Annotated in this window: 47 protein-coding genes and 2 riboswitches (1 of these 49 cut by a window edge); of the genes, 6 read left to right on the forward strand and 41 right to left on the reverse strand. The window is 41.5% G+C overall.

The window, feature by feature from the left end; genetic code table 11:
- From lpdA to F0342_RS20685, 5 genes are all read right to left on the reverse strand, one after another.
- Positions 1 to 102: the start of a dihydrolipoyl dehydrogenase gene (gene lpdA / locus F0342_RS20665; protein WP_149157727.1), read on the reverse strand. The gene continues 1,323 nt to the left of window position 1, outside the view; 102 of the gene's 1,425 nt are visible here — the first part of the coding sequence; the start codon lies at positions 100 to 102; its stop codon lies beyond the left edge, outside the window.
- A gap of 19 nt (positions 103 to 121) precedes the next feature.
- Entirely contained in the window at positions 122 to 1,243 is a 1,122-nt protein-coding gene (gene buk / locus F0342_RS20670) for a butyrate kinase (RefSeq protein WP_188048643.1), read from the reverse strand.
- A 135-nt stretch (positions 1,244 to 1,378) separates the two neighbouring features.
- Positions 1,379 to 2,476, reverse strand: a complete 1,098-nt coding sequence (gene bcd, locus F0342_RS20675; protein WP_148969571.1) for a branched-chain amino acid dehydrogenase — start codon at positions 2,474 to 2,476, stop codon at positions 1,379 to 1,381.
- Positions 2,477 to 2,517: 41 nt separating this feature from the next.
- The gene (gene yqiS / locus F0342_RS20680; RefSeq protein WP_149157729.1) at positions 2,518 to 3,426 is read right to left on the reverse strand and encodes a phosphate butyryltransferase; all 909 of its coding nucleotides are present in this window, start codon (positions 3,424 to 3,426) and stop codon (positions 2,518 to 2,520) included.
- A 136-nt stretch (positions 3,427 to 3,562) separates the two neighbouring features.
- Entirely contained in the window at positions 3,563 to 5,632 is a 2,070-nt protein-coding gene (locus tag F0342_RS20685) for a sigma-54 interaction domain-containing protein (protein WP_149157730.1), read from the reverse strand.
- Between the two features lie 133 nt (positions 5,633 to 5,765).
- Between F0342_RS20685 and F0342_RS20690 the strand changes: the two genes are divergently transcribed.
- Entirely contained in the window at positions 5,766 to 6,005 is a 240-nt protein-coding gene (locus F0342_RS20690) for a DUF2627 domain-containing protein (RefSeq protein ID WP_149157731.1), read from the forward strand.
- 14 nt (positions 6,006 to 6,019) lie between these two features.
- On the opposite strand, the gene F0342_RS20695 is transcribed toward F0342_RS20690, so the two are convergent.
- The 29 genes from F0342_RS20695 to F0342_RS20835 form a co-directional block, all read right to left on the reverse strand.
- Entirely contained in the window at positions 6,020 to 6,754 is a 735-nt protein-coding gene (locus F0342_RS20695) for a glycerophosphodiester phosphodiesterase (protein WP_149157732.1), read from the reverse strand.
- Between the two features lie 181 nt (positions 6,755 to 6,935).
- Positions 6,936 to 7,121 carry a hypothetical protein gene (locus F0342_RS20700; RefSeq protein ID WP_149157765.1) on the reverse strand — a complete coding sequence of 62 codons (186 nt, stop codon included), beginning with the start codon at positions 7,119 to 7,121 and terminating at the stop codon, positions 6,936 to 6,938.
- A gap of 230 nt (positions 7,122 to 7,351) precedes the next feature.
- Entirely contained in the window at positions 7,352 to 8,131 is a 780-nt protein-coding gene (gene spo0A / locus F0342_RS20705; RefSeq protein ID WP_044340055.1) for a sporulation transcription factor Spo0A, read from the reverse strand.
- Between the two features lie 369 nt (positions 8,132 to 8,500).
- Positions 8,501 to 9,790 carry a SpoIVB peptidase gene (gene spoIVB / locus F0342_RS20710; RefSeq protein WP_149157733.1) on the reverse strand — a complete coding sequence of 430 codons (1,290 nt, stop codon included), beginning with the start codon at positions 9,788 to 9,790 and terminating at the stop codon, positions 8,501 to 8,503.
- Positions 9,791 to 9,916: 126 nt separating this feature from the next.
- Entirely contained in the window at positions 9,917 to 11,626 is a 1,710-nt protein-coding gene (recN, locus tag F0342_RS20715) for a DNA repair protein RecN (protein ID WP_149157734.1), read from the reverse strand.
- A 122-nt stretch (positions 11,627 to 11,748) separates the two neighbouring features.
- Positions 11,749 to 12,198 carry a transcriptional regulator AhrC/ArgR gene (gene ahrC / locus F0342_RS20720; RefSeq protein WP_044340153.1) on the reverse strand — a complete coding sequence of 150 codons (450 nt, stop codon included), beginning with the start codon at positions 12,196 to 12,198 and terminating at the stop codon, positions 11,749 to 11,751.
- A gap of 602 nt (positions 12,199 to 12,800) precedes the next feature.
- Entirely contained in the window at positions 12,801 to 13,634 is an 834-nt protein-coding gene (locus F0342_RS20725) for a TlyA family RNA methyltransferase (RefSeq protein WP_149157735.1), read from the reverse strand.
- Between the two features lie 2 nt (positions 13,635 to 13,636).
- A complete protein-coding gene (dxs, locus tag F0342_RS20730) occupies positions 13,637 to 15,529 on the reverse strand; it encodes a 1-deoxy-D-xylulose-5-phosphate synthase (RefSeq protein WP_149157736.1) in 1,893 nt (630 codons plus the stop codon).
- A gap of 21 nt (positions 15,530 to 15,550) precedes the next feature.
- Positions 15,551 to 16,174 carry a CNNM metal transporter family protein gene (locus F0342_RS20735; protein WP_148969579.1) on the reverse strand — a complete coding sequence of 208 codons (624 nt, stop codon included), beginning with the start codon at positions 16,172 to 16,174 and terminating at the stop codon, positions 15,551 to 15,553.
- A 703-nt stretch (positions 16,175 to 16,877) separates the two neighbouring features.
- Positions 16,878 to 17,750, reverse strand: coding sequence for a polyprenyl synthetase family protein (locus F0342_RS20740; protein ID WP_395940711.1), 873 nt, complete (start codon positions 17,748 to 17,750; stop codon positions 16,878 to 16,880).
- Positions 17,751 to 17,771: 21 nt separating this feature from the next.
- Positions 17,772 to 18,005 carry an exodeoxyribonuclease VII small subunit gene (gene xseB / locus F0342_RS20745; RefSeq protein WP_148969580.1) on the reverse strand — a complete coding sequence of 78 codons (234 nt, stop codon included), beginning with the start codon at positions 18,003 to 18,005 and terminating at the stop codon, positions 17,772 to 17,774.
- On the reverse strand, positions 17,992 to 19,359 hold the full coding sequence (gene xseA / locus F0342_RS20750) for an exodeoxyribonuclease VII large subunit (protein WP_149157737.1): 1,368 nt from the start codon (positions 19,357 to 19,359) through the stop codon (positions 17,992 to 17,994). Before xseA ends, xseB begins: the two co-directional genes overlap by 14 nt.
- A gap of 118 nt (positions 19,360 to 19,477) precedes the next feature.
- Positions 19,478 to 20,344, reverse strand: coding sequence for a bifunctional methylenetetrahydrofolate dehydrogenase/methenyltetrahydrofolate cyclohydrolase FolD (gene folD, locus F0342_RS20755; RefSeq protein WP_149157738.1), 867 nt, complete (start codon positions 20,342 to 20,344; stop codon positions 19,478 to 19,480).
- A gap of 21 nt (positions 20,345 to 20,365) precedes the next feature.
- A complete protein-coding gene (gene nusB / locus F0342_RS20760; RefSeq protein ID WP_149157739.1) occupies positions 20,366 to 20,752 on the reverse strand; it encodes a transcription antitermination factor NusB in 387 nt (128 codons plus the stop codon).
- A 576-nt stretch (positions 20,753 to 21,328) separates the two neighbouring features.
- Positions 21,329 to 21,739 (reverse strand): Asp23/Gls24 family envelope stress response protein, encoded by a 411-nt coding sequence (locus F0342_RS20765; RefSeq protein ID WP_149157740.1) that lies wholly within the window; start codon positions 21,737 to 21,739, stop codon positions 21,329 to 21,331.
- 23 nt (positions 21,740 to 21,762) lie between these two features.
- Positions 21,763 to 23,115 (reverse strand): acetyl-CoA carboxylase biotin carboxylase subunit, encoded by a 1,353-nt coding sequence (accC, locus tag F0342_RS20770; protein WP_149157741.1) that lies wholly within the window; start codon positions 23,113 to 23,115, stop codon positions 21,763 to 21,765.
- A gap of 15 nt (positions 23,116 to 23,130) precedes the next feature.
- Positions 23,131 to 23,643: an acetyl-CoA carboxylase biotin carboxyl carrier protein gene (accB, locus tag F0342_RS20775; protein ID WP_149157742.1), complete on the reverse strand. Its 513-nt coding sequence runs from the start codon at positions 23,641 to 23,643 to the stop codon at positions 23,131 to 23,133.
- A gap of 274 nt (positions 23,644 to 23,917) precedes the next feature.
- On the reverse strand, positions 23,918 to 24,466 hold the full coding sequence (locus F0342_RS20780; protein ID WP_149157743.1) for a SpoIIIAH-like family protein: 549 nt from the start codon (positions 24,464 to 24,466) through the stop codon (positions 23,918 to 23,920).
- Positions 24,467 to 24,480: 14 nt separating this feature from the next.
- On the reverse strand, positions 24,481 to 25,134 hold the full coding sequence (spoIIIAG, locus tag F0342_RS20785; RefSeq protein ID WP_149157744.1) for a stage III sporulation protein AG: 654 nt from the start codon (positions 25,132 to 25,134) through the stop codon (positions 24,481 to 24,483).
- Complete coding sequence (gene spoIIIAF, locus F0342_RS20790; RefSeq protein WP_149157745.1) at positions 25,124 to 25,747, reverse strand: stage III sporulation protein AF; 624 nt, start codon at positions 25,745 to 25,747, stop codon at positions 25,124 to 25,126. Before spoIIIAF ends, spoIIIAG begins: the two co-directional genes overlap by 11 nt.
- Positions 25,748 to 25,765: 18 nt before the next feature.
- Positions 25,766 to 26,962 carry a stage III sporulation protein AE gene (gene spoIIIAE / locus F0342_RS20795; protein ID WP_395940708.1) on the reverse strand — a complete coding sequence of 399 codons (1,197 nt, stop codon included), beginning with the start codon at positions 26,960 to 26,962 and terminating at the stop codon, positions 25,766 to 25,768.
- A gap of 28 nt (positions 26,963 to 26,990) precedes the next feature.
- Positions 26,991 to 27,383 carry a stage III sporulation protein AD gene (gene spoIIIAD, locus F0342_RS20800; protein ID WP_172655798.1) on the reverse strand — a complete coding sequence of 131 codons (393 nt, stop codon included), beginning with the start codon at positions 27,381 to 27,383 and terminating at the stop codon, positions 26,991 to 26,993.
- Between the two features lie 14 nt (positions 27,384 to 27,397).
- Entirely contained in the window at positions 27,398 to 27,604 is a 207-nt protein-coding gene (spoIIIAC, locus tag F0342_RS20805) for a stage III sporulation protein AC (protein ID WP_034758004.1), read from the reverse strand.
- Between the two features lie 79 nt (positions 27,605 to 27,683).
- Positions 27,684 to 28,199 carry a stage III sporulation protein SpoIIIAB gene (gene spoIIIAB, locus F0342_RS20810; protein WP_149157746.1) on the reverse strand — a complete coding sequence of 172 codons (516 nt, stop codon included), beginning with the start codon at positions 28,197 to 28,199 and terminating at the stop codon, positions 27,684 to 27,686.
- Entirely contained in the window at positions 28,200 to 29,123 is a 924-nt protein-coding gene (spoIIIAA, locus tag F0342_RS20815; protein WP_149157747.1) for a stage III sporulation protein AA, read from the reverse strand. It lies immediately after the preceding gene.
- Positions 29,124 to 29,402: 279 nt separating this feature from the next.
- On the reverse strand, positions 29,403 to 29,960 hold the full coding sequence (gene efp, locus F0342_RS20820) for an elongation factor P (protein ID WP_034757996.1): 558 nt from the start codon (positions 29,958 to 29,960) through the stop codon (positions 29,403 to 29,405).
- Between the two features lie 40 nt (positions 29,961 to 30,000).
- Entirely contained in the window at positions 30,001 to 31,065 is a 1,065-nt protein-coding gene (locus F0342_RS20825; RefSeq protein WP_149157748.1) for a M24 family metallopeptidase, read from the reverse strand.
- Complete coding sequence (gene aroQ / locus F0342_RS20830; protein WP_149157749.1) at positions 31,055 to 31,513, reverse strand: type II 3-dehydroquinate dehydratase; 459 nt, start codon at positions 31,511 to 31,513, stop codon at positions 31,055 to 31,057. The genes F0342_RS20825 and aroQ overlap by 11 nt, the downstream gene beginning before the upstream one ends.
- Before the next feature lie 94 nt (positions 31,514 to 31,607).
- A complete protein-coding gene (locus F0342_RS20835; RefSeq protein WP_149157750.1) occupies positions 31,608 to 32,177 on the reverse strand; it encodes a YqhR family membrane protein in 570 nt (189 codons plus the stop codon).
- A gap of 282 nt (positions 32,178 to 32,459) precedes the next feature.
- Here F0342_RS20835 and F0342_RS20840 point away from each other — a divergent pair, with 282 nt between their 5' ends.
- The gene (locus F0342_RS20840) at positions 32,460 to 32,822 is read left to right on the forward strand and encodes an SA1362 family protein (RefSeq protein WP_262481840.1); all 363 of its coding nucleotides are present in this window, start codon (positions 32,460 to 32,462) and stop codon (positions 32,820 to 32,822) included.
- A 16-nt stretch (positions 32,823 to 32,838) separates the two neighbouring features.
- On the opposite strand, the gene F0342_RS20845 is transcribed toward F0342_RS20840, so the two are convergent.
- From F0342_RS20845 to F0342_RS20855, 3 genes are all read right to left on the reverse strand, one after another.
- Positions 32,839 to 33,720: a patatin-like phospholipase family protein gene (locus F0342_RS20845; RefSeq protein ID WP_149157752.1), complete on the reverse strand. Its 882-nt coding sequence runs from the start codon at positions 33,718 to 33,720 to the stop codon at positions 32,839 to 32,841.
- A 104-nt stretch (positions 33,721 to 33,824) separates the two neighbouring features.
- A complete protein-coding gene (locus F0342_RS20850) occupies positions 33,825 to 36,395 on the reverse strand; it encodes a vitamin B12-dependent ribonucleotide reductase (RefSeq protein ID WP_149157753.1) in 2,571 nt (856 codons plus the stop codon).
- Between the two features lie 352 nt (positions 36,396 to 36,747).
- Positions 36,748 to 37,584 carry a lipoate--protein ligase family protein gene (locus F0342_RS20855; RefSeq protein ID WP_149157754.1) on the reverse strand — a complete coding sequence of 279 codons (837 nt, stop codon included), beginning with the start codon at positions 37,582 to 37,584 and terminating at the stop codon, positions 36,748 to 36,750.
- A gap of 211 nt (positions 37,585 to 37,795) precedes the next feature.
- On the opposite strand from F0342_RS20855, the gene F0342_RS20860 reads away from it, so the two are divergent.
- Positions 37,796 to 38,179 carry a rhodanese-like domain-containing protein gene (locus tag F0342_RS20860; RefSeq protein WP_044340028.1) on the forward strand — a complete coding sequence of 128 codons (384 nt, stop codon included), beginning with the start codon at positions 37,796 to 37,798 and terminating at the stop codon, positions 38,177 to 38,179.
- A gap of 150 nt (positions 38,180 to 38,329) precedes the next feature.
- Here the strand turns inward: F0342_RS20860 and F0342_RS25565 are convergent, their stop codons facing one another.
- The 4 genes from F0342_RS25565 to gcvT all read right to left on the reverse strand — a co-directional run bounded on the left by F0342_RS25565 (position 38,330) and on the right by gcvT (position 42,482).
- Positions 38,330 to 38,458, reverse strand: a complete 129-nt coding sequence (locus F0342_RS25565) for a hypothetical protein (RefSeq protein WP_262481841.1) — start codon at positions 38,456 to 38,458, stop codon at positions 38,330 to 38,332.
- 98 nt (positions 38,459 to 38,556) lie between these two features.
- Positions 38,557 to 40,020 carry an aminomethyl-transferring glycine dehydrogenase subunit GcvPB gene (gene gcvPB / locus F0342_RS20865; RefSeq protein WP_149157755.1) on the reverse strand — a complete coding sequence of 488 codons (1,464 nt, stop codon included), beginning with the start codon at positions 40,018 to 40,020 and terminating at the stop codon, positions 38,557 to 38,559.
- Positions 40,013 to 41,359 carry an aminomethyl-transferring glycine dehydrogenase subunit GcvPA gene (gcvPA, locus tag F0342_RS20870; protein WP_149157756.1) on the reverse strand — a complete coding sequence of 449 codons (1,347 nt, stop codon included), beginning with the start codon at positions 41,357 to 41,359 and terminating at the stop codon, positions 40,013 to 40,015. Before gcvPA ends, gcvPB begins: the two co-directional genes overlap by 8 nt.
- 16 nt (positions 41,360 to 41,375) lie before the next feature.
- On the reverse strand, positions 41,376 to 42,482 hold the full coding sequence (gene gcvT / locus F0342_RS20875; protein ID WP_149157757.1) for a glycine cleavage system aminomethyltransferase GcvT: 1,107 nt from the start codon (positions 42,480 to 42,482) through the stop codon (positions 41,376 to 41,378).
- A gap of 97 nt (positions 42,483 to 42,579) precedes the next feature.
- A riboswitch (glycine riboswitch) is annotated at positions 42,580 to 42,658 on the reverse strand.
- Between the two features lie 3 nt (positions 42,659 to 42,661).
- Positions 42,662 to 42,753: riboswitch (glycine riboswitch) on the reverse strand.
- Positions 42,754 to 42,927: 174 nt separating this feature from the next.
- Here gcvT and F0342_RS20880 point away from each other — a divergent pair.
- The 3 genes from F0342_RS20880 to F0342_RS20890 all read left to right on the forward strand — a co-directional run.
- Entirely contained in the window at positions 42,928 to 44,628 is a 1,701-nt protein-coding gene (locus F0342_RS20880; protein WP_149157758.1) for a DEAD/DEAH box helicase, read from the forward strand.
- The gene (locus F0342_RS20885) at positions 44,597 to 45,388 is read left to right on the forward strand and encodes a YqhG family protein (RefSeq protein WP_149157759.1); all 792 of its coding nucleotides are present in this window, start codon (positions 44,597 to 44,599) and stop codon (positions 45,386 to 45,388) included. The genes F0342_RS20880 and F0342_RS20885 overlap by 32 nt, the downstream gene beginning before the upstream one ends.
- A 164-nt stretch (positions 45,389 to 45,552) precedes the next feature.
- Positions 45,553 to 45,735, forward strand: a 183-nt coding sequence (locus tag F0342_RS20890; protein ID WP_483861465.1) for a transposase, incomplete at its 3' end; no start/stop codon positions are given.

Genomic DNA, 45,735 nt, shown 5'->3' on the forward strand with positions numbered 1-45,735 from the left:
TTCAACGATTGCTGTTTTTAATCCAAGTTGAGAAGCACGAATGGCGGCTACATAGCCACCTGTGCCTCCCCCTAGAATGACTAAATCATATTCTTCTGCCAATCTTGAGTCCTCCTTGCTCTTATACTCTTGCTTCTTCTTTTACATTTCCAGGGTACACCTTATAGTCTTCTTCACTTCGTAAGACCCTTAATGCCCCTTCCGCAAGAGCTTGCAGTTCATTTTCTCCTGGTTGAATCACGACATCTGCTATCCAATTGATTCGATTGCTTATCGCTTTTACAAACTCTTTACCGTAAGCAAGACCACCAGTTAACACAATGGCGTCTACTTTACCATAAAGGACGGCACTTGCAGATCCGATCTCTTTCGCAATTTGATACGCCATCGCATCGTACACGGCTTTGGCATTTTCATCGCCATTTTCGATCATCTTCTCTACTTTTACCGCATCGTTTGTTCCAAGATAACCGACTAAGCCACCTTGACCAACGAGTTTCTTCATGATTTCATCACGGTAATAATCACCTGAGAAGCATAGGTCAACTAAATCACCCGCTGGTACAGTACCTGCTCTTTCAGGACTGAATGGGCCATCGCCATGCAAACCATTATTTACATCCACCACTTTCCCATTGCGGTGGGCACCTACGGTAATACCACCACCCATATGAGTGATGATCAGGTTTAGGTCCTCATATTTCTTTCCGAGTTCCTTTGCGACTCTTCTTGCTACCGCTTTCTGATTTAAAGCATGGAAAATACTCTTTCTTTCAATGAGTGAAAATCCTGAAACCCGGGCAAGCGATTGTAGCTCGTCCACTACAACAGGGTCGACAATATAAGATGGAATGTTTAATCCGGAGGCAATTTCAAACGCTAAAATCCCACCAAGGTTTGAAGCATGCTGACCTGAGAAACCTTCTTTAAGGTCCTTCAGCATATCATCATTCACTAAGTAAGTACCGCCTTCAATAGGTCTAAGAAGGCCCCCACGGCCACAAACAGCACTTAGTTTTGAAATGTTGATCCCTTCTTCATCTAACGTTTGAAGAATGGTATCCTTTCTGAATTCATACTGATCGATAATAGTTGGAAATTCATTAATCTTTTCTGTATCATGACGAATCGTCTTTTCAAAGATAGATCGATCATCATCGAAAACACCAATTTTGGTTGATGTCGATCCAGGGTTAATGACTAATATTCGATGTTTGTTTTCTTGCACTGTTGTTACCTCCATTTGGGCAGCTATATTGTATTGTTTGCACGTAGAATTTTCCCCCTATGATAGATAACCCCTTAATCTGTTTGATGTTCGTATTAACAGGGAAGAAACGCTCTACTCTTGTTAGAAGTAAAGCGTTTTTTCTTCTAATTATCCACGTCTGCTTAAAATATGTTGACCGTTTTGTAAGAACTGGCTTCTTGAACGGCGCATTTTCTCGATTCTTTCTTCCGCCATACGATCAGCAGCTACGTAAGTTGGAACATTATCACGTTTAGCGATTTCTATAACACGCTCAACGTTATTGTATACTTGCTCGACTTTTTTCATCGCTCTTTCACTATTGTAACCGTATAATTCATCCGCTACGTTGATGACTCCACCTGCATTGATGACATAGTCAGGTGCATAAACGATACCCATTTCATGAATCGCGTCACCATGACGAGTTTCTTTTAATTGGTTATTCGCAGCCCCTGCAATGACTTTTGCTTTTAGCTGAGGAATGGTTTCGTCGTTGATGATCGCTCCTAGAGCACATGGTGCAAAGATGTCACAGTCAACTCCATAAATTTCGTTGATATCAACAGCTTTTGCTCCGAATTCATCTACAGCACGTTGAACAGCTTCTTTATTGATATCTGTAACGATCAGATTCGCTCCTTCTTCGTGAAGGTGGCGGCACATATTGTACGCAACATTACCAATTCCTTGAACGGCGATTGTTTTCCCTTCCAGTGAATCTGTTCCAAAGGCTTCTTTCGCTGCAGCTTTTATTCCACGGTATACTCCATAAGCCGTAACAGGAGATGGGTTACCAGAAGAACCGAATGCTGGAGAAATACCTGTGACATAATCTGTTTCTTCATGAATCAAGTCCATATCAGCAACTGTAGTACCAACATCTTCTGCAGTAATATAACGACCGTTTAATCCTTGGATGTAGCGACCAAACGCACGGAACATTTCTTCATTCTTATCTTTGCGAGGGTCACCGATGATAACCGTTTTCCCCCCACCTAGGTTAAGTCCGGCAGCTGCATTCTTGTACGTCATACCCTTTGCAAGACGCAGAGCATCTTCAATCGCTGCTTCTTCAGATTCGTATGTCCACATACGAGTTCCTCCAAGTGCAGGTCCAAGAGTCGTATCATGAATCGCGATAATCGCTTTCAACCCTGATGCTTCATCTTGACAGAATACCAATTGCTCATAATCATATTGTTCCATATAGCTGAAAATTTTCATTTTTATTTCCCCCTAAAGTTTAATTATGTTTGATGTATTTATTAATTATTTGAAGCAGAGCATATTGCCAGTGCCAATGAAAATAATTTACTTTCTGCACTGTCTGCTCTGGATGTTAATACGATTGGTGCTTTTGCTCCCGCAATCACAGCCCCAACTTTCGCTTTCGCAAAATAGATCAAGGACTTGTAAAGAGCATTACCCGTTTCGATATTCGGAACGAGCAGGATATCTGCTTGTCCTGCGACTTCACTTTCAATCCCTTTATGTTCAGCAGCATGATGAGAAACTGCATTATCAAGGGCTAATGGTCCATCGACGGCACAATTACGAATCTGACCTCTTTGATTCATCATCGTAAGAGAAGCGGCATCCACTGTTGCCTGCATGGCCGGATTCACTACTTCAACCGCGGCTATAGGGGCAACTTTCGGATGGTTAACACCGATTGATTGGGCAATCTCAACGGCATTTTCAATAATTTGCGCTTTTTGCTGCAAATCAGGTGCAATGTTCATAGCTGCATCCGTAATAAATGTCAACCTATCAAACCCAGCCACCTCAAAAGCTGCAACATGTGATAATACATTTCCTGTACGAAGTCCCCACTCTTTATTTAGCACTGCCTTTAAAATGACAGCAGTAGGAACATTCCCTTTCATTAAAGCACTTGCTTCATTTTCCTTTACAGCCTTCACAGCAAGTTCCGCTGCTTTCTGTGGAGAAAAAGCATGCTTGATTTTAATGTTGCCGTGTGATCGAAGCTGTGGCGCAACCTCTTCTAAAAGAGAGAGAATTTCTTCTTTATCACCAAACAATAAAAATTTGGCCATATTTTTTTCAACTGCCATTGCGATAGCCCCAAGGACTTCTTTATCTTCTGCAGCTGCAACCGCTACAGTGGAATTTTCTATCTGGGTTGCTTTTTCCACCAAAGATTGTAGATTCATGTATGTCGTTTCAACCCCTTTTTTCTGTTATTATGTTCCCATTAAACTATATGCAAGAACCGTGCCAACTTTTAAAGTGTTGAAAACGCTTCATTTCCATATATTAAACCATGAAATTTCTTTCATACCACGCAAATTATTTCATGCTAGTTATTTCAATGTTATATTTTTCAATTTTGTAATACAAATTTCGCACTGAAACACTCAATTCTTTGGCTGCTGCCGTTTTGTTACCATTATTCTGCTCTAAAACCTTCTGGATTATATTTTTTTCATATTGTTCTACTTGAGAGGCCAAATCTTTGATTGTTCCTGAGGCATCAGCAGCAACCTCTTTGACATGGCTCTTAGATGTATTCTCCAGTTGAGGTAAATGCTTGCTATCTATCTTTACTTCGTTGTAGTTCATAAAGATAATTGCTCTTCCCAATACATTCTCGAGCTCTCTAACATTCCCCGGCCAATGGTAATTCATTAACTTGTGCATCGCTTCCTCTGTAACACCTTCAACATTTCTACCGTAGTCCTGGTTGATCTTGGTAATCAAGGTTTCAGAAATGAGCGGAATATCTGATTTACGATGTCGCAGAGGAGGTATTTGAATGGGCATTCGGTTGAGCCGGTAGTAAAGATCTTCTCTGAAAGAACCGTCGGCAATTCCTTTTTCCAAATTCACATTCGTTGCCGCTATGACCCGGACATTAATCTGGATTGATTTTGTTCCCCCAACCCGAACAATTTCGTTCTCCTGCAGGACCCTCAGTAATTTGGCTTGAGTGTTGGCGCTCAACTCTCCAATTTCATCCAGGAATATACTGCCATTATTGGCTTCTTCAAATAATCCTCGTTTTCCTCCTCGCTTTGCTCCAGAAAATGCACCTTCTTCATATCCGAATAATTCACTTTCCAATAGATTCTCCGATAATGCAGCACAATTGACCCGCAGGAATTTGTTGAACTTTCGATCACTCGCATTATGTATCGCGTGTGCAAACAATTCTTTTCCTGTACCGGATTCACCTCGTAGAAGAACAGTCGCAGGCGTTTTCGCCCCTAATTTAGCTTGTTCAACGGCAATCATCATTTCCTCTGAGTCCCCTATGATGTCTTCAAACATATACTTCGCTTCAAGGGTCCGAATGATTCTTCTCGCACGATCTAACTCCTGGGTGAGTGACTGAATCTCAGACATATCATGGATGACACCGACACTCCCCTTGAGCTTATTATTCACTATGATAGGAGCTACGTTAACGATCACTTCTTTACGTTTCGGACCAACCCGCATTCTTGTTCCCCTGATGGCTCTTCTTGTTTGCAGGACTTTCAAGTGAATACTCTCTCCTTCGGAAATATCTGCAGTTGCCGGTTTTCCGATTACTTCTTCTTGGGTGAGTCCTGTGATTCGTGTGTAGGCTGGGTTTATTAATATCCCTTTCCCCTCTTCGTCTACTACAGAAATTGCATCATCGCTGGAATGAATGATAGCCTCAAGCATGGTCTGGATCTCTTTGAGATTCGTTATTTCCTCTGCAAGATTCACGACCTCTGTGATGTCTTTAAACACAGAAAAAGCCCCGATGATCTCATCATTGTCGGTAATCATTGGAATACGATTGGAAATGATCTTCAGTCCATTGTCTAATACCACTTCTTGATTAATTTCAGTACGCCGTGTTTCCATCGTTGTCGTTAATTTACTCTCAGGAATTACATCAGAAATATGCATCCCGATAACGTCTTCCTCATTCTTTCCAATCATTCGCTCAGCACTTTTATTATAGAGCATCACATTTCCATGTTCATCGATCCCTACCATACCATCATCAGTCGAATTAAAAATAAGATCTCTTTTAAACGACTCACTTGTTAATTGATAGATGAGATCTTCCTTTTCTTCCAGTAGCTTTGAAATAAGAAAGGCAACACTGCCTGGAATAATGACTGTACTCTTCCCCCGTTTATCCCTTATATCTTCAAACACTTTTTGTTCACCGGTCACTTCAATGACGATATCAACAGAATCATTCAGGAATTGTCGCCAATCAGTACCAACTGGTATCCCAAGCTCTTTAGCCAACAAAATACCTGAAGCGTTTTCATTTAGGTCTACAACTGCAATCACTTTCATGACGGAAGCTTCGTGGAGGATTTTTAAAATCGCTGTTCCACCTTTACCCCCACCGACAATTAGAACCTCTTGCAACATTTTTCACCCCGACTATCAATACCTGCAATTTTTTTCACAAACATAATGTTACACTACTTTTCTAAACTTGACAATTTTCTAGTTGGAGTTAGAATTTTAGTATGGAAACGAAAAAGGAGTTATGCACCTCATGGTCCGACTAATAGCCCTTATTATAATGTTGATTCCTGGCGCACTTGCAGCACTGGGGATTAAATTGATGAGAGATATGTTATTTGGTATTCTGCAGTCACCCATTCCTTATTTATGGCTGCAATTCGTTATCGGGTTGGCATTCTTTATCTGTGGTCTCGGTTTTATTGCGGGATTTGTTCTGCACCGTGATCGAAAGCGGAATAAAGTACAGTCCCGATTCACGAAAAAAAGCTAGCGTAATTTTCTACGCTAGCTTTTTTTATGATTTCTTAACTTCAATGCCCGATCAGGAAAGTCCGTCACAATCGCTGAACAGTCAATTCTCAGAAGTCTCTCCATCTGATCTATCTTATTTACCGTATAGGGTCTGACAGCTATCCCGTTTTTCATGGCTTCCACAATGATCTCATCTGGGGCAGCCTTTAAATTGGGATGTATCGCTTTCGCCCTGATGGACCTAGCATAAATCCAGGGCATATATAGACCCGATGAGTACAACGGAGCAATCTCAACTGCAGGCTCCAATCGGTAGCAGGCCACGATCGAATAATGATTAAATGAAGAAATGATGATTCGATCCTCAAACCCAAACTCCCTTATCAACCCAATCACTTTTTCTTCAAGGCCCTGATAGTCCATAATGCTGTTTTTCAATTCTATATTACAAAGCATATCATTGCCCTTTAACCACTGAAATACTTCTCTCAATGAAGGCACACGATTTTTTTTAAACAGCTTACTTTTAAATTTAAAATTCGCCTGCAGCTTTTGTATTTCCTTAAACATATAGTCTTTGACAAACCCTTTTCCATTGGTTGTGCGATCAACCGTTTCATCATGAATCACGACGATTTCTCCATCTTTTGTTAGCTGAACATCTAATTCAATACCGTCCGCCCCTACTCTTTCTGCTTCATAAAATGCGTCCATCGTATTTTCCGGGTGAGTCCCGGCTGAGCCACGGTGAGCAAAGATTAGCGTCATGAGTGCACTCCTTTTCTTAAGTTAATCTAATCCTGTATGTACATTTTTTAGCGGTCCTTATGAATGATTATCTCTACTCATATTATATACTTATTTTAAACCTGCTCAAAGGATGAAACCTTTTAAAAAAAATCCTGAGAAGCTCAGGATTTTTTTATTTCAATGGTAAGGCTGACAACTATTAAAACCAGCAGCATCTTCTTCTGCGGCGACGGTCTTCAATACCTCTTACATCGTCTCTATCACAACGGCGTACAGCTCTACAGAAATCTTCTCCTCTAATAAAGGCTCTTACAGGGACTCTAAAGTCGTCTCTGTCTCTGTCAAATGCACCAAATACATCATCTCTATCACGGAAGCATCCCATTCTCTCACCTCCCTTTAGTTGTTTTTGCATTACATTATATCTTATGTATGACTGGACAAGCCGTTAGGGCGCATCCCTACTTTTGAAAAAAGAGGCGATTGTTACTGAGAAAAAGGAAAAATTTCCGGTTGATGATCTTTAAACCAAAAAACCCCACGAATCCACCTGGGCTCATAGGGTTTTAAATCGTACTATTCAATTATGAAATGATTGTACTAGTCCTTACCCTTTCATGAAGCCATATGCTCCAAACGAAGCTTGTCAGCCACCATGGCAATGAATTCTGAGTTAGTTGGCTTCGCCTTGGACATACTCACTGTGTATCCGAATAAAGAAGAAATGGAATCGATATTCCCTCTGCTCCATGCCACTTCAATTGCGTGACGAATGGCCCGTTCTACTCGTGATGCTGTAGTGTTGTATTTTTTTGCAATATCAGGGTAAAGTACCTTTGTAATTGAACCAAGTAATTCGATATCGTTATAAACCATAGAAATCGCTTCTCTTAAATATAAGTAACCTTTAATATGTGCCGGAACGCCAATTTCGTGGATGATGCTTGTAATACTTGCATCTAAATTTCTTGGTTTCTGCTCTGTATGCATTCTGGACGAGGAAGGTTTTTTGATGATTGGGTTTGATTTACCGCTTACTTGCCTAATGTGACTCACTAGATTTTCCATATCAAATGGCTTTAGGATAAAGTAAGAAGCTCCAAGGTCGACGGCTTTCTTCGTAACATCTTCTTGACCGAAAGCTGTCAGCATAATGACATTAGGAATGCTCTTCTTTTCACGAAGTCGTTCGAGCACAGCGAGCCCGTCCAAATGAGGCATAATAATATCCAATACCAGGACATCAGGATCCACTTCTTCTAACAAATCTAAACAATCTTGGCCATTATGAGCAATTCCTACCACTTCCATATCATTTTGTGAAGCAATATAGTCCTCCAATAATGACGTAAGTTCACGATTATCATCCACAACACATACTTTAATCGATTTCACTACAGGTTTCCTCCTCAATCCTAATTAATTCATCTCTGTAATTTTATTCTAAATTACTTTTTCGACAATGCAACCTAAATTCCTTTTATTTTTGAAAAAAACTTGAAAAATATTATATTTTCTTTGATTTCCTAAAGATTTCTTTATATTTCGACCCCATTCGATATTCACTCATCGGTTTGTCGAATAATCTTTATATTAACAAGTTTAACGTGCTCTTGGCAAACCTTCCTTATTTTCTAATGTCCTTCTTCTTGTATCATATCTTACAAATGCTTGTAATGGTTAATTTCACAAAACCCATTCATAGGATAAAAAAGAACCCTTATAAGCACCCACGATCGGGACTTTAGTAAGGGTTTTCCACTTTTAGCTTGCTCGGTCATGATTTTTCTTGTAAATATCGATTCCCGCTTCACTCAACATCCATTCAATATGAACGCCATAGCCACTTGTAGGATCATTTACAAACACATGTGTGACAGCTCCAATGACTTTGCCGTTTTGAATAATGGGACTTCCACTCATACCTTGGACGATTCCACCGGTTTTATCCAATAGCTTGGGATCTGTTACTTTCAAAACCATTCCTTTTGTTGCAGGATATTTCTGTGGAATGGTGCTGACAATTTCAATATCGTACATTTCTACATCTTTTCCATCCACCACAGTCAATATCTGGGCTGGTCCTTCTTTCACTTGGTGGGAAAGAGCGATAGGCATTGGTTTATCCATTAGATCGTTATCTATGGATTGATTTAATTCACCAAAAATCCCGAATGGACTGTTCCTGGTAATGTTTCCAATTACATTGCGATCAGAAGAAAAACGGGCTAATTTCTCACCTGGTTTTCCGTCCGCCCCTTTTTGAATGGACGTTACTTCTGAATGAACAATTTCACCGTTTTCAACGACAATCGGTTTTTTTGTATCCATATCAGAAATGACATGGCCAAGCGCGCCATACTTCTTGGACTTCGGATCAAAGAACGTCATTGTGCCGATTCCAGCTGCAGAATCACGAATATACAACCCTAATTTATAGTTATTTTCCCCTTTTTCTTTTAACGGGAGCAATTGAGTTTTAACGGTCTTCTGTTCACGCTTGATCACAACGTCTAAAGATCGGGATTCTTCTCCTGCCTTTTGAACAAAAGGTGCAACATCCGCAAGTTCTTCAATTTTGGTTCCGTTTATTTCTGTAATCATATCCCCTACCTGAATTCCGGCTTTTTCGCCGGGAGACATCTTACCTGCATCTGTTTCAACCAGATGATGACCTACGACTAACACCCCGACAGTATTTAATTTCACCCCGATGGATTGACCACCCGGGATCACCTTGAAATCTTTCAGTACTTCTACATTGACTTTTTTTATGGGTAATCCAGCTAACTCAAATACCACTTCATCCTTGCCTACAGAACTTCCTTGGATTGAGAGCTGACCTTCCTCTTCTTTCAATTGAACATGTTGATTATCAGACGAACCCATCGTCGTAATAGATGCAGCCTTAGGGAGAGCAACTTGATCCCCTTCCATTACCCTTACAGAGTTCGGAGTATTGATAAACTGTTGAACAGGTTTGTAGAAACCAATAAGACAAAGCGAAACAAGGAGAATTCCACCTATACATTTTCTTAACCAATCTAAACTCAATTTATTCACTCTCCTCGCTTCTAATCCACACACACTAACTATTGGCTACAGTTTTAATTTTGCCTTTAAAAGCCACATTTATAACTGGTAATCATGAAAAAAAAGCTACCCGAATTGGATAGCTTTTCATGTTTCTTTAATGGAACCTGCTAACTGCAACAATTCCTTTGCATGTTCCAATGTTAAATCTGTAATTTCAACTCCTGAAATCATTCTGGAGATTTCTTTGATCTTTTCCTTCTCTTGAAGACGTTTAACCATTGTGCTCGTTCTGCCACCAGAAAGTTTTTTCGAAATAAACAAGTGACAATCCGCCATCGCAGCTACTTGTGGTAAGTGAGATATACACATCACCTGGGAATGAATGGCGACCTGATAAATTTTTTCAGCGATGGCTTGTGCCACTCTACCACTCACTCCCGTATCCACCTCATCAAAAATGATGGAGGTAATTCCCTGGTGCTTGGAAAAGATCGTCTTCATGGCTAACATAATGCGGGAGAGTTCTCCACCTGAAGCCACTTTGGACATCGGCTTTAAAGGCTCCCCTGGATTGGTGGATATGTAAAACTCCACTGTATCCCAACCATCCTTTTTAAAATGATGGAAGGAAAACGATTCATTTTCCCCACTTTTTACAAAACGAACTTCAAACTTCGTTTTATCCATGTAAAGTTGCTTTAACTGCTCATGAATACTTGCGGTTAATTTTTTCGCCCACTGCTTTCTCGTTTGCGACAGATTTCTCGCCTCTAATGATAAGTCTTTCTCAAGTGATTGTAATTTACTTTGTAAATGTTCTACATGGGAATCTTTGTTCATGATGGTTTCAATTTCTTCTTCAATCTTTGAACTATAAGCGAGAATTTCTTCTACAGAGGATCCATACTTTCTCTTTAAACCGTTAATCTCGTTCAGTCTCGTCTCGATAAGATCCAAACGATTCGGTTCAAATTCCAGTTGATCTAACTCCCCTCTTACTTGTTGAGCAGCATCTTCAAGCATATAAAAAGCATTCGAAACAGATTCCAGGGTCTTATCATATTGAGAATCCACCTCTGCAGCTGTCTCAAGATGACTCATGGCAAGGCCTGTCCAGTCCAGCCCTCTTCTCTCACCTTGAATGCTGTCATAAGAAGTCTGCAGCGCTTCAAAAAGCTTTTCAAAGTTCATAAGCTTCCGCTTCTCTTCCATAAGCTCATCATCTTCGTTTAATTGCAGATCCGCATCATGAATTTCTTTCAGCTGAAACTGAATAAGATCTAATCGATGCGCCATCTCCTGCTCGTTCTCATTAAGCCTGTTTAGTTGCTTATAAATGGAAAGGTACTCTTTGTATACTTCTCCGTAACTCGAGAGACCTGAAGTAATCTCTTTTCCGCCGAATTGATCCAATAAGGAAAGATGCAGGCTTTCATTCATCAGCTCTTGATGCTCATGCTGTCCATGAATATCAATAAGTGAAGCCCCGATTTCCCTCATGATCGCAATCGTCACGAGCTTACCATTGATCCTGCAAACACTTTTCCCTGTACTCGAGATATCCCTTCGAAGGATGATCATGCCTTCTTCGATCTCTATCCCAAAACTCGCAGCTTTTTCCATGCAAGGATGCGTTTCATTATCAAGAATAAATAACCCTTCAATTTCAGCCTTTTTCTCCCCATGCCGAACGTATTCCGAGGATCCTCTTCCACCAACCAATAAGTGAATGGCATCAATGATAATCGACTTCCCAGCTCCAGTCTCCCCTGATAGAACGGTCAGACCTTCTTCAAAAGAAAGAGAGAGGGATTCAATTATGGCGAAATTTTTGATTGATAGTTCTTGTAGCAAAACATTCACCTCAAATAAAAAGGAACTTTTCCCTCAAACAATTTAAAAGAAAAGCTTCCTATTGGATTTTGTATGAAGGGCTGCTAATACCCAGCCCATTAAATTTGAATTGATCCTACAATTTATAGCATATCTAAAAAACGTTCTGATACAATCTTTGTCTCTTCTTCAGTGCGGCAGATGATCAAACATGTGTCATCTCCACAAATGGTTCCCAGAATCTCTTCCCAGTCCAAGTTATCAATTAAAGCACCGATAGCATTAGCATTACCAGGTAGAGTCTTCATGACCAGCATATGCCCGGCCTGGTCCACCTTGACAAACGCATCCGTCAGGGTACGCTTAAGTTTTTGCAGAGGATTAAAGCGCTGATCAGCAGGCAGACTATATTTGTATCTGCCATCCATCAACGGCACTTTAACTAAATGCAATTCTTTAATATCCCTCGACACGGTAGCCTGGGTCACATTAAAGCCGGCATTCTTAAGACTTTCCACGAGCTCATCCTGTGTTTCCACATCTCTATTCGTAATGATTTCTCTGATTTTTATATGTCTTTGCCCTTTGTTCATCATAGAACATACACCTCTTACATTTGATTAAAACCTGTATAAATATACCTCTACGCTTATGTTAGCCTATTTTGTATGGAAGTACAATAAAAAAGAAAAGCGGAGGCGGCTTGGGGTAGGTCCGACAAGCATAAGGCGAATCCTCACAAAAGGCGTTCTTTGCCTTTTTTGTGGATTTGACTTATGACCTCGAGGACATAGCCGCTGGAGCTGGACAAAAAGAAAAGCGAAGGCGGCTTGGGTAGGTCCGACAAGCATAAGGCGAATCCTCACAAAAGGCGTTCTTTGCCTTTTTTGTGGATTTGACTTATGACCTCGAGGACCTAGCCGCCGGAGCTGGACAATAAGAAAAGCGGAGGCGGCTTGGGTAGGTCCGACAAGCATATGGAAACCCTTAGAAGCTTCGAATAGTGAAGTTCAGAATTTATTATCGACTTTAAGTGATATATTATCGACTTTTTGATTTTATTATCGACTTTGCATGATATTTTATCGACTTTGCCCACTATATTATCGACTTTCCTTCTAGCCCATTGTCAACATTCATTTAAAGCCCTTCCCATATGAAAAAAGCCACCCTTCAAAAAAGAGCAGCCCATCCCTTATTGCGAATTCGCTTTTAACTGATTATGTGCTTCCTCTATAACTTCATCCGGCGTATTGCTTAAGAAAGACTCCCCTCTACCTGCATCCCCGGACCATTTCAGATGGATCAGGAATTCGATATTTCCATCTCCTCCTGTAATAGGGGAATAGGACAAACCGGCGATATCATAGCCTTCTTTAGTAGCCAGCGTCATAATCTTCTCGATCACCATTTTGTGCACGGACGGATCCCTTACAATTCCTTTTTTCCCAACTTGATTCTTACCTGCTTCGAACTGTGGCTTAATTAAAGCGATACAGTCCCCACCCGGCACCAATAGGGTTTTAAGGACAGGTAAAATGAGTGAAAGGGAAATAAAGGACACATCAATGGATGCGAAACTCGGCATTTCACCTTGTAAATCGGCCGGCGTTACGTAGCGGAAGTTGGTTCTTTCCATCACGACGACCCTCTCATCCTGTCTAAGCTTCCAGGCAAGCTGATTATACCCTACATCAAGTGCATAGGACATCTTTGCACCGTTTTGCAGAGCACAATCGGTAAATCCTCCAGTAGACGCTCCGATATCAATCATCACTTTATCGTTGACGTCTACATCAAAGACTTGTAAAGCTTTTTCCAGCTTTAAGCCTCCCCGGCTGACATATGGGATCACTTTTCCTTTCATCGTCAGTGGGATGTCTTCACTCACTTTTTCCCCAGGCTTATCCAATCTCACTTCATTTGAGTAAACAAGTCCTGCCATGACAGCTCGTTTTGCTTTTTCTCTTGTATCGATTAATCCTCGTTCTACCAGGAGTACATCTACGCGTTGTTTTTTTACTTTCATCATTAAGCCCTTTTTTGTTTTTTTGGTGTTATGGTTAAAATACGGTCTACGACATTTTCTTTAGTCATGCCGATTTCGTTCAGCAATTCCTTCACGCTTCCATGCTCGATGAAGTAATCGGGAATTCCTATGCGGTCAATCACAGCGTTATGGTACCCCTGTTCTTGTGCGAACTCAAGAACACCGCTTCCGAATCCTCCCTGGAGAACCGCCTCTTCTATCGTTAAAATAGGCATTTCTTCTCCAAGGATACTCTTTAAAATCGCTTCGTCCATTGGTTTAATGAATCTCGCATTCACGACCCTAACGGAAAGCCCTTGTTTCTCAAGCTCCTCCGCCGCTTCCATCGCCATTGGGATCGTGGTACCAAACGTCAGGATAGCAGCATCTTTACCCTGCTTTAACACATCCCATTTTCCGATTGGAATGTTTTTCAGCTCTGAATCCATTGGCACTCCATATCCGTTTCCACGAGGATAACGTAACGCAATTGGACCATCATTATGCTGTAGAGCCGTATTGACAAGGTGTTGACCTTCATTTTCGTCCTTCGGCATCATGATCACCATATTCGGTAAATGCCTTAAAAAGGCAATATCGAATACACCTTGATGCGTTTCACCATCGGCACCGACTAATCCGGCACGGTCAATCCCGATGAAGACATTTAAGTTTTGTCGGCAAATATCGTGAACCACTTGATCGTACGCTCTTTGCAGGAATGTCGAATAAATGGCCAGGAATGGCTTCATATTCTGGGTGGCAAGACCCGCTGCAACAGTAGTGGCATGCTGCTCGGCAATCCCTACATCAAACATTCGATCGGGGAATTCTTCAGCGAATCCAAGCAGGTTGGACCCTACCGGCATGGCTGGAGTGATCGCGACAATTCGTTCATCCTCACGGGCAATCCTTCTGACTGTCTCACTTACAAGCCCACTCCAGGATGGTGGTGCATTTATAGGTTTAATTAGGTCTCCTGTGTCAATCTTGTATGGGCCTGTACCATGCCATGTGCCCTGCTTGTCTGATTCCGCAGGATGAAACCCTTTTCCTTTTTTCGTTATGACGTGTAAGAGGACAGGACCTTTTGTTTTCTTCGCATACTGGATGTTTTCAGATAAATCATTATAATCGTGGCCATCGATTGGCCCAAGATAAGTAAATCCTAATTCTTCAAAGAACATACCTGAAACGAATAGGTACTTTAAACTGTCTTTTACCCGCTCAGCCGTACTTGCTAATTTTCCGCCGACAGCAGGGATTCGTTTAAGAATGTATTCCATTTCATCCTTCACCCAGTTGTACTTCCCAGCAGTGCGCAACCGGCCAAGAACACTGTGAAGGGCTCCAACATTTGGGGCAATGGACATTTCATTATCATTTAAAACGACGATCATATCTTTCTTTTCATGACCGATGTGGTTAAGTGCCTCGAGTGCCATACCGCCCGTTAAAGCACCATCTCCGATCACAGGGATGATGTATGAATCTTCTTTTTTGACATCCCTTGCGATTGCCATACCCATGGCTGCGGATAGTGAAGTAGAGCTATGTCCCGTTTCCCATACATCATGCTCGCTTTCATTACGTTTAGGGAAACCACATAACCCTTTGTATTGTCGCAACGTATCAAACTGACAAGCACGGCCAGTCAAGATCTTATGTACATACGACTGATGACCAACATCCCAAAGGATTTTATCTTTTGGACTTGAGAAATGCTTATGAAGGGCAACTGTTAATTCGACCACCCCTAAGTTAGGACCAATATGACCGCCAGTCTTAGATAAATTCTTTATTAAGAAATGGCGAATCTCTTGACTGAGCTCTTCTAATTGTTCATTCGACATATTTTTAAGAAACGAAGGCTCCTTTATTGATAATAAATCCATGGGGTCCACTCACTTTCATCACTAAATATTTTGTTTCGCACGCTTGTAACGTTTTTTCTTGTTTTTATCTTTTTTATCTTTAATCACTACGATGTGAAATCGATCTTCAAAAAATTGTAGAACTTTACCAACTCTAAATATTATATCCTTAGAATAGGTGATAGCAAACGTTTTTCCAAGCGCTTTGCCTCCGACGGTCAAGGAAGCTATGATACTTGTCAGTGTTACGCTTACAATATATTCCCTCAAAGAGCCGCCTTCAAGCTGAAAAGATACGGCTAATTGTATAATGACAATAGCTGACGCAGTACCACTTATAATCCCTGAAATATCGCCGATTACGTCGTTACAGAAGCTTGCGAACCTGTCTGCATTCCGGACGATTTTGATTGAATAACGTGCACCATATACTTTTTTGGCCGCCATAGCATGAAAAGGGGTTTCATCAGCGGCTGTTGCAGCAATCCCCAGCATATCGAAGAAGATCCCGATAAAGACAATGATTAACACCACAACCAGTCCTGTATACCAGGCGACTCCATTTAATACCATATTGGATGTAACTGAAAAAATAGCCGCTAACACAAATGTGATAACGGCAATGCTGACACTCCACTTTATTGAGTTTTTCATTGTTTCATTCATTATCGTTTAAACACACCGTTTCTATTGTGTAAATATTATCAATGCTATGTAATTGGATGGTCATATAAAGAGTAAAAATTGCAGCTTAGGTCCAGTAGGTTTTCCCAATCAGATACCGGATGTTGCCATACCGGCGGTTTCCCTTTAAACCCGACTTAGCCGCGTCACCACAAGCTAGACTGGATTACCACTTAGTCCGCACTATAATCCTCTTTATATGTCCGAATATGAACAGTCTAGGAGTTTTCCTCAACAGCCCTTAACGCAATCCTTAGCCTCTTTTGCAAAGAGGATTTCATATGGGCGAAAAAGCACATATCAATGGCCAACTGATGTGTACCTTGTAACCATAATCCCCTCTCTCTTCACTCAAGGCAGGCTACGCTGCTAGTGAATCATCACATCGCAGGTTCATACTTTGTTCTTATTGCATATGCTTATGCCAGCATAAGAAACAAAGCCTCCGCGGCTTGCGGGTCAACGCCCACATGCCATTGTGGATCGCCCTCAAGCCTTACTCCCAGATATGACCCAAGGCTGGGCGCCTCAAGCCAATTCCAGGAACTTCATCGATGTGCCCTTTAGTGGATTTTTAGGCCCACCTTCAGGATTGGTGGACTGACTAGAATACTGCACCACCCAAATTTTTATTCTAGAGATATTATAACATATGTTAAATAATTTGCTCAAACATAGAATGGTTTTAATGATTCCGGGCAACGATTAATTGGGCAATTTCGGTAAGGAGACTGGAATCAATTGTCATTTGATTAAGTGAGTATAACGCTTCGTTCAAGTGAAAGTGAAGCTTTTCCTTAGCTCCTCCTATAGTCAAGAGACTTGGATATGTACTCTTATGTTTCGATTCGTCGCTCCCCACTGGCTTTCCAATAATTTCTTCGGAGCCCTCAATATCAAGAATGTCATCCTGAATTTGAAAGGCAAGGCCAATATGATAAGCAAATTGCTTTAGTAATTCCAACTGCTCTTCCGACGCCTCAGAGATAATCCCGCCTGCCAATACACTAAACGTCAGTAACTTACCTGTTTTATGCTCATGAATGCTTTCGAGTTCTTTTACAATAAGCTTCTTATTTTCCCCTTCAATATCCGCTACTTGCCCACCAACCATGCCTTCCGGTCCGGCACACTTTGTTAAAAGACCGATAAGCCTTACCTTATTATCACTTGTAAGGCCCTTGTCCTCTGCGATCATTTGAAAACTGTAGGTTAGTAAAGCGTCACCGGCTAAAATCGCCATCGCTTCACCAAACATTTTATGATTGGTCGGCTTCCCTCTTCTCAAATCGTCATCATCCATGGCAGGAAGATCGTCATGAATCAAGGAATAGGTATGAATCATTTCAAGGGCAGACGCAGTGTTTAACCCGAGTAAAGGGTCCTTGTTAAAGGCTTTGATCGTTGCTAAAAGGAGAATAGGACGAATTCTCTTTCCACCTGCTTGCAAAGAATAGATCATAGCATTCTTCAAGTTAGAGGGCATAGATAGGCTCCCTACAGTCTCGACCATATGGTTGGTGATCAATTCTCCATGCTGTTGTTGAAATTCTTTCAGATCAACGTGAGGATTCACCCTTTATTCCTCCTCATCCAGATCGAAGGCTTTTTCCCCTTCATCTGTCATCATTTTCGTTAATTGGTTTTCTGCTTTTTGCAACGTATCATGACAGTATTTCGAAAGATCCATTCCTTTTTGATAGAACTCTAACGCTTTCTCCAATGGAACTTCTCCTTCTTCTAATTTCTCAACAATCTCTTCCAGTTGTTCCATAGCTGTTTCAAATGATAGTTCTTCTTTAGACTTTGCCATTATTTTCACGCTCCTCAACGGATTCAACTTCGCAATGTATTTTTCCATCCCTTACATTTATCTCGAGACGGTCACCAGCTTTGACTTGCTTGGATGACTTGATCAATGTATCTTTTTCCTGATAAACCAGGCTGTACCCCCTGTCCATGATCTTTAAAGGACTGAGGGCATGCAAGGTAAAGAGGGAAGAACTGAAACGATTGTTCTTTTCCTTCAGTACCTGCTTAAATTGCTTTTCTACCCTCGACTTCATAAATAAGACTCTCTCGTGCTGAATGGTAATGAGTTGTGAAGGATGCACACGTTGAAGTCTTGAGTGAAGTTGGGTTAATTGGTCACGGTTTTGTCTCACATGCAAGCTTATATTTTTCTGCAACTGGTCGGTCAGCCGGTCGACGGTTTCAATTTTTTGTTGATACAGATTACGCGGGTTTCTTAAAGCGTAGGATTTCATTAAACTATTTAAGCGGCTGCGCTCACTTTGAAGCTTAGTCTTGAACGCTTTGATCAGTAGTAATTTACGATTCATGATTCTTTCCAGCAATTCATCAATGTGGGGAACCGCTAATTCTCCCGCTGCTGTTGGTGTAGGGGCTCTTAGATCGGCTACAAAGTCAGCTATCGTAAAGTCTGTCTCATGTCCGACAGCAGAAATAACTGGAACTTTTGAATCAACGATGGCTTCGGCCACGATTTCTTCGTTAAACGCCCATAATTCTTCAATCGAACCACCGCCACGGCCGATAATCATTACATCTATATCTCCCAAATCGTTTACCTTTCTCATTGCTCCGGTAATCGATCCTGCCGCTTGCTCCCCTTGAACCAAAGCAGGGAAAATGAGGATTTCCCCAATTGGATATCGTCTTTTAATGGTTGTAATAATGTCTCTGATGGCAGCACCTGTTGGAGATGTCACAACGGCAATTCGCTTTGGAAACTTAGGAATCACACGTTTCCGGCTTTGATCGAAATAGCCTGCTTTCTCGAGCTTCTCTTTCAACTGCTCATAGGCCAGATACAGCTCACCAATTCCGTCAGGCTGCATTTCTTTTACATAGATCTGATATTGCCCGCCTGATTCGTAAACGGAAATATCTCCCCTGATCAACACATTCATTCCATTTTCAGGTCTGAATTTCAGTGATTGATTGTTACTTGAAAACATGACAGACAAGATACGGGCTTTTTCATCTTTCAAGGTAAAGTACATATGGCCGCTTGAATGTCTTTTGAAATTAGAAATTTCCCCCCGTACGAATAGATTGGATAAATGGGGATCTCTATCGAATTTACGCTTTATGTATTTTGTCAGAGCTTGTACCGTTAAATAACGTGATTGATCGAGTTCCATGCTCAAGTGACTCCTTTGTTTCTTGCAATTTGTAGAGGCTTTTATATGTAGGAATACGGAAAGGGACCAGCGATTAGCTGTCCCTTTCCGTTTTATGTTACCTATAGTGTACTATTTTTTAACCGTTTTGGCGATTGGCAAGAGCCCATTCTGCAGATTTCACTGTATTGTACAGTAACATCGTAATGGTCATAGGGCCGACACCACCAGGGACCGGTGTGATTTTTCCAGCCTTTTCCTTCACTTCTGAGAAATTCACATCCCCACAAAGTGCACCGTTTTCATCACGGTTCATTCCGACGTCAATGACGACGGCTCCAGGCTTAATATCTTCTGAGCCGATTAAATTCGCCTTTCCTACCGCAGATACGATAATATCAGCCTGCTTTGTGTAGGATGACATATTCTTTGTTTTCGAATGACAATACGTAACCGTCGCATTTCGATTCAAGAATAAGTGACCTGCCGGCTTTCCGACAATATTACTTCTTCCTAAAATCACGACATGTTTACCTTCTACTGAAATGTTTTCATATTCAAGCATCTTCATGATTCCAAGCGGCGTACAGGAATAAAAGGTATCTTGGTTGGTCACCATTTTCCCAATGGATACGGGATGAAACCCGTCCACATCTTTATATGGAGAAATCGTTTCAATCACGGTTATTGGATTAATTTGCTCAGGGAGAGGCAGTTGAACAAGAATGCCATGAATATGGCTCTGTTCATTTAACTCTTCAATTTTATTCAGCAGTTCATCTTGAGTCAAACTGGATTCATATTGATAAAGCTCTGAATGAATGCCCAGGTTACTGCACGCTTTTCTCTTCATTTTGACATATGAATGAGAAGCATGGTTGTCTCCTACCAGGATAACTGCCAATCCTGGAGTGGCATCCTTTTCCTTAAGCTCCTCGACCTGACTTTTCAATTGTTCACGATAATGACCCGCAATGAGTTTGCCATCAATTATAGAAGCTGACATTCCACTCGACCCCTAACATTGTTAAGATTGACTTACCTTTGAAAGAACACCATTGATAAACTTGCTTGATTGATCATCTCCAAAGATCTTTGCAATTTCAACTGCTTCGTTAATGACTACTTTATTCGGAACATCTTCCACAAACAGCAGTTCATACACTCCTAAACGTAAAATGTTACGATCTACTTTTGCCAGACGGTCAAATGACCATTTCTCAAGGTTTTCACGAATGTGTCCATCAATTCGTTCCTGATTCTCAATGAACCCGAGAACAAGCTGTTGAAGATAGGCATCCATCTTCTCCTCTTCCTCCAGCACATTGGTTAACGCAACTTCCGGCTCAATCCCACTCATATCTATTTGAAATAACGCTTGTAAGGCCTTTTCACGAGCAACTCTTCTCTTCATCTTATATTTACTCCTTTTAATCCATCAATTTTCATACCTTTGATAATAGCACAAACTAAGGGTAATACGCACGTGTATGTAAAAAAATCAATATTCTGACAGAAAAGCGAGGGGGGTTGATCAGGCCCGACAAGCATTTCTGGGAAATCCGGGAAGGCGTTCTTTGCCTTCATGGACCATTTAGCTTATGACCTCGAGGGACAAGGAGGCGGAGCTGGACAAATCGAAAAGCGGAGGGGCTTTACCCAGAGGCGACAAGCATAAGACGAACCTGCCGGAAAGGCGTTCTTTGCCTTTTTGGCAGGTTTGACTTATGACCTCGAGCCTCTAAGCGCCGGAGCTGGACAAGCAGAAAAGCAGTGGGGAGTGCGGCCCCCACATTAGTAGAATCCGACCGGAATTTCAATAATTCCAGCCGTTTGATGAAAAATCCAGCCGAAACCTTTAGGAATCCAGCCGTTCCAGGAAATAATCGGGCAAATTCACGCAAAAATCCAGTCGTTTTACAAAAAACACCCATTCAGACACGAACCGACACACAAAAAAAGAACGGCCCCCTAAAGGACCGTCCCTCTTCTACATTTCGTCGTCAATTTCAGCTTCGAATTTTTGATTCTCAAATTGGACGCCAACGATATGAACATTTACTTCATCTGCTTCAAGAGCAGTCATGTTAAGCAGGGCTTGACGAATGTTATCCTGGATTTTTTGAGCCACTGTCGGAATGGCTACACCGAATTTCATGATGCAATAGACATCCACGATGATTCCTTCCTCTGCAAGCTCCACTTTGACACCTTTACCGTGGTTTTTCTTGCCGAGACGCTCGACGACACCTGTCGCGAAGTTACCACGCATTTGTGATACGCCTTCTACTTCTGAAGCAGCGATACCTGCAATTACTTCAATCACTTCAGGTGCGATTTCAATCTTCCCAAGGCCGTCTTTACCGTGAGACATTTGTAAAAGGTTTTGATTTTCCGCCATGTAAGGCACCTCCTGAATTCACACTAGGATTTCATTACTTCGTATTTCTCCAAGAACTTCGTATTAAATTCTCCACCAACAAAGGTTTCATGATCTAATAGTTTCAAATGGAACGGAATGGTTGTGTGTATACCCTCAACCACAAATTCACTCAAGGCACGTTTCATTCTTGAGATCGCTTCTTCACGAGTCGCTCCATAGGTGATCACTTTGGCAATCATACTATCGTAGTATGGAGGGATCATATAACCAGGATATGCGGCTGAATCGATTCTTACGCCAATGCCGCCTGGTGGAAGATACATTTCAATCCTTCCTGCTGAAGGCATGAAATTCTTCTCAGGATTCTCTGCATTAATACGACATTCAATTGCCCAACCAGTGAACGTTACTTCTTCCTGTGTAAGAGAAAGTTTTTCTCCTGATGCTACGAGAATTTGTTCTTTAATCAAATCGACTCCTGTTACTTGTTCTGTTACAGGGTGCTCTACCTGAATACGGGTATTCATTTCCATAAAGTAGAATGATTGATTAACGTAGTCATATATAAATTCTACCGTGCCGGCACCAGTGTAATCAACCGCTTTGGCTGCTTTTACTGCTGCTTCCCCCATCTTAACACGAATTTCTTCAGTTAAAGCGGGTGATGGTGTTTCTTCGATCAATTTTTGAAGGCGTCGCTGAATCGTACAGTCACGCTCCCCAAGGTGGATCACGTTCCCGAAATTATCAGCCAGCACCTGGATTTCCACATGCCTGAAGTCCTCGATGAACTTTTCAATGTATACACCAGGGTTACCGAATGCAGTCATGGCTTCTTGCTGAGTGATCGTTACCCCTTTAACAAGCTCTTCCTGACTTTTCGCGACACGGATCCCTTTTCCTCCACCACCTGCAGTGGCTTTGATGATGACAGGATAACCCATGGATTCTGCAAGCTGAACTGCATCTTCTGCGTCCTTCACAATGCCTTTTGAACCCGGTACAATCGGAACGCCTGCTTCCCTCATGGTTTCACGAGCCACGTCTTTCGTACCCATCTTCGAGATCGCCTCTGGTGAAGGACCTATAAAGATGATGTTGCAATCGCGGCACAGGTCTGCAAAATCAGAGTTCTCGGCTAAAAATCCGTAACCAGGGTGAATGGCATCACAATCTGTCAGTTTTGCCACGCTAATGATGTTTGTGAAATTCAGGTAGCTGTCTTTCGATGCAGTCGGTCCGATGCAATAAGCTTCATCCGCTAATTGAACATGGAGTGCTTCTTTATCAGCTTCAGAATAAACGGCTACACTTTCGATGCCTAAATCTCGGCATGCACGTATAATACGTACCGCAATTTCTCCTCGATTGGCGATTAATACCTTTTTTATCATATCTATTTTCGCTCCTTATTCAGGTTTGACCAAGAATAACGGCTGTCCATATTCAACCAATTGACCGTCTTTTACTAAGATTTCTGTAATTTCACCTTTTATTTCCGCTTCAATCTCATTAAATAATTTCATCGCTTCTACGATACATACGACAGAGCTTTCATCGACTTTATCTCCAACTTTCACGTATGGACCTGCTTCCGGTGAAGAAGATTGATAGAACGTCCCTACCATAGGAGACGTGATTTTATGTAAGTTTGAATCTTCTGCTTTTGCTTGTGGACCTTCTTTTTCTTCTGTATTTACAGTAGGAGCTGCTTCCTGTACAGGCGCTGGAGCCTGCTGTACTGCTTGAGCTGCAGGTTTTACTTCCTCTACTGCCTGAACGACTTGTGGTTGCCCGGAAACTGTTACACCATTATTCTTTTTAAGTTTTATTTTCGAACCATCATGCTCGTATGTAAACTCATCAACACTAGAATGATCTACGAGTTTGATTATTTCACGAATTTCTTGAATTTTTAACACGGTTGACACCCCTCTTATAGTTTAAAAAATTATGACTAGCTACTAATATCATACGATAATACCTCGTATAAATTCAATATGCGATTCCTACCATTCCGTAAAGCGCACACAACCCTAGTCTCTATTCTAGACCTTTTTAGGAAAAAAATAAAATAATAGAAGAATTTTTTTGATTTCTGTTGGATCGTTTATGTGTGATGCAAGTCATTGCACTTCCTTTTTAAACAAAAAATAGCCACCTGAAGGTTCCCCTTCGGCGGCACTGGTTTACATGTTAATTTGTTGGCTGAAATTCTACTGCTACCGGTTTCATCTGACCAACTTCACTCATCACGAGGCGGATGATTTCATTCGCATCGGCTGTTGAGTGCTCCTTGTCGGATTTCACTGTAATTCGGATATTTTCACCGTTAGCTCTTACTAACGCATCTTCATAACCCATTGTTTTGATCATTGTTTCCAATACTGATTCTGTCATGGCCAACTCTCTTAAGTTCTCCATTTCCTCATAGGCAGCGCTTTTTTCCTCTGCTGATACATCAGCGTTCGCTACTTTCGCTTCCAGCTCTTCGCGAAGCTGTTCGCGTTGATCCAATACTTCAATTCTTAAAGCTTCGAACATTTCATTTCCAGCTGCGTCTGTTACGACTTCCACGTCAGACATGGTTTCCTTCCCATCTTCTTTCGCTTGCTCCTTTCCGTCCTTTTCTTCATATGCCATATCTGTCACTTGCTGTGTTGGAGAAGTAATGTAATAAACTGAAAGCACGATCACAAGACTCAACATCGTTAATAACCAAACTGTTTGTTTTTTTAATAACATCTATCATTTCCCCCTTATTTTTTGGGCAGAACCGATACCCTGTGACTTGGTACGTCTAATCCACGGGTAACAGCCTCTTTGATCCATTTTTTTATTTGTATATTATCGGCTCCTTTTGCTACAACAAGGACACCGCTGACTTTAGGTTTTTTTGTTTCTTTCACAATGGGAACTTCTTTCTCACCATCCCTCACGATGACCATTTCTTCCTCTTGTGATTTATCCTCAATCGATCTTTTTCCACCTGACTTATCTTCTTCAGCGGTCGTTTGTGACTGTGTGGATTCATTCTTTTCATACACTTTTGACTCTGTTGCCTCTACATTGACCACAACATGTACTTCGCTGACCCCAACAATTTGATCAAGTGCTTCTTTCAATTGGTTTTCGTATTGATCTTCGTACCCTCTCATAGACCCATCCGATTCCTTATGGCCGGATCCGAATGTCGCGACCTCTTCAGGTGCTCCTTCGTCTACTGATTTCGAGACCTCTAAGCTGCTATCCCTGCTCCAAAGATCACTGATTAGCATAAAGGCGACACCTACTAACAGAACAATGAGAAAATATTGAAACTTATTCCCTTTTTTATCCTTTGGCGGTGAATTGGAATTTTCCTTTGACAACCATTCCTTCAATGCGTTAAGCGGACCTTTACTAAAGTTCATTGGCTTCCCCAGTCCCCCCTTCAACTGTAATGATTATTTTGTCTGGTGTAAGATTCCATTGCTCGGCTAGTAAGGAGGCCATTTGGGACGTACTTTCTTCAGGGGTTTTCTTTCTCTGCTCAGCTCCCGTATCGATCTCCACGTTTTGAACAGTTTCAATCGTGGTGTTTTCTTGTTTATCTTTTACAACCACTGTAACTTCTGTGATACTATCCGGGACATTCTCCAGATCATCTGCTTTTACCACAACCTTCTCAATGACCTTACCGTGTTCATCCATCATCTCCTTTTCTACTTGTTGTTTCATTTGGACAGCCATCTGTTCTAAAATATATGCACGTTGTGAGGCTTGTATTTCTTTTTTCTTCATTTCTATTAAATTTTCTACTGAATTATTCTGTGAATTTCCATTTATATCAATTGACTCCATCACTGTACCAAAATCGGTTGACATTAATTTAAATAAAGGTGTAAGGATAATCGTGATTAACAATAAGCCGGTCACGATTTTTGCATATTTTTGCATGTTGGAACTAGGAAGAAGCATGTCAATGACGGTGGCTAAGAGAACAAAGATAATAATATTTGTAATCCAATCGGTGAGAAATGACATGACGGTACTCCTTCCTCTTTATCGCATCATCATCGTGATATTTCCTGCCGCGATGATGACGGTAAGACTCAAAAAGAACATAAAGGACACAATGGCAAGGGCCGCAAAGACATAAATCACACTTTTAGCAATGATATCGAGACATTCTATCACCGGTCCGCCACCTAGGGGTTGCAGGAGGGCGGCGGCTAATTTATAAATAAACGCAATCATGAGGATTTTGATTGCAGGAAAAGCTGCAATGATCAGAACAATGGCCACACCAGCGATTCCCACCGTGTTCTTTAAAAGAACGGAAGCGCTGATCACTGTATCCGTCGCATCTGTGAACATTCTGCCGATCACAGGTACAAAATTTCCAGTAACAAATTTCGCTGTTCGAATGGTAATCCCATCTGTCACCGCTGCCGTGGCTCCCTGCACGGATATAACACCAAGGAAAACGGTCATAAAGGCCCCTAATAACCCGATACTCCATGTTCGCAATAACTGTGCCAGTTGCGTCACTTTATAATGACTGGAAAGGGTACTTACGATACTTAATAGCGCAGCCAGAAATAGCAGGGGGAGAACGACATTTTGGATCAATAACCCGCTTGTGTTCATTAAAAAGATAATCACAGGATGGAAAAACGCTGCGGATACAACTCCTCCTGAGGCGGCAATAAGAGCTAACATCAGAGGTATGAGGGCAATGATGAAGTGAATCATAGTGGAAATGGCATCCCGGGTATAATCAATCGCCACGTGAAAACTATTAAGGGCGATGATGATCAACACCATGAACACAATGCTGTAAGCAACCTTGCTGACACTTCCTCCTTCGAACGCATTCTGCAGGGATTGAAGAAACATACTGAAAATCGTGAGCATAATCAGTGTTCCTAATAGCTTCCCATTCATCACAAGCTCCTGGAAGGCGAATTTGAAGATTCCACCAAACCATGCTTTAAAGGAAAACTCTTTTTCACCTTTGATAAAATCAACCAAACTGCCCTTTTGACTTTCAGGGAGATAGCCACCGTATTGATCCACTATACTGTTCCAGAATCCTTTTAATTCTTCGATTCCTAATTGATCTAACTGCTGATCAATCATTTGCTGTTGAATCGTCGAATCGGGCGGAATCTGTTCCTCCCCTTCTTCAGCTTGTCCACCGGATGCTCCTACGAAAAAAATGACAAGTGCTATGACGAGTATTCGATATATTTGCAACAATTTTTTCCACCTCTTAACGTTTCGCTTATCCAGTTGGGATCATGTTAATAATTGTTTCGATAATTACTGTTAGAATAGGTACCGCCATTGCTAAAATCAAGATTTTCCCTGCAAGCTCCACTTTCGCCGCAAGCGCTCCCTGTCCGGCATCTTTTGTAATGTGAGAAGCGAATTCCGCTATGTAGGCGATGCCGATAATTTTGAGAATGGTTTCTACATACACCATATTCACATTTGCATTCGCAGCAAGCTTCTCAATCATATGAATAATGGAGTATATTTGATCGATCAGAAATAAAAAAATTGAACATCCTACAAACACAATAAGCAAAAAAGCAAAATTTGGTTTCTGCTCTTTCACAATCAAAGCCAGAAAGGTCGCAACCAGTGCTATACCAACAATTTGAATGATTTCAATCGCGGACGCCCCCTCTAACCTTGATATAAGAAGACCGATTTAATCTTCTGGAACAGATCATCGACAATCGAGGCCACCATAAACAAAATATAGATGAACCCAAACAATGTAACCCACTGTGCATATTCTTTCTTCCCTACCTGATCTAAAATCGTATGCAAAAAGGCCACTACAATCCCCACCCCTGCGATCTTGAAAATAATATCCACATCAATTCCCATATTCATTTCCCTCCTGGTTTCTGAAAGCTGTTCTCGCAAGCGATTGGCATGTATAAAAGTATTGACCTATGAAGCATCGTTAGAGTAATAGGATGATCAATAATAAACCTGACAAAAACCCCAAGCTTTTCGTCATCTTTTCATATTTTCTCTGCTTTTCTATCGCCTCTGATTCTTCTCTTTCCAGGTGTGTTAACGCTAACTGAATATGCTTCTGCTGGGTCATCATGTCGTGTTTGCCCAGGTTTTCTCCAAATTGTTTCAGGATTTCGTATTCCCCTGTCTTAAAAGCCGTTAATTTCCAAATATCATTCAGGCTTTCCTCCCACGCTTTCTTCACTGATATCTCCTGCTCCGTTAATTTCTTTGAGAACGTTTCAAAGAACCATGAAACAGGTTTTTGCAGCTGCTTGGAAATCTTTCTGGTTGCTTCATGCAAAGGGGTATGGCTGTACGTAATTTCTGCTTCCAATGACTGAAGGGCCACCTTCAACAACCGAAGCTGCCTTGGTCTTTCCGTTAAATATTTTGCCGCTTCGAAACCTGCCCAGGAAGTAGAAAGCAGGATAAAAACAGCACCGATTAGTTTAATCATTTATGTCACACCCGCTTTTTTCAGAAGAGATTGACCGTGTTCATTCCACACCTCATGAACTTTACCAGGCTCATCCCCTCTCCTTAATTCAACAAACCGCTCAATGGTTTGAAGATTCACAATGTCCTTGATAACTGGTCTCTTCGCTACTTCACCAAATGTATATCCATGAGTCGTCATCACAAGGGTAATACCGGCATTAACGGCTTCCTGGATAGCTTGACCATCTTCCACGCGACCAATCTCATCCACAATCAGGACGTCTGGACTCATGGAGCGGATCAGCATCATCATCCCTTCAGCCTTCGGACATGCATCCAGCACGTCCACTCTCGGTCCAAACATCAGCTGAGGAATTCCGTTTACACAGCCGGCAATTTCGGACCGTTCATCGACAATCCCTACTTTAAAAGGGGGGATATTTTTTTCAGGAACGCCCGTCGAAATCATACGTGCGAGATCTCTAAGCAAAGTCGTCTTCCCTGTTTGAGGTGAGCCGATAATCATCGTATGCTTCCATCCGGCATCATAAACATATGGAAAAATAGAATCAGATATGCCAAGCTTTTGTCTTGCAATCCGAATGTTAAAGGAGGACAGATTTCGGATTCCTTTTACCACACCGCCTTCTAGAATCACCTTTCCTGCAAGGCCAACACGATGTCCGCCTTCTATTGTGATATATCCTCTCTTCAGTTCCTCTTCTAATGTATAAAACGAATGCCGGGATAGTTTGTTAATGAGCTGTTCGCTATCTTCCTCGGTAACGGTATAAGAAAGAAAATATGGCTTCCCCCTGGCCGTGACCTCCAACACACGGTTGGTACGAACCCTAATTTCTTCAATTCGGTCAATAAGGTCTTGTGGAAGGGTCAGGACTTTGTCAGAAATAGTGCTGGGTAGTAAGGCTAGAACTTCTTGCATATAGGTACCTCCTAATCTTGTTCCACTTCGGAATGTAGGAAGACGATAAATGAACCTTCGTACATGCTTCCCGATAATACAATGTATTCTAGTAGCATGAGATTATGACAGTAGAGTTGGAAGATTTGTGGTGGGTATTGGGAGCTTTGGTTTGGAGTGAGGGGGATGTCGAATTCCGACCAATGGCAGATAAACCAATACATAGCGCGACAAAGACCCCATCGCCGCAAATAAAAAAAGCCTGAACGAGAGTAATCCCGATCAGGCTTTTCACATTATTTATCCACGTGATACGTAAGATCCGTCCGTTGTATTAATGATTAATGTGTCTCCTTCGTTGACGAAGAACGGTACGTTAACCACTAATCCTGTTTCCACTGTAGCAGGTTTTGAACCACCGGAAGCTGTATCGCCTTTAATGCCCGGTTCTGTTTCAGTTACTTTTAATTCAACTGAGTTAGGAAGCTCTACTCCAAGAGTTTCTCCTCCGTACATCATGATGGACACTTCCATGTTTTCTTTCAGATATTTCAATTCATATTCGATGGAAGAAGCAGGAAGTTCGATTTGATCGTAGCTCTCATTGTCCATGAATACATGCATGTCACCATTAGCATACAGGTATTGCATTTTACGGTTATCGATTTGAGCTTTTCCTACTTTTTCTCCTGCACGGAACGTTTTTTCCTGGATGGCACCTGTGCGCAGGTTACGAAGTTTAGAGCGAACGAATGCTGCCCCTTTACCTGGTTTAACGTGTTGGAAATCGATTACTCGCCAAATCCCGTTATCGACTTCAATCGTCAAACCTGTACGAAAATCATTTACTGAAATCATATTTATTTCCTCCTATTGTCTAGTAGACCTGTCTTTAGGACTACAATGGTAGAATGATTAGATCTTTTGTAGAATGTGTCAGTGTTTCATTGGAATCTTCTGTTATGAGTGTATCATCTTCAATACGAACACCGCCAACACCTGGAACATAGACACCCGGTTCAACCGTTACGATCATTCCAGGCTCCAGTACCACATCGGAACGGGAGGACAATCCTGGTCCTTCATGGACTTCAAGGCCGATTCCGTGTCCCAGTGAATGTCCGAAATACTCTCCATAACCCTTTTCTGTTATGTAATCACGTGCAATAGCATCTGCTTCTTTACCTGTCATACCAGGCTTGATTTTTTCCATGGCCAGAAGCTGTGATTGTAGAACGACGTCATAGATCTCTTTCAATTTCTCACTTGGTTCTCCTACAGATAAGGTACGTGTCATATCGGAGCAATATCCTTTATAGTATGCACCATAATCCAACGTTACAAAATCACCTTTTTCAATAACTTTATCGCTGGCAACCCCATGAGGAAGTGCAGAACGATTACCTGAAGCAACGATGATATCAAAAGATGAAGATGTCGCTCCCGCTTTTCTCATGAAGAATTCTAATTCATTGGAAACTTCTAACTCTGTCACACCCGGTTTAATAAAATCTAATATATGCTTAAATGCTGCATCGGCAATATCCGCCGCATCCTTAATTATCTTAAGCTCTTCAGGTGTCTTAATCAAGCGTAACTTTTCTACCAGCCCGGATACCGGTACAAGTTCTGCTTCAAGCACTTCACGATAGCTATCATACGCACTAAATGTCATGTAGTTCTTCTCGAAGCCCAATTTATTAATCCCCAGGTTTTTCACTTGTTTCGCTACTTCCTCATGGATGGGTCCAGTATGCTGGACGATTTCAAAATCGGCAGCCTGCTCGGTTGCTTGCTCGATGTAACGGAAATCTGTTATGAATAACGCTTTATCTTTAGAAATCAGAACAACGCCTGATGAACCAGTAAAGTTTGTCATGTACCGACGGTTGTAGGTACTTGTAAGTAAGATCCCGTCAAGTTCGTTTTCTGAAAAAGTCTCTCTTAATCGTTCAATTTTCATCCAATTCCACTCCCTTAATGTTCTTTATGATCGCTTGTAAAGCCAATTCGTAACCAAACAGTCCAAATCCAACGATCTGGCCAACCGTTTCAGCTGCAACGACAGATTGATGTCTAAACGCTTCCCGGGCATGTATATTTGATATATGCACTTCCACTACCGGTACTGATACCGAAGCCACTGCATCTCTAATCGCATAGCTGTAGTGTGTAAAAGCACCGGGATTCAGGATGATTCCCCCATATCCTTCATCCTCTGCCTTGTGTATGTAATCAATCATATCCCCTTCATGGTTCGATTGAGCTGAAAAGAGTTGAAAGCCTTCACCTTCTGCTTGTTTCGAAAGCTTCCCCTCAAGTTGCAGCAAGGTAACATGTCCATAAATATCAGGTTCACGCTTCCCCAGCCTATTTAAGTTAGGACCATTTAAAAGCAAGATTTTCATCATATATAAACCCCTAAAAAAATAGAATGTTCATCATGAACATTCTAACACAAACCTTATTCCTATACCTACATAATTGTCTGATAATGAGGATTTGTTAATGTGAAACTTCCCCTGATTTTTCTTTCTCATTCTGATGTCTCAATTCATTTTCTTCATAAGAAATCGAATAGCCGATAAATACGCCATACAAAATATACAGGCAGAAGGTTGTGATCAAAGTGTGATAATCAATGGATGTAAAGGATTCAATGCTCGGGAAGAGCGGATTGAGCAGTAAAAAGAATGCTAAGTATAACGCTACGCCGTAGGCAGCCCCAACCCACATAGACTTGAATTTTCGTAATAAACCATAATAAATGAGAGCCACACCTATAGAAATCACTCCGTAAGCCACTATGGAAAGAACGATACCAATCCATTTGTCCACCCAGTCACCAACCGCCCACGGCTCAAATATTATATTTGGCTCGATTTTCGTAAAGGAAAAAAAGTAACAAATGTAGGCAATTGAACTCCATAACATCCCACCTATAAAGCCCGTCACTACAACCATCGCCATGAACGATAGTGGTTTTTCACTATGATTCTGCTCTAAACGTGGATTCTCCTTGCTTTCTTCTGTTCCATCCTGAATCTTTTCATGTTGTCCCTTTTGTTCAGCCATCTGTAACACCTCCATTCGTAGTATGTCCCATTGATTTAAACATTTGCATGGATTTACTTATTTTTCATCTGTGAATGATGAGGGAATATGGTTGATAAAACCTATCTCTAGTCCTTTGATTCATTTTTTAGTAAAATAGATAATATCTTTCCAAGTTTCAGAAAAATAACTCCAGCAATATTTACAGAAAATCGATAACTAATATGGTTAAATAACAAGGAAATTGTCTAGAATAATAGTATAGATATGTATAATGGATTGTATTGTAAGGAGGTGGCTTTGTTGAACGCTCGTAATATCTTTGTTATCACATTAATATTGTTAGCTATTGTTGGGCTCTTAACTTCCCTATTCGGAAATCCTTTAGGGCTAGTAAAGCAATTACTTGTTACAGCAGCTGTGGTAGGAATTATCTACTTCATTTACCGAAGATGGTTCAGCGGGAGGCGGGCTGGTAATAGTAATGAACAGAGAGCGTTTCTTAAAGCAGCCAAACAATCAAAGAGGCGGCATAAGAAAAAGACTCCAAGCAAGCCTCAAGTATCAAACGCCTCAAAGAAACGTTCGATACGAAAGAAATCCAATGCCAACCTTACCGTAATTGAAGGAAAAAAGAATAAGAAAAACAATCGAGCCTCATTTTAGGAGCTCGATTGTTTTATTAATACGGCCATTTTTGTAAAAATGCTTCTGCTTTTGATTTTCCGTATTGGATGAGCTCTGCTCTTTTTTCCGGCGTTAATCCGAATTCGGTCGTGAGCACACCTTCAGTCGGAATAAAGATGATGTTTTTTTCAAGTTTTCTGGAAATGTATCTTGAATCATGTGCATCTTTCATCGTAGTAAAGAGGGCTTCATACATATCAATTGCATTTCTGATTTGTTTTTTTGGCTTTCCAACTAGATCGTGACTTAACTTCACCCCGATGACCGGTCTTACCTTTTTCAAATTTTCCCGATCAAAAAGCCAAATAGGAAAGTTACTGAGCACCCCACCATCCACCATGAAACTTATTCCTTCTAAAGATCGCAGCTTTACAGGTTCGAAGAAGTAAGGAAGACTCGCACTCATTCGTATCGCCCTGGCAACAGGAAAGGTTTCTTTCGCTATGCCATACTTCTCAAGATCATCTGGAAGAACCAATAATCTGCCATTCGATAAATCTGAAGCGATGACCCGGAGTGAATTTGGTGGTAAATCGGCAAACGTATAAATCCCTCTTGCTTTCAGCTTCTCTTCCACCCAGGATTCAAGTGCCACTCCTTTATATAAGCCTAAACGATAGTAAACCCGAAACCATTTTATAATAGGGAGAGAGATGATCGCGTTTGAGTCCAGCAATTTACTAATTTCAATATCATCCATGATTTTGAGGAGCTCCCTGCTCGAATAACCGGCAGCAATAAATGCTGCAATCACCGCTCCGGCACTTGTTCCTGCGAGCCTTTTAAATTTGTAGCCCTTCTCCTCTAATGCTTGATATGCCCCAATCAACGCGAGCCCCTTTATGCCTCCACCTGAAAAAACACCATCGATGTCCAAAGGCCCCACTCCTTCAATGTCTATTACTACATCTTTAATTCACCATGAAGGGTTTTAGACTAAAAAAATAGGAAGGGAACAAGTCCCCTCCTCATTTTCTTCACTTATAGACCGCATTTCAGCTGAGCGCCGCAGTTTGTACAAGTATTACAGCCACCCATATCTTTTACCGTCCCTTTACGGCAGACCGGACACGTATTCCCGACTTCAGAACCAATGGTCACGTCAGTTGAACGTACGTCCTGAATCGTATCAACTAATACGATCGGCTTTTTCGATGTAGGAATGTCTTTTTGTTCCTGTTCGTCCTCTTCATCAAAGCTGTTTTCTTCTGCCTTGAGAGTAAGAACTTGTGAATCACGACTTCCATCAACGTAGACGGTTCCACCTTTTGCTCCACCTTTATAAAGTCGCTCATACACTTTTTCTACCTGCTCAACCGTATAACCACGAGGGGCATTAACCGTTTTCGAAATTGAGCTGTCAATCCAATTCTGAATCACACATTGGACATCGGCATGTGCTTGTGGCGCCAAACTCATGGAAGAAACAAACCATTCTGGAAGATTGTCAGCATCTGCATCCGGATTTCTCTTCAAGTAATCCTCAACAATATCCGCTTTCACTTCAATGAACTTACCAAGACGTCCACTTCTGTAATATGTGAATGAGAAATAAGGTTCAAGGCCAGTAGATACTCCAACCATCGTACCTGTTGAGCCAGTTGGGGCAACGGTCAATAGATGAGAGTTTCGAATCCCGAACTGTTGAATGTCGTCCCGTACATCCTCAGGCATTTTCTTCATAAAACCTGTTTCCACAAACGCTTTTCGTAAAGCTTTCGTTTCTTCGTCGGTGCTTCCAGTAAGGAATGGGAAACTTCCTTTTTCCTTGGATAATTCAACGGATGCACGATAAGCCGTTGTTGCGATGACTTCAAATACTTCATCCACAAGTCTGTTGCCTTCTTCAGAACCGTATTCTTTTTCACAGTAAATCAATAAGTCTGCAAGACCCATTACCCCAAGGCCAACACGTCGCTCACCAAGGGCCTGCTTTTTGTTTTCTTCGAGGAAGTACGGAGTCGCATCGATGACATTGTCCTGCATGCGCACACCCACTTCAACGGTACGCTTCAATTTTTCAAAATCAACGGTTTTCGTCTCTTTATTGGCAAACTGAGCAAGGTTGACAGCTGCCAGGTTACACACGGAATATGGAGCAAGAGGTTGTTCACCACATGGGTTCGTAGCAACTACCTTTTGACCATATGCCTTCGCATTCGTCATATCATTCGCGTTATCAATAAAGAAGATTCCAGGCTCCGCAGAGTATGTTGCACAAACGTTGATAAGGTTCCAAAGCTCTTTCGCTTTGATCTTACGATAAGTACGCACTTTGTAGCCAAGCTTTTCCCACTCACGGACATCACCCACGTTGTGCCATTCTTCATTATAGATTTTCATTTGCTCTTCGTTATAAGTTTCCACATCAGGGAAGCGCAGTTCATATTCACGGTCGTTTTCAACGGCTTCCATAAAGTCGCTTGTCAGGCAAACCGAGATATTCGCACCTGTCAGGAATTCTGAATTATGGACGCTGTACGTACCGCCTGTACGGAGCTTTTCTTCTGCATTCTTAAGGATTTTCGCATCAAATCCACCGTAGCCAGGGATTTGTCTATAATTTAGGATACCTTGATACATCGCTTCCTCTTGTTCTGTCAGAGGTGTGAATTTCAACTTATCCTGTGCTGCTTTTTTAATCGTTTCATCTTCTGTATTTTCAAGAAGATAACGTAAAATACGCGGATTTTGCATTTTAGAAATAATGAATTCGATAATATCGGGATGCCAATCTGAAAGCATGATCATTTGTGCCCCACGTCTTGATCCACCCTGCTCAACCAAATGAGTCAATTTAGCGATGTCATCCAGCCAGGAAACTGAACCGGAGGATTTACCGTTCACACCTTTAGCCAGGGTATTTCTCGGACGAAGAGTCGATCCGTTCGTTCCGACACCCCCGCCTCGGCTCATAATCTCCATCACCTGCTTGCGATGTTCCGAAATTCCTTCACGAGAATCCTGTACGAAAGGCATCACGTAGCAGTTGAAGTACGTTACGTCCGTGCCTGCACCCGCTCCGTAAAGCACTCGTCCGGCAGGAACAAAATGCAGGTTCACCAATTCATGATAGAACTTTTCAAACCAAACTTGTCTCTTTTCAGGAGTTTCTTCCACTTCTGCCAAGCCTGTTGCGTTACGCTTCGCAATTTGTTCGTAGTAGACTTCCAGTGGCTTTTCGATTACATCAAGTGTTCTTGAGACGATACCCGTTTCCATTTCTTCCGGCTTGTCGATGGCACTTCTGTACTCTTCTTCGATCCAAACATCTGCTTTCTTCGTTTCCCAGTCGATGCTCGAAATATAACCTAATCCTCTTGCAGGGAATTTAGGATCTTCTTTTATGGTGAGGACCACGAAATCCCCTTCAGAAAGAGTGATCTTTTCCGTGTCCTTGAAAGAATAGCGATCAATCATGACAAGACGGGATACACCTTTGTGTGTAGTATTCATATCTGGGGTTATGGGATGTACTTGAGGAAATAATCCGATATCCTGATTTAATCTTTCGATGTTTAATTTCATTGTGTTTTTCGACGCAACAGTCATAAAGACAACTCCTTCTATCTCAAATCATTCATTTGTTTGTTGTTTACTTTGATGTCTAATATCAAGTTATACGATATCATAGCTCTATTAGAAAAGCAATAAATAAACACAACATATAGTGTGTAAAAAATTATTCGACACACCACATATTGTGTTTCTGGTCAATAGGTCATTTGTTTGTCAAACGGATAATAAGCCAATAAAAATAGAAAACAGGAGGAAATAATAGAAAATCATATAATACTCCGACCATTTCTATTAATTTAGAACTTGATATAAATCCAAGTGGCGTAATAGTTGGTAAAATAGGAAAAAAGCGACAAACATCGCTTTTATTCTACAAAAAAATTTTTTAACGCTTAAAATTCCAGTCATCTGATTCGTAACGGGTACCGGCAAGATCTACAACATATTGTGTTTCCTCTTTAGAAAGTTCATATGGTTCCAGGTGGATATTCAATCCTTCTTCAAAACCTTTTTTGAACGCTTCCTTGGCCATATCCATGGTGACCGTTTCAGAACTGATTTCGTTCATCGCGACAGCCTTGCTTTTAAATGCCCGCTGCATACGCTCTTTCACCCGGTCAGATGGATAGTTAAACAGACTGAACAGCTTATCCTCGTCAAGATCCAATAGAATGGAACCGTGTTGAAGGATGACACCTTTTTGACGCGTCTGGGCACTGCCCGCTACTTTCCTTCCTTCTACCACCAGCTCATACCAGCTAGGGGCATCAAAACAAACAGCCGAACGTGGATTTTTCAACCCTTCCCGCTCTTCTGCTGTTTTCGGAACAGCAAAATAGGCTTCGAGTCCAAGTCCTTGAAATCCTTTTAAGATCCCTTCAGAAATCACTCGGTATGCTTCTGTAACGGTTTTAGGCATTTCTGGGTGCTCTTCTGAAACAATGACACTGTACGTTAATTCATGTTCATGCAGAACTCCTCTGCCTCCTGTCGGTCTTCTGACAAAGCCAAGTTGGTGCTCTTTTACTGCGTCAAGATTGATTTCCTTTTCTACCTTTTGGAAGTAACCGATCGAGAGCGTCGCGGGATCCCAGCCATAAAACCTGATTGTGGGAGGAATCTTTCCCTCGCTATGCCAATCCAGTAGCGCCTCATCAAGGGCCATATTATAAGAAGGGGAACAATTCCCTGAGTCAATGAATCTCCATGTTTCTTTTTTCATGCATCATACCTCATTTGCGTCTTCTCTTTGTATTTTGTTATGTAAAAAACCAACTTCATTTAAGTCCGTTACTAGTCTATCAAATCCAAAAGAAAAAACAAAGAAAAACAGATTGGAAAGTGTTTGCTGTAAAATAATAAATTTGTTTTGATTCTCAGGGCTTTCATGAATATAATAGAAGTTAGCGCATTTGTAGAAAGGAGCATGAATGATGGAAGGATTATATATTCTTTTAGTCGTACTTGGTGGAATCATTGTTTATTCACTCTTTACGTTCTTCTATCAAAAGAGAATTGTGAATACTTTGACTGAAGAAGAATTTCGAGCAGGATATCGTAAAGCTCAGTTGATAGATGTTCGTGAAGCGAATGAATTTGAAAACGGTCACGTACTTGGCGCACGAAATATCCCCCTCTCACAAATTAAAATGAGACAAAAGGAAATCCGTGCCGACCAACCCGTATACCTTTATTGCCAAAGCGGACTACGCAGCGGAAGAGCAGCTCAAATGCTTCACCGCAAAGGGTACCGAGATCTTCACCAATTGCAAGGTGGCTTTAAAAAGTGGACAGGTAAAGTAAAACATAAAAAATAATGTGAAAGGATTGCCTTTGGGGCGATCCTTTTTTAATTGGTGAGAGTGGTGGAGGGATTGGAGTTGGTAGTTCTAATGATATTGTGCATAACTCAATTAACAAATGGGATTAAACTGGATTCCCTATCACTTCCGTTGGATTACTTACCATCACGACCGTATTCCGCACCTATTCTGCTGAGTGATCGACCTTATCTGCTTGATTACTTGTCTTTCTATCATGATGATCCCTTTAATCGATCGAATCCCCTCTTTTTTCAATTGAAATACACGTGACACACCACAAACACCTCCACCCACTTCCCTTACTACAAAGGTCCGTCCCTCAAAAATATCCCCGCAGCGATTGGCTGCGGGGATTTCCTATTTCATATTCTTTAGCTTTCTTTTGTATAAAGCAGTACTGGTTTTCTTGCCGCGAGTGTTTCGTCCATGCGTTTGACGATGGTTGTGTGAGGTGCTTCCTGGACGATTTCAGGTGTTTCTTCTGCTTCTTTGGCAATCTGGATCATGGCATCAATGAAGGAATCAAGTGTTTCTTTCGATTCTGTTTCGGTTGGCTCGATCATCATGCATTCTTCCACATTTAATGGGAAGTAAATGGTTGGTGGATGGTATCCGAAGTCCAATAGACGCTTAGCAATATCCAAAGTACGGACGCCAAGCTTCTTCTGGCGTCTTCCACTGATCACAAATTCATGCTTACAATGACGATCGTATGGAAGGTCAAAGTGAGGAGCCAGGCGGCGCATCATGTAATTTGCATTCAGGACTGCGTTTTCGGTAACGGCTCTCAGCCCGTCCGGACCCATCGTTCTGATGTAAGTATAAGCACGCACGTTGATTCCAAAGTTCCCATAGTAAGGTTTTACACGGCCAATGGAATCAGGGCGGTTGTAATCGAACTCGAATTTATCATCATTTTTCACCAGGACCGGCTTTGGAAGATATTTAATCAAGTCTTCCTTCACTCCGACAGGACCGCTTCCCGGACCACCGCCTCCGTGAGGGCCTGTAAACGTCTTATGAAGATTTAAATGCACGACATCAAATCCCATATCCCCCGGTCTGGCTTTTGATAATACGGCATTTAAATTGGCACCATCATAATACAGCTTCCCGCCTGCTTCATGAATGATTGCAGCCATTTCCAGAATGTTTTCTTCAAATAATCCAAGAGTGTTCGGGTTGGTCAGCATCAAGGCTGCTGTATCATCTCCAACTACACGCTTCAGATCCTCCAAATCAACTAAACCATTCTCGTTTGATTTTACCGTTACCGTTTCGAAACCTGCTACAGTCGCACTGGCAGGGTTCGTTCCATGAGCTGAATCCGGTACGATGACCTTCGTACGGTGAGTGTCGCCATTTGCTTCATGGTAAGCACGGATCATCATAAGACCCGTCCACTCTCCATGAGCACCGGCAGCAGGTTGAAGGGTCACTTCATCCATGCCCGTGATCTCTTTCAAATGCTCCTGAAGATCATACATCAGTTCAAGGGCACCTTGAACGCTTTCCGCTTCCTGGAGAGGATTGATATGAGCGAAACCATTCAATCGTGCCACGTTTTCATTCACCTTCGGATTGTACTTCATCGTACAAGACCCTAATGGATAGAAACCGGAATCCACGCCATGATTACGTTTTGATAACGCCGTATAATGGCGCATGATATCAAGTTCAGATACCTCTGGAAGCTCTGGTTCTTCCGAACGGATATAATCCGATGGAATGAGATCCGATAATTCCACATGTGGTACATCCATTTCAGGTAAGCTATAGCCGACACGGCCTTCTTTAGATAATTCAAAGATAAGAGGTTGATCTTGCTTATTCATGACAATCCCCCAATTCTGCTACGAATGCGTCAATTTCTTCTTTGCTGCGAAGTTCAGTAACAGCCACTAGCATGTACTGTGATAAGCTGTCATCCATTAATCCTAAATCGTATCCACCGATCATTTCTTTACTCAGAAGCTTTTGATTGATTTCTCTAACAGGCATATTTACCTTTACGACAAACTCATTGAATGATGGTCCTTCAAATGCAATGGAGAACCCTTTTGCTTTAAAGGCTTCTTTTGCATAATGTGCTTTTTGGATATTCTGAAGTGCCATTTCTTTGACGCCTTGTTTTCCTAGAGCCGTCATGGCGACAGACGCAGCGAGTGCATTTAATGCCTGGTTTGAACAAATATTCGACGTGGCTTTATCTCGACGGATATGCTGTTCACGTGCTTGAAGAGTCAGAACAAATCCTCTGATTCCATCTTCATCAACCGTTTGACCAACAAGACGGCCTGGAACTTTACGCATAAGCTTTTTGTTAACGGCGAAGTATCCACAGTGCGGTCCACCGAATGCACTTGGAATACCAAATGGCTGTGCATCACCAATGACGATATCTGCTCCTAATTGTCCAGGAGGAGTAAGCGCTCCTAGTGCAAGCGGGTTTGAAGAAACCACGAACATCGCTTTTTGGGCATGAGTCACTTCTTCGATGGCTTTTAGTTCTTCTACCCGGCCGAAGAAGTTAGGATATTGAACGACTACCGCTGCAATATCATTATTCATTAATTGCTTAAGTTCTTCCACATCCGTAACACCGTTATTGTGCGGGATTTCTACCACTTCTATATACTGACCTTTTGCATAAGATCGTAAAACATCACGTGATTCGGGATGTACGGTACTTGAAACCAGTACCTTTTTCCGACGGGTCTGCCCTGCACTCAGCATAGCTGCTTCTGCAAGAGCTGTTCCTCCATCGTACATGGAAGAATTGGCTACATCCATGCCGGTCAGCTCACAAATCATCGTTTGGAATTCAAAAATCGCTTGAAGTTCTCCTTGCGAGATTTCCGGCTGATAAGGTGTATAAGCTGTATAAAATTCTGAGCGTGATAATACATGATCCACAATGATCGGCATGTAGTGGTCGTATACTCCAGCCCCTAAAAAGGATGAATGACTTTTTAGGTCAGCATTCTTCGCTGCCATTTTGGTCAGTTCCTTTACCAATTCCGTTTCTGACTTCGCCTCTTTGATTTTGTAATCCCCTTTGAAACGAACCTTCTCGGGAATATCTTCAAATAGATCGTTAACGTTGTCTACTCCTATGCTGTCTAACATTTCCCTTTGATCCTGCTCTGTCATCGGTAAATAACGATGTTTCATGACCGTCATTCCTCCCCTATTTCTTTGGTCTTTTATAGAATGGTGTGGCTACTACTTTCGCTTTTAACTTTTTCCCTCTGATTTCAACCAGTACTTCCGTATCTAAAGAAGTAAACTCTTTATCGAGTAATGCTAATCCAACATTTTTCTTTAATGTCGGCGATTGTGTACCGGTTGTGACTTCCCCTATTTCTTCTTCACCGGAAAACACTTTATAGCCATGACGTGGAATTCCGCGATCAATCATTTCAATCCCGACGATTTTTCTTGAGGCGCCTTCATCTTTTTGTTGTTTCAGCACTTCCTGACCATTAAATGGAACCTCTTTATTCACTTTTACGGCGAATCCAATCCCTGCTTCGATCGGAGTGATCGATTGAGATAATTCTTGTCCGTAAAGTGCAAGATTCGCTTCAAAACGCAATGTATCACGTGCACCAAGTCCGCATGGAAGTACACCATGCTCCTTGCCCGCAGCTAAGATCGCCTTCCAGATTGCAGCCGCATCACCTGCATCACAGTAAATCTCAAATCCGTCTTCACCTGTGTATCCGGTACGTGAAACAAGTGCAAGCTTACCATCTATGTTCACTTCGGTCTGAAATTTAAAAAATCCGATATCGCTTAGTGAATCTTCGTCTGTAAGCTTTTGTAAAACCTGTTCAGCAAGTGGACCTTGAAGTGCCAATTGAGCCATATGTTCAGAGATGTTGTTGATTTCAACGCCATCGACTTCATGTTCTTTCAGCCACTGAAAATCTTTATCTATATTTGCCGCATTAACAACGAGCAAATAATCATTATCTTTTATTTTATAAACTAATAAGTCATCGACCGTCCCACCGTTTTCGTAGCACATAGCCGTATACTGAGCTCCTCCATCTTTTACTTTGGAGACATCATTTGTCATCATTCTTTGTAAGTAGTCAAGAGCCCCTTCACCCTTCACTTCAATTTCTCCCATATGAGAAACGTCAAATAGTCCTGCCCGGGATCGTACCGCTTCATGTTCTTCTTTAATACTTGAGAATTGCACTGGTAAAGCCCAGCCACCGAAGTCGATGGTCTTTCCTCCATACTCTTTGTACACTTCGTATAAAGGTGTTTGTTTTAACTCTGACATGACTTTTCCCCCTTTATCTTCCTTACATGCATAATCCTTAACCAAGTTTTATCCCATGAAAAAAGGACAGAAAAACCCCTTTTCATAAAGAAGTTTTCTCTGTCCTTGCACCTGAAAGTTTACCGAAGAACGGCTTTCCCCTTTGGTGGTTTCCGGTACGGAAACACTCTCCAGAGTTGCGTCCAACAAGAGTCTTTTTGCCTGAGAGATTCACACTTAAATGTGCTTGCTCCTTCGGCGCTGTATGCACAGTCTCTCCCCTTGTTATCATTCGCCAATATTCCTTGAAACATTTGGTCATACTAGAAATATACAGAAGAAATGTTGTAAATGTGAATGTTCGGATTTTCGAGTTTTTTAAACATTAGAAAATCTAATTTCATCCTACCATTAAATACGAGGATTGAGCAATCATTTTTATTAGAAATAAGGAGATGTTTTTCAGATGAATGTTGAGGTTATATTTGATGAAGAATGGGGAGAGGGTCTCGAGAATTTAATTGATAACGATGGCCCATGGGGAAATTGGGAGCTTTATAAGCTGGCCATCGAATTTGAACATCATCTTGCAATTCCGAACTTTGAAGGCCTGCAAGCACCAAAACATTTGGCAAATGTCACTCCGCTCCCCCATCAGCTTGAAGCAGCAAAGCAGGTTGTTGAAACGATGAACGGAAAAGCGATCCTTGCAGACGAGGTCGGATTAGGTAAAACCATTGAAGCAGGAATAATATTGAAAGAATACATGATTAGAGGATTAGTGAAGAAAGTATTAATATTGGTTCCCGCTTCCCTTGTCTCTCAATGGGCCTATGAATTAAACAGTAAGTTTTTCATCCCGGCTGTTCCACAACGAAAAAGTTACGTTTGGGATCAGTGCGATATTGTCGTTTCATCCATGGATACGGCTAAGCGAAGCCCTCATCGGGAAAAAGTGTATGAACAGGACTATGATTTGGTAATTATTGATGAAGCTCACAAACTAAAAAATCATAAAACAAAAAACTATGAATTTGTCCAGAACCTAAAGAAGAAATTCTGCTTACTGCTGACAGCGACACCTATCCAAAATCGTGTCGAAGAGATTTTCCATCTAGTTTCTCTCCTTAAGCCTGGACACCTCGGAAATGAAACCGGGTTTTCTGACAGATATAAAAAGGGGGACCGTACTCTTCAAGAGGATGAACATTTAAAAAGTCTCATTAACAAAGTGATGATTCGTAATAGACGCAGCGATACGGGTATAGAATGGACAAAACGGCACGTAAAGACTGTCTTAATCGATTTTAACGAAGCTGAAAGAGATTTATATAACAGCATCGATTTGCTTAGGGGGAACTATGATGACTGGGCTAATTCAAGCTCCTTCTCTCTATTAACACTTCAAAGAGAAGCATGCAGCTCTCGTGAAGCAGTATTTTATACTCTCAAAAACATGCTTGAGAAGAAGGAAGCTCCGACGGCTGGTTTTGAGAATACTATTGGCACTCTGATGAAAAAAGTAGAAAACGTGACAATGAACTCCAAGGCTCAGAAAGCACTGGAAATCGTCCAATCGATCAATGATAAAGTGATTATATTTACAGAGTACCGGGCGACACAGCTCTATCTGCAATGGTTCTTAAAACAGCATGGAATAAGCTCTGTACCTTTCCGAGGTGGATTTAAACGGGGGAAAAAGGATTGGATGCGGGAACTCTTTCAAAAGCATGCACAGGTGCTAATTGCTACTGAGGCCGGAGGGGAAGGAATCAACCTCCAATTCTGCCATCATGTGATCAACTTTGACCTGCCATGGAATCCTATGAGGTTAGAGCAGCGAATAGGTCGTGTCCACCGTCTTGGACAGACAGAGGATGTTCACATCTACAATTTCGCTACCAGAAACACGGTCGAAGAACATATATTAAAGCTTCTTTATGAAAAAATTAATCTCTTTGAACGAGTAATCGGACAATTGGATGAAATCCTGACCCGCCTGGATTTCCGTGACATCGAAGAGCATGTAACCGATATTCTTTCTTCATCCAGAACGGAAGGGGAAATGAAGATTAAAATGGAGAATTTAACGAGTATGATTCAATTTGCCGAACAATTAAAGGAGGAGAAATCAAATGCAGCAGCACGAAATTCATCAATTTCTTGAGAGATACTTCGTGGCTAATGGATGTGACCTGGTTGCGAACGGAGACGGTCATATGACCGTCCAGCTCACGATTGATTTGGATAAGGAACTGATGAACCGCCCTTTCTACTGGCACTACCTTGAGAAAACGGGAGGTATTCCAAATCCGATGACATTATCCCTTATAACGAATCCGGATAAAGCACCTGAAGAATTAAAAGGAGAACCTATTCACTTTGGTTCTCCGCGGTTACACCAAATCTTCCATTCAACACGAAATTTAGCAGGGTATATTCGCTTATATGAAAACCGGCTCACACCGAGTGGTCAGCAAACGCCTCTACATCCATGGCTCGGTTTGAATATCAAAATTTCGTATCAATCTAACCGAAAGAAAGACAGCATTAGAAGCATCGGATTAAACCTGATTAATGGCGTCATTCAGGAAAACTTTCATACATCATTGATGTCCAGAAACCTGACACCTAAAATTCCTGATTTCTCATTCACATTGACACCGATCATTAAACCGAAAAGCGGAGTGAACCGCATTCAGACTTTCCTGTATGAAGAAATCAAAGAAGAACCTATTGAATGGGCTGAGCAGGCACGAAAGACGTGGGAGGAAGATTTACAATTATTGAATCACTTTTATGGAGGTCAAGAAGAAAAGCCCGAATCCTATTTCCTGGAACAACAAGCATTGAAAGAGCAGTATGAACCTAAGATATCCATTGATATCATCAATGGCGGGATTTTTTATTTACAGCATTCTAATTAATCATAATCGGAGTAAGCGGATTTCCCTTACTCCATATTCATCACATAAAAAACGACTGCCCATAAGGCAGCCTCAGCTTGTAGACAAAGTCTAAAAATTAGACCAAGTCTACAAGCTTTTTTTGTATAATGGAATGGAATCGATATTTTTGTGGGGGATATAAAATGTTATCAAAACACGTTGAGGATGGAAGAAATCAAATTGAAATGGTTGCGTTGGACCAACTTGTTCCAGAGGATCATCTGGTTAGGAAGGTTGAACAAGCGATTGACTTTGAATTTATTTATGACCTGGTAAAAGATAAGTATTGTTTAGATAATGGTCGACCGAGTATTGATCCCGTCGTT

This window comes from Bacillus sp. CH30_1T, assembly GCF_008364765.1.
Taxonomy (GTDB): Bacteria; Bacillota; Bacilli; order Bacillales; family Bacillaceae_B; genus Rossellomorea.

What these genes read in the sequence shown, in the direction of transcription:
- buk (WP_188048643.1), bottom strand. Translation starts at nt 1,243, where the DNA reads ATGGAGGTAACAACAGTGCAAGAAAACAAACATCGAATATTAGTCATT.
- bcd (WP_148969571.1), bottom strand. Translation starts at nt 2,476, where the DNA reads ATGAAAATTTTCAGCTATATGGAACAATATGATTATGAGCAATTGGTA.
- yqiS (WP_149157729.1), bottom strand. Translation starts at nt 3,426, where the DNA reads ATGAATCTACAATCTTTGGTGGAAAAAGCAACCCAGATAGAAAATTCC.
- F0342_RS20690 (WP_149157731.1), top strand. Translation starts at nt 5,766, where the DNA reads ATGGTCCGACTAATAGCCCTTATTATAATGTTGATTCCTGGCGCACTT.
- F0342_RS20695 (WP_149157732.1), bottom strand. Translation starts at nt 6,754, where the DNA reads ATGACGCTAATCTTTGCTCACCGTGGCTCAGCCGGGACTCACCCGGAA.
- F0342_RS20700 (WP_149157765.1), bottom strand. Translation starts at nt 7,121, where the DNA reads ATGGGATGCTTCCGTGATAGAGATGATGTATTTGGTGCATTTGACAGA.
- ahrC (WP_044340153.1), bottom strand. Translation starts at nt 12,198, where the DNA reads ATGAACAAAGGGCAAAGACATATAAAAATCAGAGAAATCATTACGAAT.
- F0342_RS20725 (WP_149157735.1), bottom strand. Translation starts at nt 13,634, where the DNA reads ATGAAAGTAAAAAAACAACGCGTAGATGTACTCCTGGTAGAACGAGGA.
- dxs (WP_149157736.1), bottom strand. Translation starts at nt 15,529, where the DNA reads ATGGATTTATTATCAATAAAGGAGCCTTCGTTTCTTAAAAATATGTCG.
- F0342_RS20735 (WP_148969579.1), bottom strand. Translation starts at nt 16,174, where the DNA reads ATGAATGAAACAATGAAAAACTCAATAAAGTGGAGTGTCAGCATTGCC.
- xseB (WP_148969580.1), bottom strand. Translation starts at nt 18,005, where the DNA reads ATGGCAAAGTCTAAAGAAGAACTATCATTTGAAACAGCTATGGAACAA.
- xseA (WP_149157737.1), bottom strand. Translation starts at nt 19,359, where the DNA reads ATGGAACTCGATCAATCACGTTATTTAACGGTACAAGCTCTGACAAAA.
- folD (WP_149157738.1), bottom strand. Translation starts at nt 20,344, where the DNA reads ATGTCAGCTTCTATAATTGATGGCAAACTCATTGCGGGTCATTATCGT.
- nusB (WP_149157739.1), bottom strand. Translation starts at nt 20,752, where the DNA reads ATGAAGAGAAGAGTTGCTCGTGAAAAGGCCTTACAAGCGTTATTTCAA.
- F0342_RS20765 (WP_149157740.1), bottom strand. Translation starts at nt 21,739, where the DNA reads ATGGCGGAAAATCAAAACCTTTTACAAATGTCTCACGGTAAAGACGGC.
- accC (WP_149157741.1), bottom strand. Translation starts at nt 23,115, where the DNA reads ATGATAAAAAAGGTATTAATCGCCAATCGAGGAGAAATTGCGGTACGT.
- F0342_RS20780 (WP_149157743.1), bottom strand. Translation starts at nt 24,466, where the DNA reads ATGTTATTAAAAAAACAAACAGTTTGGTTATTAACGATGTTGAGTCTT.
- spoIIIAG (WP_149157744.1), bottom strand. Translation starts at nt 25,134, where the DNA reads ATGAACTTTAGTAAAGGTCCGCTTAACGCATTGAAGGAATGGTTGTCA.
- spoIIIAF (WP_149157745.1), bottom strand. Translation starts at nt 25,747, where the DNA reads ATGTCATTTCTCACCGATTGGATTACAAATATTATTATCTTTGTTCTC.
- spoIIIAC (WP_034758004.1), bottom strand. Translation starts at nt 27,604, where the DNA reads ATGGGAATTGATGTGGATATTATTTTCAAGATCGCAGGGGTGGGGATT.
- spoIIIAB (WP_149157746.1), bottom strand. Translation starts at nt 28,199, where the DNA reads ATGATTAAACTAATCGGTGCTGTTTTTATCCTGCTTTCTACTTCCTGG.
- spoIIIAA (WP_149157747.1), bottom strand. Translation starts at nt 29,123, where the DNA reads ATGCAAGAAGTTCTAGCCTTACTACCCAGCACTATTTCTGACAAAGTC.
- efp (WP_034757996.1), bottom strand. Translation starts at nt 29,960, where the DNA reads ATGATTTCAGTAAATGATTTTCGTACAGGTTTGACGATTGAAGTCGAT.
- F0342_RS20825 (WP_149157748.1), bottom strand. Translation starts at nt 31,065, where the DNA reads ATGAAAATTGAACGATTAAGAGAGACTTTTTCAGAAAACGAACTTGAC.
- aroQ (WP_149157749.1), bottom strand. Translation starts at nt 31,513, where the DNA reads ATGATGAAAATCTTGCTTTTAAATGGTCCTAACTTAAATAGGCTGGGG.
- F0342_RS20835 (WP_149157750.1), bottom strand. Translation starts at nt 32,177, where the DNA reads ATGGCTGAACAAAAGGGACAACATGAAAAGATTCAGGATGGAACAGAA.
- F0342_RS20850 (WP_149157753.1), bottom strand. Translation starts at nt 36,395, where the DNA reads ATGACTGTTGCGTCGAAAAACACAATGAAATTAAACATCGAAAGATTA.
- F0342_RS20855 (WP_149157754.1), bottom strand. Translation starts at nt 37,584, where the DNA reads ATGAAAAAAGAAACATGGAGATTCATTGACTCAGGGAATTGTTCCCCT.
- F0342_RS20860 (WP_044340028.1), top strand. Translation starts at nt 37,796, where the DNA reads ATGGAAGGATTATATATTCTTTTAGTCGTACTTGGTGGAATCATTGTT.
- gcvPB (WP_149157755.1), bottom strand. Translation starts at nt 40,020, where the DNA reads ATGAATAAGCAAGATCAACCTCTTATCTTTGAATTATCTAAAGAAGGC.
- gcvPA (WP_149157756.1), bottom strand. Translation starts at nt 41,359, where the DNA reads ATGAAACATCGTTATTTACCGATGACAGAGCAGGATCAAAGGGAAATG.
- gcvT (WP_149157757.1), bottom strand. Translation starts at nt 42,482, where the DNA reads ATGTCAGAGTTAAAACAAACACCTTTATACGAAGTGTACAAAGAGTAT.
- F0342_RS20880 (WP_149157758.1), top strand. Translation starts at nt 42,928, where the DNA reads ATGAATGTTGAGGTTATATTTGATGAAGAATGGGGAGAGGGTCTCGAG.
- F0342_RS20885 (WP_149157759.1), top strand. Translation starts at nt 44,597, where the DNA reads ATGCAGCAGCACGAAATTCATCAATTTCTTGAGAGATACTTCGTGGCT.